Genomic DNA, 54787 nt, shown 5'->3' with positions numbered 1-54787 from the left:
CGGTTTCCGCCGCTTTACTGCCGGGGTCTCGTTCCGGGCGGTGCCACCGGCCTCACTCCTCGTCGTCGCCACCGCTGCCGTCGATCTCTACGTCGGGGAGCGTGAGGACGTTCTCCCGGCCGAGCCGGAACGAGTCGAGTTCGCCCTCGTCGCGGAGGTCGCCGACGACCTGGCTGGTCTTGGCGGCCGTCCAGTCCAGTTCCGCCGCGGCCTCCTGCTGTTTCATCCGACCACCCCTCTCCTCCAGCAGCCGGAGCACCCGCTCCTCGTTGCTGAGCAGCTCCTCCGGCGGGGCCGCGGGCGCGTCGTCGCCCGCGGCTCCGGCTCCGCCGTCGTCGCTCCCGCTGCCATCGCTCCCGCTGTCCCCGCCTACTGGCCCGACGTTCCCCCGGCGAGCCAGGAGGACGCCCCCGGCGGCCAGCGCGACGACCAGGGCGAGCGCGACCGGGAGCAGGCTGCCGAGCCCGCTGTTCGTCCCGTCGCCCGGCCCGCCGTCCCCTCCACCGCCGCCCGGCGACGCCGTCTCCGTCGGCGTGGACCCGGCGCCCCGCTCGACAGTGACCCGCGGCTCGCCGGCCTTGAAGTCCGCGGGGCCGCGCCAGACGACGGCTCCCTCCTCGCGCTCGGTGGCGTCGGGCGTGACGCCCGTGACCCCGTAGCCGTCGGGCCAGGAGACCCGCAGGGCGGTCCCGGAATCGAGGATCAGCCTGTCGAGCGCGTCCCCCGCAGCGATGCGGTCACTGTCGGCCGCGGCGAAGCCGTCCCACTCGAAGCGGTAGGTGACTACGCCGAAGGTGGTGTCGGGCTGTGCCCGGGTTTCGGCCTCGACGCTGAAGTTCCCGACCGACATCTCGCGGCCGGTCGCGTTCTCGGCGCTGGCGGCGGTGGCCCCGATGCGGTCGCGGAAGGTTGCGACGTACCGCGAGCGGTTGGCCTCGATGTCCTGCCGGAGGGATTCGAAGGCGTCCGTGGCGTTCTGGTCGTCGAGTTCGATCCGGTAGGTGACCCGCCAGTCGGCGTCGCCGTCCGGTCCGACGGCGGCCGAAAGCGTCGTCGAGTCGGCGTCGATGCCGGTCTGTCCGACGGGGCCATCCTGTACTGCGACACCGACAGAGGCCACAGTCAGCACCAGCGCGGCCACGGCGAACGCGACGACGACGACTCGTCCTGCAACTCGCATCGGTCCACGCGTTCGCCTCCACTGCTGAAATGGCTTGTTGCCGACGGCGGGCCAGAAAGACTATCCCTCGGGCGGGAAACCGCCGGGTATGGACATCGAGACCGACACGCTGCTGAAGGTCATCCTCGTCCTCGTGGTGGTCTGGCTCGCCCTGGAGGTCCTGGAGGCCTTCGTCGACGTCCTCCAGTTCATCCTCGTCCCCCTCCCCAAGCTGCTGGGGGTGGCCATCATCATCCTGATCGTCCTCTACCTGCTCGACCGGTTGTAGCCGTCACACCCACGCCGCTTGCCCTCCCCGCTCACCGCCTGCCGCTTCCGTTCGCCGCTCCCGACGCGCTTTTCGCCCCTCGTCACCGACGACCGGGTGTGAACAGCGTCAACGTCCCGGTGCCGGGCCGCGTCTCCGGGCTGGCCGCGGAGGTCGCCGCCGACCTGACCGCCAGGCAGGGCGGGACCGACCTCGGCTCCGCCGTCGGCTCCGCCGGCTCCCGGGAGGCCCGGACCGACGCCGGCGGGGTGCGCGTTCGCGACGACCGGACGCTCGTGGCGAAGCGGCTCCCCGAGGGCGACCCCCACCGGGTCGAGGCCCGCGCCCGCGAGGCGATCGCGGGGACCCCGCCCTTCGAGGTCCGGGTCGACCGGGTCGACCAGTTCGCCGAACCCACCGCCGGCCCCGGGCCCGTCGTCTATCTGGCCGTCGAGTCGCCGGGGCTGTGGGAGCTCCACGAGCGGCTCTGCCGGGTCTTCGAGCCCGTCGACCGCCTCGAGAGCGAGGAGTACACCCCCCACGTGACGGTCGCCCGCGGGGGGAGCCGCGACGCCGCCGAGCGGGTGCTCGGTCCCGTCGAGCCCGTCGAGTGGACGGTCACCGAACTCCAGTTCTGGGACGCCACCCGGAACCTCGTCGCCGGCCGGGTCTCGCTGCCCGCCTGACCCCCACCGTGACGACCAGTGTGTTTTTGGGGGCTCCAGCCGTCGGCCCGGACATGGATTACCAGGAAGTCGACGCCACCCGGGAGTTCGTCGCGCGGCTGGAGCACGGCGGGGACTGGCGGGCCCAGATCGAGGCCTTCGCCGCCGACGAGGGGATCGCCTCCGCCTTCTTCTTCGGGCTGGGCGCGGTCCAGGACGCCGAACTCGCCTTCTACGACCAGGACACCAAGGAGTACGACAGCATCGTCTTCGAGGAACCGCTGGAGGTGGTGCCCGCCGTGGGGAACGTCTCGACGCTGGATGGCGAGCCCTTCGCGCACACTCACGTCGCGCTCTCGCGACCCGACGGGACGACGGTCGCCGGCCACCTGGACTCGGCGACGGTCTTCGCCGGCGAGCTCTACCTCCGTGCGTTCGACACCGACCTGGTCCGCGAGCGCGACCCCGTGACCGACCTGGACCTCTGGAACCTCTGATGCGTCCCGCGGACGACCGCTACTTCGAGGAACTCGAGGACGGCCTCGACGACGCCTTCGACGTGGCCACCCGGGCCCGCGAGCGTGGCGGCGACCCCACGGAGAGCGTGGAGATCCCCGTCGCCAAGGACATGGCCGACCGCGTCGAGAACATCCTCGGCATCGACGGCGTCGCCGAGCGGGTCCGCGAACTCGACGGGAAGATGTCCCGCGAGGAAGCGGCGCTGGCGCTGGTCGAGGACTTCGTCGAGGGCACCGTCGGCGACTACGACACCCGCGCCGGCAAGGTGGAGGGCGCGGTCCGGACCGCCGTCGCCCTCCTCACGGAGGGTGTCGTCGCCGCCCCCATCGAGGGGATCGACCGCGTCGAACTGCTGGAAAACGACGACGGCACGGAGTTCGTCAACGTCTACTACGCCGGCCCGATCCGCTCGGCGGGCGGGACCGCGCAGGCGCTGTCCGTGCTCGTCGCCGACTACGCCCGGACGCTTTTAGGGATCGAGGAGTACCGGACCCGGAGCGACGAGGTCGGGCGCTACGCCGAGGAGGTGGCGCTGTACGACTCCGAGACGGGACTCCAGTACAGCCCCATCGAACCGGAGGCGGAGTTCATCGCCGAGCACATGCCGGTCATGCTCGACGGGGAGGCCACCGGCGACGAGGAGGTCGAGGGCTACCGCGACCTCGAGCGGGTCGACACCAACGCCTCCCGCGGGGGGATGTGTCTGGTCTTCGCCGAGGGGATCGCGCTGAAGGCCCCCAAGATCCAGCGGTACACCCGCGAACTCGACGAGGTCGACTGGCCCTGGCTCCAGGACCTCATCGACGGCGCGTACAAGGAGGACCACGAAGACGACGCGGCCGACGGCGATGACGCCGCTGACGAGGGCGAGGAGGACGACGGCCCCGCAGGCGAAGAGAACGAGGGGGAGGACGGCGACCGGGACGGGGCGGCCGGCCCGCCCCGTCCCGACCCCTCGAAGAAGTACCTCCGGGACCTGATCGCCGGCCGGCCGGTGTTCTCCCATCCCAGCGAGCCCGGCGGCTTCCGGCTGCGCTACGGCCGCGCCCGCAACCACGGCCACGCGACGGCGGGCGTCCACCCGGCGACGATGCACCTGGTCGACGACTTCCTCGCCACAGGGACACAGATCAAGACCGAACGGCCCGGCAAGGCCGCGGGGGTCGTCCCCGTCGACACCATCGAAGGGCCGACCGTCCGGCTGGCAAACGGCGAGGTCCGCCGGATCGACGACGCCGAGGAGGCCCTGGCCGTCAGAAACGGCGTCGAGTCGGTGCTCGACCTGGGGGAGTATCTGGTCAACTACGGCGAGTTCGTCGAGAACAACCACCCGCTCGCGCCGGCCTCCTACACCGCCGAGTGGTGGCGCCAGGAGTTCGCCGACGCCGGCGGCCCCGTCCAGGCGCTCGAAGACGACGTCGCCGTCGACCTCGCGGACCCGACCGCGGCGGAGGCACTCGCCTGGGCAGAGGAGTACGACGCCCCGCTGCACCCGGCCTACACCTACCTCTGGCACGACGTGAGCGTCGACGACCTCTGTGCGCTGGCCGACGCCGTCGAGGCCGCCGACGCCGTCGCGGCTGACGGGGCAGCGATGGACGAGGGCGGGGGTGACGGCCGCCGTGAGGGGGACCGCGGGGGCACGGAGACGCTGCTCGCGCTTCCCCGCACCGAGGGGGTCCGGGAGACCCTGGAGTCGCTGCTGGTCGAGCACACCCAGGAGTCCGAGCGGCTGCTCGTCCCCGACTGGCGGCCGCTCGCGCGTTCGCTGGGCTTTACCGAGGACCTGACCCGCTCGTGGGACCGCGGGGACCTCTCGGAGGCGGCCAGCAGCTACGACGGCGGCGACAACGCCATCGAGGCGGTGAACGAACTCGCCCCCTTCCGGGTCCGCGAGCGGGCGCCCACGCGGGTGGGCAACCGGATGGGCCGACCGGAGAAATCGGAACAGCGGGAGCTGTCCCCGGCGGTCCACTCGCTGTACCCCATCGGCGACGCCGGCGGGAACCAGCGCGACGTCGCCGCGGCCGCCGACCACGGCGACGCCGTCGACGGAACCAGAGGGGAGGTCGAGGTGGAGGTCGGCCGCCGGGAGTGTCGCGAGTGCGCGAGCCGGGGCCACGAGGCCCGGTGCCCCGACTGTGGGGGTGTCACCGACCCGGTCTACGTCTGCCGGGACTGCGACCGCGAGGTCAAGCCCGACGAGTCCGGCCGCGCGGAGTGCCCCGCCTGCGGGACGCTGGCCTCCCCCACGCAGACGACGACGCTGAACGTCCACGACCGGCTCCAGGCGGCGCTCGACAACGTCGGCGAGCGCCCTTCCGCCTTCGACACGCTGAAAGCGGTCAAGGGGCTGACCTCCGAGGAGAAAGCGCCCGAACCCTTGGAGAAGGGCATCCTGCGGGCCAAACACGGCGTCTCGGCGTTCAAGGACGGCACCGTGCGCTACGACATGACCGACCTGCCGGTCACGTCGGTCCGGCCGGCCGAGCTCGACGTCACGGCCGAGCAGTTCCGCGAGCTCGGCTACGGGACCGACATCCACGGCGACCCGCTGCGCCACGACGACCAGCTCGTCGAGCTCAAGGTTCAGGACGTCGTCCTCTCGGACGGGGCCGCCGAGCACATGCTCGCGACCGCCGACTTCGTCGACGACCTGCTGACCCAGTACTACGGGCTCGACGCCTTCTACGACCTCGAGGAGCGGGAAGACCTGGTCGGCGAACTCGTCTTCGGGATGGCGCCCCACACCTCCGCGGCCGTCGTCGGCCGCGTCGTCGGCTTTACGAGTGCCGCCGTCGGGTACGCCCACCCCTACTTCCACGCCTCGAAACGGCGGAACTGTTTCCACCCGGAGACGAAGGTGTGGTACAGAGACGAAACCGGCGACTGGTGCCACGAGCGGATCGATGAACTGACCGACCAGTATCTCGACGACGAGGCCGCCGACCGGGATGCCTTCGGAACACTCGTCGACTCGCTCGACCATCTCGACGGTGACCTCGCCGTTCCTGCATTCGCCGAGAACGGGACGCAGTCGGTTCAGCCCGTCCAGTCGCTCAGCAAGCACCCCGCACCCGACCACGTCGTCACCGTGCGGACTGTTTCCGGCAGGGAACTGTCCGTCACCCCCGACCACGACGTACACGTGTACGACCCCGACCTCGGCCGCCTCGTGTCAGTCGCGGCCGGGGCTCTCGACGAGGGCGACCGTCTGGCGACACCAGCACACCTCGACGACATCACCCACTCCGACGCGGTACCCGAATTGGACCTCCTTCGTGAATTCCTTGACGGCGACGTAGTCGCCCGGGACCGGTTGATAATCCAGGGTCTCGATAGGGATCTCCTCTACACGCTGTTCGAGGACCGTCTCGCTGACGAGTGGGAGGGCGAGTTCTACCCGCTACAGAGCACCGCGGAGTGGCTCGGGATGACGAAGAAGCGGCTGAGTAACTACCTGTACCGCGAGAGTATTCCGGCCTCACTACTCGGGGAGTTTTTCGAGACCGACTCTGACCTGTGCTCGTTCGTCCCGGCAGAGGTGACGCTGGGCGTCAAGCGGGACACTGCGACGGTGGACCGGATGACTGAGCTTGGGGACCGGGTTGCGACGCTACTCGGCTACTACGCCGCCGAGGGATTCACACGCAAGCAGAAAACAACCAAGGGCACCGTCCACCAGACGACGCTCTGCGGGACCGAGGAGGAGGCCCGACGGTTCTTCCTCGACACGTTGCGCGAGGAGTTCGGTGCCGACCCGTACGTCGAGAACCACGCGAAGGTGACGGCGTCCGGTCGTCTCCTCCGGGCGGTCTTCGATACGGTCCTCGATGCGGGTGTCTCTGCTCCGACCAAGCGCGTCCCCCAGTGCATTTTCGACGCACCCGACCGGACCGTTGCCGCGTACCTCCGCGGCTATTTCAGTGGCGACGGTTCGGCCGACGGGGATGCCCCACGTGTCAGCGCAACGACGGTAAGCGACGAACTCAGGACGGACCTGCTGGCGTTGCTTACACGACTCGGCATCACGGCCACGGTCAACACCGTCGGACCAGCGCTACTGCGCGAGAAATTCCCTGGGTTTTACGACCAAGACGACGACTCGCTTAGCCGCCCTCGACACGAGATATCCGTTTCACGGTCCGACGCCGTGACCTTCGCAGAAACCGTCGGGTTTCACCTCTCGCGAAAGGACCGACGACTGCAGGAGTGTGTCCAGACCGTCGATGTCGGCGACGCACCCGCCTACGCCTTCGACGGTGGGACTGACCAGTTCGTCCTTGACCCCGTTGAGGAGGTGTCCTACACGGAATCCGATGTCGACCACGTCTACTGTCTCACCGTCTCGGAAACTCATTCACTTATAGCAAATGATATGTCGGTCAAACAGTGCGACGGCGACGAGGACTGCGTGATGCTGTTGCTCGACGGCCTGCTGAACTTTAGCCGGAAATTCTTGCCGGATCAGCGAGGTGGCAGAATGGACGCGCCCCTGGTGATGTCCTCGCGGATCGACCCCTCGGAGATCGACGACGAGGCCCACAACGTCGACATCATGGCCGAATATCCCCGGGAGTTCTACGAGGCGACCCGGGAGATGGCAGACCCCGAGGCGGTCGCCGACGTCATGACCATCGCGGAGGACCGCCTGGGGACGGAGGGGGAGTACCACGGCTTCGCGCACACCCACGACACGGGGAACATCGCGGCCGGGCCGGCGCTGTCGGCATACAAGACCCTGGGGTCGATGGAGGAGAAGATGGACGCCCAGCTCGCCATCTCCCGCACGCTGCGGGCGGTCGACGAGGCCGACGTGGCCGAGCGGATCATCGAGTACCACTTCCTGCCGGACCTGCTCGGGAACCTGAAGGCCTTTACCAGCCAGGAGTACCTCTGCCGGGGGTGTGGCGAGAAGTACCGCCGGCCGCCGCTGACGGGGGAGTGCCGGGAGTGTGGCGGGGACGTCGCCCTCACGGTCCACGAGGGGTCGGTCAACAAGTACATGGACACCGCCCTCCGGGTCGCCGAGGAGTTCGGCGCCCGGGCGTACACCAAACAGCGCCTGCGGATCCTCGAGAAACGCATCGACCGGATCTTCGAGGACGACAACAACAAGCAGTCGGGCATCGCCGACTTCATGTAGCCGTAACTGCCCTGGCTGCCGACGGGCAGTCTGGCAGTTGGGCGTCGGCTGTCGGCCATCCCGCCGGTCGGGGCGGGCGCCAGCAGGTCTTTGGGTCCGCCAGCTCATCTCGGGGCATGCGCGCTGTTCGCTACCACGAGGCCGGCGGCCCGGAGGTCCTGGAACTCGAAGAGGTCGAGCGGCCCGAGCCCGGGCCAGGGGAGGTGCTGGTCGAGGTCGAGGCGGCGAGTGTCAACCCCGTTGACGCGAAGTTCCGGGCGTGGGGCGTCCCGTCGATGCCCAAAACCACCGGCTCGGACCTGGCGGGGACGGTCGCCGCCGTCGGCGCGGGCGCCGACTACGCCGCGGGCGACCGCGTCTTCGGGACGGGCCTGCACACCGACCGTTTTTCGGGTGGGTCCTTCGCCGACTACGCCGTCGTTCCGACGGACCTGCTCGCCCCCCTGCCCGAGGGCGTGACCTTCGCCGAGGGTGCGGCGGTCGCGCTCGTCGGCGTCACCGCCTGGCGCGCATTCGTCGACCACGCCGGCCTCGAGCCCGGTGCGACGGCGTTCGTCCACGGCGGCAACGGCGGCGTCGGCCACGTCGCGGTCGGCCTCGCGGACGCGCTGGGGGCGACACCGGTCGCGACTGCCCGCCCCGAACACCACGACGCGGTCCGGGGATTCGGCGCCAGCGCCGTCCTCGATTACGACCGTGAGGACCTGGCCGAGGCCGCTCGAGAGGCGATGGGTGGCGGGGCCGACGCGGTGCTGGATCACATGCCCGACCGCTATTTCGGGGCCGACGTCGAACTCGCAGGACAGGAGGGCGACGTGGCGGTCATCGCCGGCGACGGGGCGACGCTGCCGGACGTGACCGCCGCACGCTCGAAGGAGCTCGACATCCATCTCATGAGCATGTCGAACCTGGCGACCCACCCGGAGATGCCCGACATGGCGCCGATCCTCGCCCGGCTCGGACGGCTGCTCGCCGGGGACCGGCTCGAGGTGGCCATCGACCGGACCCACAGCCTGGCGGAGGCCGGCGAGGCCCACCGGGCGGTGATGGAGGAGAGCGTCGTCGGCAAGGTCGTCGTCGAGCCGTAGTCGCGCGCGGCGGGAATCGCGGCCGCGAGCGCGTTGCATCGCGCGAGCCGGGGAAGGGCAGGCCCGCCGGTGACAGCGACTGGCGAGCATCCACGGCGCTAAGCGCCGCGGTTCACCGTCAGCGCACGCTCTGACGAGCCCTCGTTCGCGGTGCTCACGAGGACCCCGGACGCTTCCCCGCTTCGCTCGGTCGCCTCCGGTCTTTTTCGCCCACGTTTTTGTCGTCAGGGGTGCCCGCAGCGCCGCAGGCAAAGGCACCCCGACGGGAAAAGGTGGTCTAGAAGAACTGGAAGAGGTCGTCACGGCCGGCCTCGTGAAGGTGTTCACGGACCGCTCCGGTGAGCGCGTCGACCGACCCGCGCTTGGCGCTGATGGGTGCGATAGTGTCCTGCCACTGTTGCCAGGGCGGAACGAGCCCGAACCGGTCGGCGACCTCGTTCAGGCGGGCGTCGCGGTCGTCGACCTTGTCCATCTTGTTGACCGCGACGACCGGCGGGATACCCACGTCCCGGAGAAAGCCGAACATCTCGATGTCGTAGGGGACCTCATCGGGGCCGGAGTGGCGGTCGATGATGTCGACGACGGCCTTCCCGTCGACGACGAGCACCCCGACCAGAATGTGGTCGGCGTGGGTCTCGATGTACCGGACGATGTCGGTTTTGATCCGCTCGCGGACCTCCTCGGGGACGCCGTTCATGAAGCCAAAGCCCGGCAGGTCGGTGATGAGAAAGTCCTCGCTGGCCCAGTCGTAGTGGTTGGGCTCGCGGGTGACGCCGGGGCGCTGGCCGGTCGCGAAGTCGTGGCCCGTGAGCTCGCGCATCAGGGTCGACTTGCCGACGTTCGACCGGCCCACGAGCACCACCTCGCTGTCCCGGTCGGGCCGCGTCTCGAACATACCGCCGCTACGCGCCTGGCGTGGATAAGCCCACCACTTCCGGAGCCGAACCCCCAAACGCTTTTTCCGGCCCTCCCATCGGGGGAGACGTGCGACTCGTCCAGGTCACCATCCCCTCGGGAAAGCGCGAGACGATCCTCGGCGCACTGGACGAGGAGGACGTCGACTACGTGGTCTCCGACGAGACCAGCAGCCGGGAGTACGCCGCCATCGCGTACGTCCCGCTGCCGACGAACGCCGTCGAACCGGTGCTTGAGGCGCTCCGGGACGCCGGCCTCGACGACGACGCCTACACCGTCGTGCTCGAGGCGAACACGGTCGTCTCCCGGCGCTTCGAAGAGCTCGAGGAGCGGTACGCCGGGGAGGAAGACGAGGACCGGATCGCCCGCGAGGAGCTGACCAGTACCGCATCGAGCATGGCGCCCTCTCCCCGGACCTACGTCGTGATGACTGTCGTGAGCGCACTGATCGCGACTGCGGGCCTGTTGCTCGACTCCCCGGCGGTCGTGGTCGGCTCGATGGTCATCGCCCCGCTCGTCGGGCCCGCGATGGCCGCCAGCGTCGGGACGGTCGTCAACGACCGCGAGCTGTTCGTCCGCGGGGTTCGCTACCAGCTCGGCGGGCTCGTGCTCGCGGTAGTGACCGCGGCGCTGTTCGCGCTGGTGGTTCGGTACGCCCACCTGATCCCGCCGCTCGATGACATTACCAGCGTGGGACAGATCCGCGAGCGGCTCGCCCCCGACTTTCTCTCGCTGGCCGTCGCCCTCGGCGCGGGCGTCGCCGGGGCACTCAGTCTCACCTCCGGCGTCTCCACGGCCCTGGTGGGCGTGATGATCGCCGTGGCGCTCATTCCGCCAGCCGCGACCGTCGGGATCGGGGCCGCCTGGGGCGCGCCACTTGTGACACTCGGGTCAGGTGTGCTGCTGGCGGTGAACGTCCTCTCGATCAACCTCGCGGCACTGTCGGTGCTGTGGTACGCCGGCTACCGGCCGGAGCGGTGGTTCCGACGGGGCGCTGCCCGGAGCGCGACGCTCAAGCGCATCGGGGTACTCGTCGTCGCTATCCTCGTCCTCTCGGCGTTTCTCGGCGGCGTCACTCTGGACTCGTTCAGCCGCGCGACGACCGAGGAACGCATCCGAACCACGGCGGCGTCGGTCGTCGAGGAGGCGGAGGGCAGCGTCGGGGTCGACCTGCGGGTGCTCGACGTACAGGTGGACTACACCAACACCGCGCTGTTCCGGAAGGCGAACCGGGTGGTAGTGACCGTCGGTGTTCCGCCAGGGGAGACCGTCTCCGGGATGGCCGACCGGCTCGACGCCCGCCTCGACGGGGCGGCCGGTCACGACATCGAGACGGAGGTCCGCTACGTCGGGACCGAGGGCGGATAGCGGGTCGTCACTCGATGGCGAACACCGACACGAACCGCGGCAGGGCGACTGTGCCGGGGTTTCGCTGACCCCCCTGCCTGACTCGTCAGCGCACGCGGTCGGTGGCCGCGCTTCTGTATAAAAAGCTCAGCTCTCGAAGGGCAGGTCGGGCTCGTAGCCGACGGCCTCGATAGCTGCGTCGAGCACCTCGCTCACGCCGTCGCCCTCCGTGACGCTCATGTGGTAGTCGACCCGCGCGTCGTCCAGGTCGGCGTCGAGCTTGTCGCGCATCGTTGCGACGGTCAGCACGGGAACGTCGAAGCGGGCGGCGATGTCCGCCCGGAGGTCCCACTGGACCGAAAGCGGGTAGCCACACTCCCCAGTCGGGTCGAGAAAGACCAGGACGGCGTCGGCAGCGTGGGTCAGCGCGCTGACGGCCTGTGACTCGATGGCGTTGCGCTCGCCGGCCGGGCGGTCGAGCAGGCCCGGGGTGTCGACGAGCTGGTAGCGGATGTGGTCGCGTTCGAGGTGGCCGACGTGGATCTGTGTGGTGGTGAAGGGGTAGGAGTCGGTCTCGTTCTCGGCGCGGGTGACCCGGTTCACGAAGGAGGACTTGCCGACGTTGGGGTAGCCGGCGACGACGATGGTCGGCTGGTCGGGGTCGATCTCGGGGAGGGCTCGAAGCTCCTGGCGGGCCTCGGCGAGGGCGGCGAGGTCGTCGTCGACCTCCTCGACGACGTCGGCCATCCGCGCGAACGCCTGCTTGCGGAGTTTGCGGGCGGTCTCGGGGTCCGCGAAGCGACCCTCGTATTCCCGGCGGATCTCGCCTGCCTTCCGGCCCGCCCAGCCGACCTCGTTGAGGTGCTGGCGGAGGTCGTCGACGCCGGCGACCGCGTCGGCGAGGTCGCGGTAGAAGGGGTCGAGCGCCTCGATGTCGGGCCAGGCGGTCACGACGTGCTCGAGGTTGTCCGAGAGGACGTTCGCGGCCGTCAGCAGCATCGACTGCTGGGCCTCGACCCCGGACTTCGCGCGTCCCGCCCTGGCTGCCCGCGAGAAGGCCTGGTCCAGCAGCTCGTCGGCGGTCGGCGTCGTCGGCAACCCCTCGAACGGCTGGCTCATCGGTCACCCGTAGACGGTCACAGCCTAAAGACCGTTCGTTGTCGTTCCTCTGCCAGTTGTCGGCCAGTGTCGGTGGAGTGATACCCGCCCGACTGCTAACCCCCAGTATGACTGACTGGCGCGCGGTCCTGTACGGCTTTATCACGGGTGTCGTCGTGGGGCTGGCCGCGTTCGCGCTGCCGGTGGTCGGCCACGTCGGCTCCGGGCTCGTCGCGGGGATCGTCGCCGGCTACCTCGCCGGCGGCGGGATCCTCAGCGGCGCCTGGCACGGCCTGCTCGCGGGAGCGCTCGGCGGGCTCGTCCTCGCCGTTCTGTTCACTATTGCCGGCACGGCGCTGGGCCTGGCGGTCGGCGGCCCGGTCGGGGGGTTCCTCGGTGGCGCCGGCGTGTTCGTCGTCGCCGTCGCGATCGCGGTCGTCGCGGCACTCGACAGCGCGCTCGGCGGCGCAGTCGGCGGATTCGTCGCCGGGTGAGTCCCCGCCGTCGCCGCCTGACCTATCGTCGCTCGGCGAGCTCCGCGCGTACGTCCGCGAGCGTCACGTCGTTCATCGCGAGGACGACCAGCAGGTGGTAGACGACGTCTGCGGCCTCGTGGGCGAGTTCGTCGCTGTCGTCGCCTTTCGCCGCGAGCAGAAACTCGGTGGATTCCTCGCCCAGCTTCTCCAGAGCGGCGTCTTCCCCTTTCTCGTGTGTGAACAGCGACGCCGTGTACGAACCCTCCGGCAGCCGCTCCTTGCGGTCCTCGATGACCGCGAACACCTCGTCGATGACGTCCCCGTGGTTGCCGGCCGCCGACCCGTCGCCGGTGTCACTCATACGCTGCGGGAGGGTACGCCTCCCCTTCAGGCCGTCGCCTGCGCGGCGCTCAGACGGTCGCCTGCTCGAAGAAGGCCAGGTCGTGGATCCGCGGGTCACCGGTCAGCTCCGGGTGGAAGGCCGTCCCCAGCACCGGTCCCTGCCGGACCGCGACCGGGCGGCCGTCCCACTCGGCCAGGACTTCCACGTCGGGGCCGACCTCGCTGACGGCCGGGGCGCGGATGAACACGGCCGGGAAGGGCTCGTCGAGCCCCCGAACGTCCAGCGGGGCCTCGAAGCTGTCGCGCTGGCGGCCGAAGGCGTTGCGCTCGACGGTCACGTCCACCAGCCCGAGCTGGTCGACGCGGTCGTCCTGGGGGTCGGTGCAGGCCACGATCAGCCCCGCACACGTCGCCAGCACCGGCTTGCCGGCTTCGACGTGGCGCTGTATCTCGGGGGCGATCCCCTCCCGCCGGAGCAACCGGGAGATGGTCGTCGACTCCCCGCCGGGCATCAGCAGGGCGTCACAGTCGGCGACCAGCCCGGCCTCGCGGATCTGGCGGACCTCGCTGTCCTGCCCGTGTGCGGCTGCCGCCCGCTCGATGGCCCGGGCGTGCTCGCTGACGTCGCCCTGCACGGCCACCACCCCCGCTGTCAGCGTCATACCCTCCGTAGGCCACTGCCGGCGAAAAACCCCTCGGAAGCTCCGGTCGCTCGCGACCTCCGAGACCTGCTCGCCCGTCACCCGGGACCGGCGGGGTCTCGCGGCCCCGGCATGCGAGGGTGGCAACTGTTAGGTGGCTCCCGTTCCACCGACCGCCCATGCGCCGCCGCGACCCGGTCCAGCGGCAGGCCGACGGGAGCCGGGACCTCCAGGAGGTCGCCGACTGGGAGCCCCGCTCGCTTGTCGACCGGCTGGTCTACCGGGTCTACGCGGCCGCGGCCCCCGTGGCCCGGGCCGCGCTGGTCGCGCTGGCCGCGCTCATCCTGCTCACGCAGGTCGCGCTCGGCGGCTTCGGCGCACTCGACGACCCCGTCGTGGGCGTGTTCGTCGTCCTCTCGGTCGTTCCGGCGCTCCTGCTGGCGGCGTACATCCACTACGCCGACATCACGACCGACGAGCCGCTCCGGCTGCTCGTCGGCACGTTCGTGCTCGGCCTCCTCTTTGCCGGCTTCGCGGGCGTCCTCAACGCCGTGCTCGGCGGGCTACTCGTCTCGCTTCTCGGGGAGTTCGTCTTCGGGCTGGTCGGCTCCGTCGAGACGACCCGGTCGGTCCTCTTCGCGGTCTTCTTCATCGTCGTCGTCGCTCCCGTCGAGGAGGGGGTGAAGCTGCTCGCCGTCCGCCTCTCTGCCTACCGCACGCCCCAGTTCGACGCGGTCGTCGACGGCGCCGTCTACGGAGCCGCCGCCGGCCTCGGCTTCGCCACCATCGAGAACGCCCTCTACATCACCGGCGTCATCGGCCCGGCCGGCGGGGACGCGCTGGTCGCCGGCGGCGCCATCACCACGGTCCGGGCGCTCGCCGGCCCCGGCCACGTCATCTACTCCGCGCTCGCCGGCTACTACCTGGGGCTCGCCCGGTTCAACCGCGAGTACGCGGGCCCGCTCGTCCTCAAGGGACTGCTCATCGCCATCGGCGCCCACGCGCTGTACAACATCCTCGCCTCGGAGCTGCCGGAGCTGCTGGCCGCGACCTTCGGCGTCTCCACCTTCGCCGCCTTCGTCGGCTTCGTGGTCGCCTACGACGGGCTCCTGGTCGCGGTGTTGCTCCGCAAGCTCTCGCGGTACCGGGCTGCCTACCGCGCCACCCGCCCCCGGGACACGTACCGGAGCGAACTGACCGAGTTCGAGCCCTAACGACTACTTTTTTCCGCTTCGGGTGCGCTCCCTACGGTCGCGCACCGCGTGGCGGCTTCGCCGCCACGGCATGCAGTTGCGGGCCGCCGGCCCGCAACTCGCTCGGCGCAAAAAACATAGTGAAAAAAGCCGGAGCCGAGCACCGCGAGGCTCCGGTGTCCTCGTGAGCACCGCGAACGAGGGCTCGTCAGAGCAAGCTCTGACGGTGAACCGCGGCGCTGCGCGCCGCGGATGCTCATGGTACGCCTGCCTTTCCCCGACTCGCGCGGTCGCGGCTGCCGCCGCGACACGCGCTCGCGGCCGCATGTCATGCTCGGGTAGCAGTGGCTGTGGGGTGAAGCGTGCCGGTCAGAACTGAGTGCTCGAGCGTGCGGTGGTGGGTCAGGCGACGTTGAACCCTTTCTCCCGGAGGAAATCCTCGACGCGACCGGTGTGGTTCCCCTGGAGCTCGATCTGTCCGTCGTCGACGGTGCCCCCACACGCGAACTTCGATTTCAGGTCCGAGGACAGGCTGTCCATGTCCACGTCACTCGGGTCGAACCCCTCGATGATCGTTACTTCCTTTCCGTAGCGGCGCTCGTCGATGCGGATCGTGATCTCTTGGGAGTCTTTGGCGACGTCCTCGCAGACACAGAGCTCCTCGGGTAGCCCGCACGTCGAGCAGACTTCCGACATTACGGCCGAGCCTACGAAACGGACCTATTAAACACTGTCGGGACTCTCAATTCCCGGACACGGGCGTCTCACCGCCCGTCGCGCCGTCCTCGCCGTCAGCGCCGTCCTCGCCGTCCGCCGGCGCGTGCCGGATGTCGGCGAGCAGTTGCGTGGCTTCGGCGGCCAGTTCCTCCGTCGACTCCTCCCGGTAGCGGGCCCGCTCGCGGATGGCCGCGAGCCGGCGGGCGCGCGGCCCGGCGTCGACGTCCTCGAGGTACGCCCGGACCGTCTCACCCGGCTCCCGGGCCCGGTGGGCCTCCTCGAGGTGCAGTTCGAGCCGGGTGAACGCCCGTTCGATGGCCGCCGCGGGGTCGTCGTCCCCGAACCGGTCGCGGGCCCACAGCGAGACCCGGCGGGACAGCCCGGTCTGTCTGATCCCGGCGGCGGCTCCGGCGACCACCACGACCCCGAGCAACAGCTCCTCCCTCGAGGGGGGGTCGGGCAGCTCGAACCCGCCGCTCCCGTTGCCCTCCGGGGTCGGCGTCTCCGGCTGGAGGTCGCCCACGTCGACGTCGACGGTGACTGTCGGCGTGGAGACGTTCCCGCCGCCGGTGGTGTCGTTCGGGCCGTCGGGACTCGCCGTGGTCGGGGTGGGGGTCCGGTCGGGCTCGACGTCCTCCTCCTCGTTGGCCCGTGCCCGGGAGAGACGCTGTCGTTCGGCCTCGCGGCGCGGGCCGGCCGGCGTCGGGTCGAAGCGGACCCAGCCCGCGTCGGGGAAGTACACCTCGACCCAGGCGTGGGAGTTAAATCCCCGCACCACCCGCCGGTCCCTACCCGACTCCTCGCCCGGCGTGTAGCCGACGGTGAAGCGGGCGGGGATCCCCTGTGTCCGCAGCATCGTCACCATCGTCGTCGCGTAGTAGGTGCAGTAGCCCTCCTCCATCTCGAAGAGGAAACTGTCCGCGATGTTCCCCTCGGGACGGTCGACATTCAGCGAGTACTCCTTTTCCTCCTCCAGCCAGGCCTCGACGGTCCGGGCGGTCTCGTAGGGGTTCTCGGCCTCGGCCGTCAGCCGGGCGGTCCGCTCGGCGACTCGGTCGGGCGTGTCCGCCGGCAGCTGGGTGTACCGCTGGCGGACCCGCTCGGGGTAGTCGGTCCCGGCTCCGGCCAGCCGCCCCGCGTCCGGCCGGGGGACCTCGCTCGTGACGGTGTAGGTGTCGCCGTCGTCGAACGCCGAGGCCGGCTGGAGCCCGCCCGCCTCGGTGACGCGGGTGACCGGAGCGGTCGAGTCGCCCACGCTGACCGGCCGCCAGGCCGCCGGCATCACCGCCATCTCCGACTCGACGGTGTACTCCTGGGTGACGGTCGTCGACGGACCGGGTGGCGCGGACAGCCGGCTCGAGTACGGCCGTGCGTCGCCGTCCCTGACCCACCCGTCACCGGTGTAGAAGTCGTAGCTGCCCACCCGCCAGTAGGTCGTGACCGGCGACTGGACGGTAAAGCGGACCTCCGGGGAGAGGCTGATCGAGCCGAGCACCTCGAGGCTGGAGTCGGCCGTCAAAAGCGACGCCTCGACCGTCCGCTCGCCGCCGCCGGTCAGCGACAGCGGCGTCGCCTCCCCCGTCGGGAAGAGGTTGACCGCCTGCGAGACGACTACCATCCCGGCAAGCTCCATCAGCAGCGTCCGCCGCCCCTGGTCGACCCCCTCCCCGCCACCTGCCCGGGCACTCCCCTGCCGTTCGCTCCCGCCCCCGGTCGCAGTTCCGTCCGTCGTGCGGGCGAAGTCCCCGAAGCCGATGGCGGCGGCGCCGGAGACGACCCCGAGCAGGGCGACCGTCGCTCCGGCGTCGCCCGTGAGCACCAGAAAGCCGAGCACGAGCCCGCCGGCGGCGACGGCGCTCGCGTACCACTCCCGCAGGGCGAGGTAGACGGTCAGGAAGACCGGCCCCGGCGTGACCGCAAGCACCCACAGCTCGGTCTGTCTGATCCGGTAGACCGACCGCCCGGTCAATAGTTCGAGGACGCTCGCGACCAGCGGCCCCGGCGTCGGCGTCCGGGGCAGCGAGAGGAGGTAGACGACCAGCCCGCCGACGAGCAGGAGGAGCGCGAGCCACGCGACCGTCCTGACGCGCAGCCACCGGGAGACGGGCACGGCCACCAGCGCCGTCCCCGCTACCAGCGCCAGGAAGGGCTCCTGCCCGCCGGTCACCGACACCACGCCGTAGAGAACGCTCAGAAACGAGAACAGCAGCCCGGCCACGCCAGCGAGCGCGAGTGTCCGCGACGACCACAGCCAGCCGGCGGCCCGGTCGACCCACGAGGCTCGCGGTTCCGCCGACGCCGGTCCCCGTCCGGGCCCGCTGCTCACGCCGGCGTCACCCCGTCGGCCACCCGGTCGGCGGTGATCGCCGCGAAGTCGTGGCGCCGGTCGCCGACCCGGACCGTGGTCCCGCGGTCGGTCGCCCGTATCGAGACGTCGGCCGCCTCGTGGCGGTACTCGGGGAGGGAGCCGCCGCCGGTCTCGGCGAGCAGCCGGAGGACGTTCTCGCGGTGGCTCTCGCCCTGTCCGGCCGGGATCTCCCCGTCCGGGAGCGTCACCGACACCGGGCGGTTCGCGTCGAGCGCGAGCCCGGCGAGGGTGGCGGCGGCGCTGGCCATCCCGTCGGCGTTGCCCGCCGTGGCGCTGGCGACTATCTCGACGGTCTCGTCGGTCTCCCCCGAGGAGAACTCCATGACGAGAAACTCCTCGCGTTTGGCGCTCGATTTCCAGTGGACGTTCCGGAGCGGGTCGCCGGGGACGTACTCCCGCAGCCGGTCGAACTCCTGGCGCTCGGCGACCGCGTCATCCGAGAGCAGCGAGGACAGCGTCGCGCCCGTGACGGCGTACCGGCGCGGGTAGACGACCACCTCGCCCGGGACCGGCGCCTCGACGCCGCGGGCCACAAGTCCCAGCGGCCCGCGCTGGACGACCCCGACCCGCGAGAAGTGGTGGACACCACGCGCCCGCAGCGTGACCGTCCGCTCGAGGGTGCAGGGCATGTCGACCGTCGCGTCGACGGCGTCGCCGGCCAGGCCGTCGGGCAGCGGGACCCGGACCCTCGCCAGCGCCCGTCCCTCGAGCCGGACCCGGAGCCGGCGGGTCTGGTCGGGGAAGCCGGGGCGTATCGCGTCGACGGAGACCGTCGGCAGGCCGGCCCGGGAGAGCTGGAGGGCGCCGACCCCGAGCGCGACCACCAGCGGCGCGGCGACGGCGTTGAGCGCACGGGCGCCCGAGAGCGCGGCGAAGAGGGCGGCGAGGCCGACGACACAGACCACGCCCCACCCGCGGAGTGTCAGCCGCATGCTACTCGACGGGGACCCGCTCCAGCGCGTCGGCGACGAGGTCCCGGCCGGTGTGGTCGGCGTCGGCCCGGATCCGGTGGGCCAGGACCACCTCGGCCTCCGCCTGGACGTCGTCGGGGACGACGTAGTCCCGTCCGTCGAGCACGGCCCGCCCCTGGGCGGCGCGCAACAGCGCGATGCTCCCCCGGGGACTGACTCCGATGGCGGCGTGCTCGCGGGTGTATCCCGCGAGCCGGGTGGCGTACTCCCGGACCTGCGAGGCGACGGTGACGCCCGCGGCCGTCGTCCGGGCCGCCGACAGGTCCGCCAGCGTGGTCACCGCCTCCAGGTCCTCGATGGGGTGGTGGCCGACCACCCGGTCCAGCAGTTCGACCTCCTCGTCCTCCCCGGGATAGCCGAGGTGGAGTTTCTTCATGAAGCGGTCGACCTCCGCCAGCGGGAGGTCGTAGGCGCGGTCGCCCTCGACGGTGTTCTGGGTCGCGATCACGGTGAAGGGGTCGGGGACCGTGTGGGTCTCGCCGTCGACGGTCACCTGTTGTTCCTCCATCGCCTCCAAAAGCGCCGACTGGGTCTTGGGCGGGGCGCGGTTGATCTCGTCGCCCAGGACCACGTTCCCGAAGATGGGGCCGGGGCGGAACTCGAAGTCGTTGGTCTTCTGGTTGTAGACGTTGACGCCGGTGACGTCGGAGGGGAGCAGGTCGGGGGTGAACTGGACGCGCTTGAAGGTGCCGTCGAAGGACTCGGCGACGGCACGGGCCAGCATCGTCTTGCCCACGCCGGGGACGTCCTCCAGCAAAATGTGCCCCCGGCCGAGCAGCCCGGTCATGATGTGCTCGACCTCGTCGTGGTGGCCGACGATGACGCGTTCGACGTTCTCGACGACGTCGGCGACGACCGCGCTCGCCTCCTCGACCCCCCGGCCGGCTGTCGGCCCTACCTCCTCGGCGTCGTGCTCCGTGTCCGTGTCGGTGTCTGTCATGGGTGTGCGACCGTGGCGAGTGTGCGGGCCGGTGGCGGCCGCCGCCCGCCGCTCGCACGGGAGAGTGCTACACCCGTTTGGGCGCCTGGGTTAGTAAGGATACTGGCTGTGTGCAGGCGTCACAGACACCGCCTGCCTCCGGACCGGCTCCCAGGCGTTACCACTCCTTGCACGCAGGACAGACCAGCCCCGCCTCGCCGCGCCAGCGCTCCCGGACGGCCCCGCCACAGGCCGCACACTCCCCCTCTCCGGCGGCGTAGGTCGTCGCCGCCGGCTCCACGCCCGCCGGCTCTACCCGCACGTCGCCGTCAGCGCTCGACTCCGCATCCGCCCCCGACTCCGCATCCACTTCCGCGTCCGCCCCCGACTCCGCATGTGCGTCCGCCTCCCCGTCCGTTTCCGGCTCCGCCTTCGCTTCCCCCGTCGCGTCCGGGCCGGCCTGCTCCGCCGGTTCCGACTCCGACCCCTCGCCGTCGAGGAAGTCGTCGAGCGAGCGGTTCTCCATACCCGACCCTGGGGGCCGCCCGGTCTTAGCGGTGGCGGCCCCGGTCGCGGCGGAGAGACAACTCCAAGTGACCCCGGCCGCAAGCGGGTGGCATGAGCCTGCTCACGGACTTCATCCAGAGCGTCCTCGACATGCCCGGCGAGTTCGCGACCGTCGCCACCCACGACCCGCTGTCGGCGCTGCTCGTCGCCGTCGGCGGGCTGTTCGTGCTTCTGTCGGTCGGTTACTTCGGCATCCTCACCCTCGGTGCGGTCGCCAACCTCGTCACCGGCGGGCCAGACGCAGAGCCTCGCGAGCCAACCCGATAGCCTCGCCCGGCTCCGGCCCGAGCGGCGACCCGACGACGAGGCTGTCGGCCGTCTCCAGCAGGGCCGCGACCCGCTCGGCGACCGTCTCGGGCGTGCCCGCCACCGAGAACGCGTCTATCATCTCCTCGCTCACCGCTTCGAAGGCCTCCGTGAACGCCCCGGCAGCGACGTGCTCGCCGACCCTCGCTGCGCGCTCGACGTCCAGCCCGTGGCGTTCGAGGACCGGCTCGGGCGCGCTGCCGGCGATAAAGGCCACCGGCGGCCGGGCGGCCTCGCGGGCCGTTGCCTCCTCGTCGGCGACGCTGACGCTCGCGTAGGCCGCGAAGTCGAAATCACCACGCCCGGTGGGCCGCTCGTCGAGCCCCTCCGCGACCCGCTCGGCCGCCCACGCGAGGTCACGTGGGTGTGATCCGTTGTAGAGGAGTCCGTCGGCGTACTTGGCGGCCATCCTGGTCATGTGTGGGCCCTGGGCGCCGACGTAGACGGGGATGGAGCCGGCCTCGTAGTTCAGCCCGGCGTCGACGGCCTCGAAGGTCCCGTCGTGGTCGACGCGCTCGCCGTTCCAGAGTTCCCGGGCGACCTGCATCGTCTCCAGCACCAGCCGAAGCGGGCGCTCGGGGTCCAGTCCCAGATTCGAGAGGGTCGCGGCGTCCCCCGGACCGACGCCGAAGACGCCGCGGCCGCCGGCGAGTTCGTCCAGGGTGGCCATCCGGGAGGCGAGCGTCACCGGGTGGGTCTCGGCGGGGTTGACGACCCCCGGCCCCAGCCGGATCCGGTCGGTGGCCCGGGCCATCTCCGCGAGCGCGACGAACTCGTCGCGGTTGTTGTAGTGGTGGCTGACGAAGGCGGTGTCAAAGCCCTCCCGCTCGGCAGTTTCCGCCCACTCGCCGAGCTGCGGGACCGGGTGCTCCGGCGTGAGTTCGATGGCGTCCATCGGTTACCGGAGCGTGGGTCGGCGCGGGTATGAGGGTTCTGTCCGCGCGCCGGCGCGCCCGACCGGAGCTGGCGCCGTCACTCCGCGTAGTACTCCCGGACCGCGGGGCGTATCAGGTCGTCGTCAGCGGTCCGGAAGAGGTCGTCGTCGCCGGCGTGGTCGCCGAAGTCGAAGTCCCGGACGACGGCGACGGGCGTCCCGCCGTCGCCCTCGCCGGTGACGAGGTTGGCCGCGCCGGCGAGTTCGTCCACGACGGCCTGGACGGTCGCCTCCATCTCCCGGCCCTCCCGGTCGCGCTCGCCCCGCCAGTCGCGGGCGGCGGGGAGGCCGGCCCACCCGAGCGCGACCCCGCGCTGGCCGTACCGGAACGGCCGGCCGGAGGTGTCGGTGACGACTACCCGTGCGCCCAGCCCCTCCTGCAGCCGGCGCGCGCTCGCTGCCGGGTCCTCGGGGAGCAGGAGGAGGTCCGAACCGGGGACGTTCGAGCGGTCGATCCCCGCGTTGACGGTGACGTGCCCGAAGCGCGTCACTGCGAGCATGATCGGCCGGTCCATCAGCAGCTCCTCGCTCGCCTCGATGACCGCCTGCGCGAACCGGGGGTCCCTGTCCTCGCCGGCCTCCTCGGCGGCCCGGGTCGCGATCCGCCGGGCGCGCTCGCCGGCCTCGTAGTCGGCGAGGTCGGCAGTCCGGCCCTCGGCCTTCGAGACGACCGTGCTCGCGACACAGACCACGTCGTCGGGCTGCAGGTCGACCCGCTCTCCGGTCATCGCGGCGAGGTCGTCACCCGCGCGGACCTCCGGCAACCCCTCGACGGCGAATACCTCCATACCGGGGTGTTCGCGCGGGGGGCCAAAAGCCCGCCGTCCGCGGCAGGGTCCCCGGCTCGCGTGACTCGCTGCTCCCGGTCGCTGCGGCTCGCCCGGCTCGCCGGCCGCCCGCGGACCGAAACCGATTCGGCGAGGCGTGCCGCGGGTGCCGGTATGGACGACAGCTCGACGGCCGACGACGACCGCGAGGCGTTCGCAGCGGTCGCCCGCGCGGCCGCGACCGACGCGGGCGCGTACCTCCGCGAGCGGTTCGCCGACGGCGCGCTCGACGCCGACTACGGGGCGGGCGACGTGAAGACGGCGGCCGACCGCGGCGCCGAACGGCGGGTGCTCGGGGTGTTGCGGGAGGCCTACCCCGGCCACGCGGTCAGGGCCGAGGAGTCGGGCCACCACGAGGGAAACGGCGAGTGCGAGGGCGGCTACTGCTGGGTGGTCGACGCGCTGGACGGGACGAACAACTTCGCCGCCGGCGTCCCGACCTTCGGCGTCGCGGTGACGCTTCTGGCGGCGGGGGAGCCGGTCGTCACGGCGGTGACGGTGCCCGCCCTGGGAGACACCTACCTCGCCCGCCGGGGCGGCGGCGTCACCTACAACGGCCGGCCGGTGACGGCCGCCGAGGGCGACGGCGTCCCGCCCTCTCACGCCACGGTCGCGTCGGTCATCGGCGGACCGGTGCTCGCCGACGACACGCTTTACGACCGCCACCGCGAGCAGGTCCGGGCGGTCCGGGGGGTCTGCAAGCGCGTCGTCGAGACGTGGGCACCGGTGGTCTACTGGGGGCTGCTGGCCCGGGGACGGGTCGACGGCTACGTCACCTTCCACCCGGACGACCGCGAGCAGGTCGCCGGCGAGTTGCTGGCCGGCGAGGCCGGCTGTCACCGCCGGGAGGACGGCCCGCTCTCGGTGTTCGCCCGCGACGAGGCGACGCTGGCGGCGCTGTGGGACGCGCTGTGCTGAGAAGCGGCCGGCCGGGCCCTCCCTACTCGATCGTCAGGTCGCCACCGCCGCTTCCGCCCTCGCTGTCCTCGTCCCACTCGACCTCGAACTCGACGCTGAGTTCGCCCGGCGTGCCGTCGCCGGCGTGTTCGCGCTCGGCTTTCACCTCGAACTCGGCGGTCGGGGGTGGCGCGAGGGTGACCGACTGGTCGCCGGCCCGCAGCGTGATGTCGTCGCCGGCCTCCAGGCTGTCGGCGACCCGCCGCAGGTAGTCGGCGATCTCCGCACGGGACTGCTTGCTCTCGGACTCGAAGAGGACGTCTTCCATACCAGATGAAGGCGGCCGGCAGGCATAAGACTGCCCCGCCCACGCCGCGCCCCGGGCCGGACACGGGCCTCACCAGGATTCGTAGCGCTCGACCTCGAGGCCGTCGCCGTCGGGCCGGACGGTCAGCATGGTCGCCAGGTCGGCCGGCCAGGCGCCGGTGGCGCTACCGGGGTTGAGCAGCCGCAGTCCGTCGCGGGTCGTATCCAGAAGCTCGTGGGTGTGGCCGCCGACCACGACGTCCGCCCCGGCCTCCCGGCCGGCCGCCGCCAGCCGTCCCTCGTACCCCCGCGGCGAGCCGGCGCCGTGGGTGACCGCGAGCGTGACGTCGCCGACCTCGAGGGTCGCAGTCCGCGGCAGCCCGAGGTCGGGGTCGGTGTTGCCGGCGACCGCCGTCAGGTCCGCGGCGAGACCCTCCACGTCCGCCAGCGCCGCGGAACTGTCGAAGTCGCCGGCGTGGACCACCCGGTCGGCCCGGCGAAGCCGGTCCCGGAAGCCTTCCGGGATAGCCGACGAGCGCGAGGGGATGTGGGTGTCGCTGATGATCGCCAGTTCCATGCCGGTGCGTGGCGGGCGGCCGACAAAAGCCCACCGCGGCGCCGACAAGGTTTGAGTGGGCCGGCGACGAACTCCCGGCATGGCGACGGCGGTCGTGACCTGCTTTCTGCGCAACGACGCGGAGGTACTCCTGTTTCGCCGGAGCGAGACGGTAGGCTCGTACCAGGGGCTGTGGGGTGGGGTCGCGGGCCACGCCGAGGGTGACCCCGACGTGGCGGCCCGTCGGGAGGTCCGCGAGGAGACGGGGATCGACCCAGAGACCCTCGCCTTCGTCCGGGCCGGCGACCCCTTCGAAGTCCGCGACGACGAGGGGGAGTGGCTAGTCCACCCCTACCTGTTCGACTGCCCGACCCGAGCGGTCGAGCCCAACTGGGAGACCGAGACCCACGAGTGGGTCCCGCCGACCGCGATCCTCCGGCGGGAGACAGTCACGGACCTCTGGGAGTCCTACGACCGGATACGCCCGCGCGTTGAGACGGTCGCCGGGGACACCGAGCACGGCGCGGCCTACCTCTCCGTGCGAGCCCTAGAGGTGCTCCGGGACGAGGCGGCCCTGCGAGTCGAGGGGGCGGCGGACGACAGCGACGGGAGCGGTGCCGGCTGGCAGCGGCTGGGCGCCCTCGCCCGCGAGCTCGCGACCGCCCGGCCGGCGATGCCCGTGGTCGCCAACCGGGTCGACCGCGCGGTCCACGCGGCCGACGAGCGGACGGCGGCAGCCCTGGAGGCGGCCGCGGAGGCCGGCATCGAGCGGGCGCTCCGGGCCGACGGGCGGGCGGCCGCGAGCGCGGCCGAACGCGCCGGCGGCCGGGTCGCGACGCTCTCGCGGTCGGGCACCGTCCGGGAAACCCTCGCCCGCGCCGAGCCCGACGCGGTGCTGGTCGCCGAGTCCCGGCCCGGACGCGAGGGGGTCGGGGTCGCCGAGGCGACTGCCGACTCGCTCGACGCGGCAGTCGCGCTCACCACGGACGCCGCCTTCCCCCACCAGCTGGTCGAGTGGGGGGCCGACACCCTGCTGGTCGGCGCCGACGCGGTCCTCCCGGACGGCCGCGTCGTCAACAAGGCCGGAACCCGCGGGGCCGCCCTCTCGGCGGCCCGGGAGGGGGTCGACGTCGTCGTGGCGGGGTCGGTCGACAAGGTCCGCCGGGACGGGGTCGTCGACCTCGAACCCCGCGACCCCGGGGAGGTCTACGGGAACAGCGAGAGCGGCGACGGGGTGCCGGACCTCGACGTCCTGAACCCGACCTTCGACGTGACGCCGGCCGACGCGGTGACGGTTGTCGGCGAGGGCGGGGAGTTCGACCCGGTCGAGGTCGCCGCCGCCCACCGCCGGCGCGCCGCGTGGCGGACCGGGGACGCCGGGGACGGCACTGACACCGGATAGCCCGTCAGCCCACCTCCTCGCTCAGGCTGCTCGCGCTGGGGCTGTCCCCGGCGTGCGGCGTCTCCCGCTCGCGAACGCTCACGGTGTGTGCGGTCTCGGTGGCCTCGTCGACGACCAGCGCCTCGCCGGTCCCGTCGGGGAGCCGGTCGTCGAGGTCGTCGAGATAGGTGGGTCGGGTCCGCCGGAGCGCCTCGATGTCGGCGCCCGAGGTGAGCCGGTGAGCGACCAGCAGGTCCGACTGGGAGACCGCGACCCCCGGGAGCGCGCTGGGGCGCTGTGTGGCGGCGACGAGGCTGACTCCCGGCGCCCGCCCGCGGGTGAGCAGCCGCTCGAGGCCGGGGCCCGCCACCCCCGAGAAGAGAGCGTGGGCCTCGTCGACCAGCAGCCAGGGCAGACGGGCGAGTTCCCCCTCGACGCGGGCCCGGTAGAGCGCGTCCGCGGCTGCGCGGGCGACCGCGTTCGTCGGTGCGGGCGCCAGCCCCGAGACGTCGAGCACCGTCCCGCCCGGCTCGGCCAGCCTCCCGGCTTCCAGCCCTTCGGGGTCGAAGACGCCCCACGACGCTGCGAGCCGGAGGTGGTTCGCGGCGGCGCGGCGGTCACGCGCTGGCGCCTCCGCCCCGTCGACGGCCTCGCGCATGCCGGCGAGCGTGTCCGCGGCCGTGGCGGCCTCCCAGACCAGCCCGCCGACGCTCCCCTCCGGGGACAGCGAGAGCAGGTCACACCACGCCCGCGGGGACAGCGCCCCGGCGGCGACGGCCGGCTCCCCGACGACGGTCGCGCCACAGTCGGCCAGCCCGCCGAAGACCCCCATCGGATCGACCACGACGGGCGCGACGCCCGCCGTGCCGGCCAGCGCCTCCGCCAGGACCCCGACGGTGTAGGACTTCCCGGTCCCGCGCTTGCCGACGACCAGTGACGCGTGTGGCCCGTCGAGGTCCACCCGGACCTCCGCCCCGTGGCTCCCGTCGCGGGCCAGGAAGTGACCCAGCACTCCAGCCGGCCCGCCCTCGTCCCCGCTCCGGCGCCCGAGTACGAACGGCACACGCCCGGTGGCCCCGTCTTCCGACTTGAAGGTTCGCCTCTACCCGGGCCCGTACCCCGCGGCTCACGCGGTGGTGACGCCCCGGCAGGGGCGACTGGAACTAAGTGGAACGGCCGAACAGGGGACGTATGGGACGCGAACGGGACGGCGAGCCCGACACCAGTACGGCGGAGGCCATCTCGGTCGTCGCCCAGGAGACACGGCTGGGGGTTCTCCGGGCGCTGTGGGACGCCGAGAACCACGCCCTCCGGTTCTCGGAGCTCCGGCGGGCGGTCGGCGTCCGCGATACGGGGAAGTTCAACTACCACCTCTCGAAGCTCGAGGGGCAGTTCCTCGCCCACGTCGACGACCGGTACGAACTGCTCTACCCCGGCCACCGCGTCATCGACGCGGTCCAGAGCGGCGTCTTCGAGGAGGAAGTCGCGGACCGCTCGGTTCCGCTGTCGGAGACCTGTCCCGACTGCGACGCGCAACTGGCGTTTACCTACGAGGAGTTTCTCGCCCGGATACGGTGTCGGGAGTGTTCACAGACGGTCCTGGGCTACCCGTTCGACCCCGGCGGATTCGCCGGTCGCGAGGGCGAGGCGGTGGCCCGGGCGTTCGACACGCGGACCCGGCGGTACTGGCTGTCGGCGACCGCGGGGGTCTGTCCGGTGTGTGCCGGGCCGACCGACGCCGGGCTGGTCGCCGATGCGACCACGCTCCAGGCGCTCGAGCGCTACGAGAAACACTACGCCAGCGACCAGCCGGCGCTCGTCTCGGTCGACTGTGACCACTGCAGTTTCTACAGCTACGTCCCGACCGGGGTCCTCGCGCTCGGGCACCCGGGAGTGGTCGGCCGGCTGCACGACCACGGGGTCGACAGCCGGGACCGGCCGCTCTGGTCGTTCGACTGTCTGGTCGACGCCGACTGCGTCGACCTCGCCGCCACGGACCCCCGGGAGGTGGCCGTCACGGTCACCGCTGGCGACGGCCCGGACGGGCGCGTCACCGTCGACGAGATGGCTACAGTCACCGGCGTGGAGTGGGGATAGACCGGGGCCGACCGGGACCCTGCGGCCCCGCGCCCGGCGCGGCGTCGCGCTCGTCAGTCCCCGACTGCGGGCGCGGGCGCCGAGGGGCAGTCCGGATACGCGGAGACGTTGGCGTAGGCGGCCAGTTCCCGCCCCAGCGTGGCCGTCCGCTCGGCGATGCCCTCGTCGGCCAGGCGGCCGTCCTCGACCGCGGCGTGGGAGTCCGGCACGGCGACCTGGGTCGGCAGCGTCCACGCCTCGAGTGCGCGACAGACCTCCCGGAGGTGTGCCAGAGCGGGCAGCGGGAAGCTCCCGCCGGCCACAGCCAGCAGCCCCACGGTCGTGTCCTCGAACTCGTCGAACCCGCAGTAGTCGAGCGCGGTCTTCAGCGGCGAGGCGTAGGAGCCGTGGTACATCGGCGTCCCCAGCAGGACCGCGTCGGCCTCCCGGACGCGTTGCCGGAACGCCGGCGCGTCGCCGGCGTCCCGGTCGTCGGCGTCGAAGGTCGGCAGGTCCCACTGCCTGAGGTCGAGCAGTTCCGTCGACGCGCCCGCCGCCGCGGCGGCCTCCAGTGCCTCCTCGACGGCGACCCGCGTGACGCTGTTCTCGGCCTGACTGCCACAGAGTGCGACAACATGTGTGTGTTCGCTCATTTCTCGAACGTGTGAGAACAGACGCACGAGAGCCCGATAAGTATTCGGTGAACTACACTTCATGAAGAGATCCGACACGTGCTGGCGTCGGTCGCCGTACCGTTCCCGTCGTCCCTCGACGCGGTTCGGTCACGACGGCCGCGCCCGGTGGTCGGCCGTCGACGTCGCCGCGCCGGCCCGAGACACCGACGGTGTTTTGCCGCCCGCTCGCCAACCGTCGGGCGTGACAGCGGTCGACGAGTGGGCGGCCGACCTGCGGGCCGCCGGCGAACTCACCCCCGGTGTAGTCGACCGTATCGTGGCTCTTCACGGCGACCGTGGCAGCCGCGCCATCGAGGCCGTCGGCGAGGGGCGGGTGAAGGAGTACCGCGATTTCACGGTGGTGGTGGGCCACGAGGACGAGTACGTCGTCGAGGACGACGGCTGCACCTGCAAGGACGCCGAGTACAACCTCGACGCGGCCGACCCCACGGAGCTGTGCTGGCACGCCATCGCCGCCCGGGTCGCCCACGCCATCGGCGAGGCCGAGGAACACGACATGTGGTACTCCGAGGTCCGCGATTTCCTCTGACTACTTTTTTGCGCCTCGGGTGGCTCGCTCTGCTCGCCACCGCTCGGCGCAAAAAACATAGTGAAAAAAGCCGGACGCTCGCTGCGCTCGCGTCCGGTGTCCTCGTGAGGGGACCGAACGAGGGCTCGTCAGAGCACTGCTCTGACGGTGAACCGGCGGCCGCAGGCCGCCGGATGCTCGTTGCGGGCCTGCCCTTCCCCGTTCTCGCGCGGTCGCGGCGACAGCTGCGACACGCGCTCGCGGCCGCCGCTCCCGGTTATCGCTCGACACTCTCGGCCAGGCGCTCGACCATCCCCGCGTCGAGGAGGCTCTCGACGTACTTCGCGACCACGTCGACCTCCAGGTGGACCGGGTCGCCGACCGACTTCTCCGAGAGGGTCGTCACCTCGTAGGTCTCGGGGATGATGGCGACCGTGAACGCGTCCTCCCGGCGGTCGGCGACGGTGAGGCTGACCCCGTCGACCGCGATGGAGCCCTTCTCGACGACGTATCTGGCCTGGTCGCCGGGCAGGGAGAACTCGAAGTACCAGTCGTCGCCGACGCGCTCGACCCCCAGCACCTCGCCGGTCCCGTCGACGTGGCCCTGCACGAAGTGGCCGTCCAGCCGGCCCTCTGCCGGGAGCGCGCGCTCGAGGTTGACGCGGTCGCCCTCGCCGACTGTGCCGAGGTAGGTCCGGTCGACGGTCTCGCTGGCAAGGAAGACCTCGAACCACCCTTCGCCGTGGTCCTCGGCGGTCAGGCAGGCGCCGCTGACGCTGATACTCTGGCCCCGGGTGAGCCCCTCAAAGCTGGTGCCGAGCCGGAGCCGTCGCCCCTCGGGCTCGTCCACCACGGCGAGCACCTCCCCGGTCTCCTCGACGATCCCCGTGAACATACCCACACTCGGGCCGGAACGCGAAAGTCGCTTTCCCTTCCCGGCTCCGCCGCGTGCCCGTGGCGGCCGCCCGCGACCGGCGACCTTTTTGACGGCGGCCGCCTTCACCCGACAGTGAGCCGGGGTATCATCGGGCTGGTCCAGCTCGCCGCCACGCTCGTCCTCGCGATTCCGGTGGCGCTGCTGGGGCTCCAGTTCCTGACCCGTGGGGAGCTTCTGGCCGGCGCTGCCTTCCTCGCCATCGCCGCCGGGATGGTGCTGGTCGAGGAGTATCTCGTCACGCCACGGGACGTGCCGGGGATGGTGGCCGAGCGGGTCGTCGGCCGGGTCGCGAAGCGGCCCGAGGAATCGGACCGCGAGACGTGAGTTACCGCCCGGCGACCGGGGCGTCGGCGTCGAGGACCTCCTCGATGCCGCGCTCGCTGGGCTCGTTGTACAGCAGGACGTCGACGGGAAGGGTGGGGGCGCCGTCGACCAGGTTCTCGAGCAGGACCAGCCGCTCGCGGGCCCGGGACATCCCGACGTAGAACACGCGACGTTCGTTGTCGGTCAGCGTCGGGACGGGGTCGGTGTGCTTGGTGAACTCCCCGTCGCCGGGAACGTCCCGACCCTCCTGCTCGACGGTGGCGGCCATCTGCTCGACGACCTTCTCGGTGAGGTCGGTGGCGACGAAGACGTGGTCGGCCTCCCGGCCCTTCGCCGAGTGGATCGTTCCCAGGCGCACGCGGTCCCGGTCCATCCCCTCGTAGGTACCGTTGAAGTAGGCGTCCACGGAGCGCTCCTGGAAGTTCGTGACCTTCCGGAGCATGTCGGCCGCGGCGGGCGGCTCGGGGGTGAAGGGGGCGTGTTCCCGGATCGTCTCGGGGTCGACCCGCAGGTCCGTGATGTCCTCGACGCCGCTTTCCTCCTCTAGCTGGTCCAGTTCGTCGAACAGTTCGTCGCGGTCGCCCGTCCCGAACGCGGAGTCGGCGAGCATGTCCGCCAGCCGGCGGGCCTGCAGCCCCGTCACCGGTTCCTCGTCGGCCAGCGCCTCGATGGCGTCGACGTACTGGCACAGGCGGTCGGTCCACATCCGCTGGTCGGTCAGGCAGGCGAAGGGGATCCCCTCGTCGATGAACTCGTCGATGAACTGGAACATCTGGTAGCGCGCCCGGAAGAGGATCATCAGCGTGCCGTCGTCGTCCTCGACGGTCGCGCGGACGTTCCGGACCAGGTCGAGCATCGACGGCCGCGAGACCGCCTCGACGGTCCCGCCCTCCTTGCGGGGCTCCAGGTCCTTCTCCTGGCGTTTCTCGATGTGGCTGACCTCCTGGTTCACGACGTCGAGGATGCGGGAGGGCAGGCGGTAGGAGTTGGGGAGGATGACGTCGTCGGTGACCGTCTCGTCGAGCAAGAGGTCCGGGTCCGCGCCCTGCCAGGCGTACACCACCTGGTCGTCGTCGCCGGCGATCAGCACCCGCTTCATGTGCGGGCGCCACTCCTCGTAGACCTCGTACTGGAGGGTGGTGATGTCCTGGAACTCGTCGATCACGAGGTAGTCGACACTCGGGAGGAGCGAGCGCTGCTTGACCCGCTCGAGCATGTCCGCAAAGCCCACGAGGTCGTGCTCGCCCTTGTAGGTGCGCCAGGCGCGGATCGCCTCGGGGATGTCCAGCCGGTCGTCGTCGGAGGGCCAGGTCGGGGTGTACTTGTTGCCGGTCTGGGCGTTGTCGTCGATCTCGGGGGGGAGGCGGACCTCCTTGTCGTCCCACTGGAAGGGGACGTCGTACCAGTCGGCGACGTCCCGGGAGGTGCGCTGGAGCCACTGGCTGGTGGCGATCACCTTGTTGCCGAGTGTCGTCGACCGGGCCGACCGGCGCCGGGACCCCTCGTACTCGTCCTCGTAGTCGATGCCGAACTCGTCACAGAACTCCTCCTTGTCGGACTCGCCGACGACGTCCCCCCGCGAGAGATTCAGCAGGTCGTAGGCCTTGGCGTGCATCGTCGAGACGTTGCCCCGGAGCGACCGGGGGGAGGTGTCGAGGCGCTCGGCCAGGCGCTCGCGGATCTCGGCAGCCGCCGCACGCGTGTACGAGACGACGAGGACGTCCCGCACCTCGACGTCGTCGTTGTCCTCGAGTAACTGTTCGACGCGGTCCAGCAACGCGGTCGTCTTCCCGCTGCCGGGACCGCCGAACAGGCGGATGACCTCTGGACTGGGCTCGGTCATTGCACACCTAGTGACCACCGGGACGTATAAACGACCCGGCTCCGGGTCCGGCCCGGTTTGGCTCTTCGGCCGGACCGCCCACCACTCACCGGTACAGGGAGAGATACAGCATGCTGAACCCGATGATGAGGGGGAGCGCCCCGGCCATCTGGAAGAAGACGCGGACGAGCTCGTCAGCCCCGGCGCCGAGCTGGGTGATGACGCTGCTCATCGCCACGCCCATGCTGAGGAAGGCGAACCCGAGAAAGGCGTACTGCAGGCGCTGTGAGGGGCGCTTGCGGTAGGCCTGGAAGCTGATGACCGTGAGGCCCAGCGAGAGCCCGAACACGACAAAGCGCATGAGCAGCAGGACCCCCCTCGCGACCGTGGCGGCGTCGACCATCGTCTTCAGGTGTCACACGAACAGTAATAAACGCCACTACTCACATCCCTCGTCCGCGACGCGCCTGCCGGCCGTCGGCTGCCGACCCTGTCGCTCCCGCTGACCGGTGTTCCGGCCCGTTCTGGCTCGCCACCGGCCCGTCCTGGCCCGTCAGTCGGGGCTGAGGTCGTCCCAGAGCTGGCTGAACCGGTCGGGGAGGTTCTCCTCCCGGTAGATCCGGACCCGGTACTCGTCGTCGTCCAGGGAGATGACGGTGCTCTCGAAGTTACACTCGTAGACCTTGTAGTGGTTGCCGTCGTCGGCGACCAGCGTCCGGTCTTTCACGAGGTCGTGCTCCTCGAGCATCTCGACGCGGCGGTAGATGGTCGGCAGCGACAGGTCACACTCCTCGGCGAGCTCCTTCGCCGGCTTGGGCTCCCGGCTGATGGCAGCCAGCACCCGCCGCGCGTGCTCGTCGCCGATGGTGTCCAGAATGTCCTCGATGGGTCTGTCGTCGTCCACTACCGGACGGTCACGAGCCGGGAGCATAAGCGTTTATGGCCGCGTCAACCGGCCGGGTTCTTTCACGGCCAGAAAACGCGCTCGGTGAGTTATGTGACTGGGGGAACAACTCCCGGATGCGGTCCACCTACCATGTCGGGCGAGGACAGTCACACGGCGGCGGTGTACGACGACGGGATCCCGGCAGCGACGCCCCGCCTCCTGCGGCGCGTCCGGGAGACCGGACGCGACGACACGCCGGAAGAGGTCCTGGCGGCAGTCACCGACGACGCCGTCGACGCGGACGTCGCGTTCGACGAGGAACTCGTCACGTGCAGTCTCGACGAACTCCTGCTCGCGCTCGTCGCGCTCCGCGACGACGGCACGCACGGGACCGGTCTGATCGACGACCTGGGAGACCTGTTCGACGTCGAACCGAGCCCGGGGACGGTCTACCCCCGGCTCCACGACCTCGACGCCGGCGGTACGCTCTCGCGACACGACCTCGTCCGGACGAAGCAGTACGCTGTCGACGACGCGGGGGCGGCCCGGGAGCGGCTCGAGTCCGCGATGCACCAGCATCTGGCCGTCGGACTGTTCCTCGCGGCCGCACTCGAAACGGTGTAACGGCACGGTACGGGACGGGACCGTTGCGGTTCCCCCCTTCCATTCCCCCTTCGAACTGTCTCCCGGAGCGCGGAGCCTGCGCCCCGGACAGGGTCGGACTGGCCTGCAATCTTCCGTACTGGGCGCTGTGCCGTGGGCTCACCGGCGACCGTTCAGGCGTCAGTAACGGGGTCGCCGTGAGCTATACCGGGGACCAGCCGCAGACCGAGCATCGTGTCGCGTCGCTTCCGTGGAGACCGCCACAGTCCGGACACTGCTTTTTGTTGTAACTCTCCTCCCAGCCGGCAGGCTCGGTCTCGTGACCGCGCCGCGAGAGGAACTCGTCGAACATGTCGTCGCTGCTCGGTGCGGACGCCATACATGGTATGATATACCACATCACTATATAGCTCTACCGGTCGCTGCGGATATTGCGCGCCGCGGCCGTCGGCCGAGCGCGAGGGAGGTTGACGGGGGTGGCGTGAGGGACGCAACTCGCGAACGGCTGCGGTCCGCGGGCGCCGTCCGGGCGGTCGATGACAAGGCTCTATACCCGGCCGCCGCAGGATCGGGTATGACCGTTGTCAGCGTCTCGATGCCGGACGAGTTGCTCGAGCGCATCGACGCCTTCGCCGAGGAGCACGGCTACACCGGCCGCAGCGAGGTCGTGCGGGAGGCCGCCCGCAACCTGCTCGGGGAATTCGACGACGAGGGACTCGAGGGCCGGGACCTGATGGGGCTCGTGACGGTCATCTTCGACTACGAGGCCACGGACATCGAGCAGCGGCTGATGCACCTCCGTCACGACCACGACGACCTCGTGGTCTCGCACGTCCACAACCACGTCGGCGACCACTACTGCATGGAGCTGTTCATCCTCGAGGGTGACCTGGAGGACATCTCGGCGTTCGTCGGCCAGGTCCGCGCCACCCAGGAGATCCTCTCGGTCGACTACAGCGTCACACCCGTCGACCAGGTCGGCCGGCTGGTCTGAGCCGTCGCGGGTGGGCCCGGCTCTCCGGGGCCGCTCTCCCGGCTCTCCGGGGCCGCTCTCCCGGCTCTACTCCCCCAGCCAGGCGTCCTCGACCCGGACCCGCCCGCGGGTCCCCTCCCACTCCGTCGTGTACTCGAGCTCGAGGGGTCGGTCCATGTGGGGGCCGTCGGTCACGAGCGTCTCGAACTCCCCGCCCTCCCCGAGGACGTGCACCCCGTAGTCCTCGTTCAGCTCCTCCAGCTCCGCCAGCGCCCCGGCGTCGAGTCGCCGGCCCAGCCAGGACTCGTCGAGGCCCGCAGCAGCCACCTGGATGATGGTGACCTCGAAGCCAGCGTCGAGCATCGCCTCCGCGAGTTCCCGGGGGTCACGCTGCCACAGCGGCGCGAACACGTCGGCGCCGAGCCGGTCGGCCATCGCCTCGACCCGGGAGGTCTGGTACTCGCTCTCGACGGCGCCGGCGGTCAGCCCGGCGATCCCCCCCGGCAGTTCGGCGTCGAGTTCCCGGAGCGCGGCCTCCAGCGGTTCGAGTTCGACGTCGCCCTGTCGGCCGCTGTCGGCGGCTGTCTCCGCGCCGAGGTCGCCGGGCTCGACCTCCAGCAGCGGGATCCCGATGCTCTCGGCGGCCAGGCCGGCCAGCCGCGTCTCCGGGACGTGGTACATGTAGGAGTCGCCGTCGGGGTGGACGGTGACCAGTCGCTCGACTGGCAGGCCACGCTCAAGCGCCCGGTACAGCGCCCACGAGGAGTCCTTGCCGCCCGAGAAGAGACTCGCCCAGGCGCCCGCGTCGGTCCCGGCGTCGTCGGTCGCGCTCCCCGCGTCGGTCATACCGGCCCTCGGAGGCGGCGGTGCAAACGCCTGTCGCCTCCGCTGCCGGTCGGACGTCCCGTCTACCGCCGGACGGTGACCGTCACGGCCCCGCAGGCACACTCGTAGGCGCGGCGCTCGCCCGCCTCGGTGCGGTAGACGAGCATGCACTCCTCGTCGGTGAGCGGGCGCTCACAGCCCTCGGCGTCGCAGGTGCAGGCGAGTTCGTCGAGCATACCCTCCCTTCGGCGCGGCCACGTATCAACCCGCGCCACCCCCGCACCGGAAGTGAAAGTGGACGCGGGGGCGGCGGGCGGTGGACGCGAAAAGGCTTTGCCCGCGGCGGTCACGCCGGGGAACATGGAGTGGCACGCCGCCCCGGTCGGTGACAGCGGCGCCGAGCAGCCGGTGGACGTGCCCGGCCGGCCCGCCGCGTTCGCCGGCGAGGAGGCAGTCCGGTACACCGCCGCCGCGGACGTCCCGGCCGACGCCGAGGCCGCCACGCTCGTCCTCGACGGCGTCTACGCCCGCGCCGAGGTGGAAGTGACCGGGGACCGCCTCGGCGGCGAGGGGCCCGTCGAGCACGACGCCTACTTCGAGCCCGTCCGCGTCCCCGTCCGACCCGGGGGAAGCCTGGAGGCCGCGGTCACTTGCCACGCCCCGCGGGACCGCTTCGGCGGCCTCCACGACACCGACCTGGTCCCCGACGAGCAGGCGGTCCCCGGGGTCTGGTGGGACGCCCGCCTCGAGACCCACCCCCTCCCGGCGGTCGCCGACCTGCAGGTCCGCCCCGAACGCACCGAGGCGGGCGCCCGCCTGCACGTCCGGACGACCGTCGTCACCGGCGGGCCGCTGGAGGAGCGGGTGACCTACTCGCTGCGCCCGGAGGGCGAGCTGTCGACCCGCGGGATGATGGAGCGCGGGGCCGTCGAGGTCGACGGTCCGGGGCTGACGACCGTCGAGCACACCATCGAGGTCCGGGACCCGGCGCTGTGGTGGCCCCACCCGCTCGGCGCGCAACACCGGTACACCCTGGCCGCCAAGCTCGGCGACAGCGAGCGCTCTGTCACCACGGGCATCTGTGAGGTCGCCCGGGAGGACGGCCGCCTGCTCGTCAACGGCGAGCCCCTGCCCGTGCGGGGCGTGAACCTTCTCACCGACGACCCCGCCGATGTCGAGCGCGCCCTCGAGGTCAACGCCACGCTCGTCCGCGGCCACGCGCAGGCGCTCCCGCCCGCCGTCTACGAGGCCTGCGACGAGGCCGGGCTGCTGGTCTGGCAGGACCTCCCGCTGACCGGCCCCGGCGAGTTCGACGTCGCCCGCGGCGAGGAGCTGGCTGCCCGGCTGGCCGCCCGCTACGGCACCTACCCCAGTCTGGCGGCCGTCGGGGTCCACGACGACCCCGTCGACGCCTTCACCGACGGGCTCGGGAGCGGCCTGCTGGACCGGCTGCGGCTGCGCTGGCGGGCCTGGCGGACGAGCTACGACCGGACGGCCGCCGAGGCCGTCGCCGACGCCGTCCCCGACGGGCTGGCGTCCATCCCCGTGGTCGGCGGCCCCGGTGTCGACCACGACGCCGCCGCCTACTACCCCGGCTGGGACTACGGCGAGGCCGCCGACCTCGACCGGCTGCTGGAGCGGTACCCCGCCGACCTGCTCGCGGAGTTCGGCGCGGGCGCGCTCGCCGACGAGGGCGACTCGCTGGGCCCGAAACACGACGCCCGGGTCGACGGCGGCGCGGAGGCCTCGCAGGCCCACCAGGCCGGCGTGCTCGCGGCGGTCGCGGGACGGGCACGCCGGCGCGGCGCGGGCGCGGTCGCCTTCGCCCTCCGGGACCCTGCCGGGTCCGGGGCCCGGGGAGAGCGGAAAGCGGGGATGGGCGTCTACGCCGCCGACGGCGAGCCCAAGGCCGGCCGCGACGCGCTCGCGACGGCCTTCGAACCGGTCCAGGCCTTCGTCGACCCCGCGAGCGGGGCGGCGGTCGTCGTCAACGACCGGCCCGAACCCCTCGCGGCGACGCTCTCCTGGGCGGCCGGCGACGAGACGGGGGAACGCGAGCTCGAGGCCGACCCGATGGGCCGGTGGGCCGGGGACCTGTCCGTTCCCACCGGCGCCGAGGACGTGGAGCTGGAACTGGCGGTCGACGGCTGGACCGTCGCGACCGGCTCGGAGCTGTAGGCGGCGGGCGCGCGAGACTCGGGCCGGCGGGTCACGGTTCGCCGGACCGCGCTCCGGGCATGTCCCGTGTGAGACCGCCACACCGCCCGTACCGACCGGAATGTTTAAGCGATGGACTACGGTATGACCACGTACCAGAACGTTCCGGCGTTCCGGTCGCACCGCGCTCAGACCAGCATGACAGGGAACACTTGTTCTCGGCGACGACCCTCTGCGAGTCGACCGACCGCCGAGCGCCGGAGCGGTTATGGAATCGAGGTACAATCATGGCAGATTCGATAGACGAGTCCAAAAACGTAGAACTCACAGACACAGATCTCGAAGAGAACTCGAAAGGCGAACTGATCAAGCTCGCCGGCAAGCTCCGGGACCGACGCAACGAACTCAACCAGATGGCGTCGGAGCGGGCCTCCAAGCGCGACGACCTCAACGCCAAGACCCGCGAGAAGGTTGACGAGGCTCAGGAACACCGCGAGAAACGCGACGAGCTCAACGAGAAAGTCCAGGAGCACAAGGAGAAACGCAACGAGCTCAACGCCGAGGCCAACGAGCTGTTCGACGAGCTCGACGAGAAGAAAGACGACCTCAAGCTCGACGAGGGCCCCTCGGTCGAGGAACTGGAGTCGGAGATCGAGGACCTCGAGTTCAAACAGCAGACCGAGGTGCTCGGCGCCGAGGAGGAACGCGAGCTCATCGAGAAGATCGAGAACAAACGCGAGAAACTCCAGGAGAAAAAGGAGAAACTCGACGACACCGACAATCTCGACTCCCTGAAGGAGGAGGCCGAGGAGGTGCGCGCCGAGGCCTCGAAACACCACCAGAAGGTGACCGAGCTCGCCGACGAGGCCCAGGAGCACCACAACCAGATGATCGAGGCCTACCGCGAGGCCGACGAGATCCGCGACGAGGCCGACGAGATGCACGAGAAGTTCGTCGATGCCCAGGAGGCCGCCGACCGCCACCACGAGGACTTCGTCCGCGTCCAGAAGCGCCTGCGCGAACTCGACAAGAAAGAGGAGGAGGAGGAGCGCGCCGAGCGCGAACAGAAGGAGGAGGCCGCCCGCGAGGAGGCCGAGGAGATCTACCAGAAGTTCAAGGAAGGCGAGACGCTCGACACCGAGGACCTGATGAAGCTGCAGAACACCGGCCTGCTCTAAACCGTCTGTTTCCGTTCCCGCGGCCGTCACAAACTGTCCGGGCAGAAGCCAGGGCCAGTCTCATGACTTCCCGGCATCCGGCACTGCAGCCATGGGCCGCCCATCCCCGCCAGGCTGTGTGAGACGGTCCCAGATACCATTTAAAACCGACGGAGCCGTACCCGCGGGCATGCTCGAACCGTTGCTCATCGCCGGCTTCGTCGTCTCGCTGTTCGTCGGCTACAACATCGGGGGTGCGACCACCGGCCCGGCCTTCGGGCCGGCGGTGGGCTCGGGCGTACTCTCGAAGGTGGCCGCGGCGGCGCTGATGTCGGTCTTTTTCTTCGCCGGGGCGTGGACCGTCGGCCGCCGGGTGGTGAGCACGCTCGGGGAGGACCTGGTCTCCGGCGCCAGCGTCTTCACCCTCGAGACCAGCGCCATCGCCCTCTTTTTCATCGGCGGGGCACTGTTCGTCGGCAACTACGCCGGCGTCCCGGCCTCGACGTCGATGACTGCCGTCGGCGCCATCGCCGGGCTGGGTGTCGCCTCGGGGACGCTGGACTGGGCGGTGATGGGCGAGATCGTCACCTGGTGGGTCGTCGCCCCGATCGTCGGCTTCTGGGTGTCCGGGGTAGTCGGCCGGTATCTCTACCCGGCGATCAACCGCCGCGTGGCGGTCGACAGCAGCGAGGGGCCGCTGCTCGAGCTCGACCGGTCGGGCGCGGTACCGGTGCCACGGGCCGGCCCCAACACCACCCGCCGTGAGGTCGCCGGCGCGGCCGTCGTCGTCGGGATCGGCTGCCTGATGGCCTTCTCCTCGGGCACCTCGAACATCGCGAACGCTATCGCCCCCCTCTTCGCGGTCGGGGTGGAGATGGATCTGCTGATCCTGCTGGGCGGGGCCGCGGTCGCGGTCGGCGCGTTCACGATCGCCCGCCGGACGCTGGACACGCTTGGCAACGACATCACCGACCTCCCGCTGACCGCCGCGATCGTCGTCGCCGTGGTCTCCTCGACCATCGTCGTCGCGCTGTCGGCGATCGGCATCCCCGCCTCCTTCGTCATCATCGCCACCATGTCGATCGTCGGCCTGGGGTGGGGCCGGGCGACCCGGTCGACGACGGTTTCTGAGGGAGTCCGCGGCGAGGAACAGCCTGCGGTCTCCGTGGGCGCGCTCACCGCCGAGGAGCCCGGCGAGGAGGTGCCAGACATCGGCGAGGAGGACCCGGAGGACGTGCCCGAGACCGCGGACCTCTTCGACCCCTCGACGACCGGCCGCGTGATTTTGATGCAGAACGTGGTCCCGCTGCTGTCGACGGTCGGCGCGCTGGTGGCGTTCTGGCTGCTGTTCGGCGTGCTGTGACCCGGGGAGACCGGACGCCGTGACGGCCGTCCATCCGTCGCTGTCGTCCCCCACCTGCCGGCCGGCGTTTTACGGGCCTGCCTCCCGACAGGGGGGTATGGGCATCGCCAAATCCGTCGGCCGAGTGGTACTGGTGTTCGCGGTCGCCGCCGTCGCGGCCGCCGCGGGCTGGGCGCTCTTTCTGGCGTACCCCGTCGACCTGACCGACCTGTTCGGGGTCGTCCTCGCGGTCGGGGTCGCCGCCGCCGGGCTCCGCGCCGGCGCGAACCTCGCCGGGTCGCTGTTTCCCGACTACAACGTCGCCGAAGTCGCGGTCGAGGGGCCGATCTCCCGCGACGGCGGCGGGAGCGCGGTCCCGCCCTCCCCGGGCGGGGCCGGCGCCGACGAGGTCGTCGAGCAGATCGAGCGGGCCGACGCGGACCGCAACGCCGAGGCGCTGCTCGTGAAGCTGAACACGCCCGGCGGGGAGATCGTCCCCAGCCAGGACATCCGGCTGGCCGCCGAGCGGTTCGACGGCCCCACGGTCGCCTACGCGACCGACACCTGCGCCAGCGGCGGCTACGAGATCGCCGCCGGCTGTGACGAGCTCTGGGCCCGCGAGGGGTCGATCGTCGGCTCGATCGGCGTCATCGGCTCGCGGGTCAACGCCGCCGACCTGGCCGACCGGCTGGGGGTGAGCTACGAGCAGTTCACCGCCGGCCGGTTCAAGGACGCCGGCGTCCCCCTGAAAGAGCTCGAGGAGGAGGAACGGGAGTACCTCCAGACGCTGGTCGACGACTACTACGACCAGTTCGTCGCCGACGTGGTCGAGGGCCGCGACCTGGCCGAGGAGACGGTCCGGGAGACCGAGGCGCGGGTCTACCTGGGCAGCGAGGCCGCCGACCTGGGGCTGGTGGACGAACTCGGCACGCGCGAGGACGTCGAGGCGTCCGTCGGCGAGCGGATCGGCGCCGACGCCGTCGTCGAGGAGTTCGAACCCCAGCGGGGGCTGGCCGACCGCCTCCGGACCGGCGCCCAGCGCGTGGCCTACGGTTTCGGTGCCGGCCTCGCCGGGAGACTGGCCGGCGACGGCCGCTTCCGCTTCGAGTGAGCGGCGGCCGGTCCCCGGCCCGCGGGAGCCGTGTCGGCCGGATGACGTAAGTACCGGGCCGGCGTGGGGCCGGGTATGGGAATCTTCGGCCGGTTTCTCACGGGACTGCGGCTGGCGAAGGGGAGTCTTGCGGTGCTGTTCGACCACCCGCGGCTGCTGCTCTTTCCGCTGGTCGGCGGCCTCGCCGGGCTCGTCTACGTCGGCGCGCTGCTGGGCGGAACGTTCGGGCTCCTCCAGCCCGAGCGCGAGGTCGTCGTCTACGGCGCGCTCTTTCTGGTGTACGCGGGGTCGACGTTCGTCGCCTCCTTCTTCACCGCGGGGCTGATGCACGCCACCCGCGACGCCTTCCGAGGGGAGGCGCCGAGCGTCCGGCGCAGCCTCGGCGCGGCGTGGGGCAACGTCGGCACGCTGCTGCTGTGGTCGCTTCTCGCTGCCGTCGTCGGCGTCGTCATCAGGGCCATCGAGGAGTCCAGCGACATCGGCGGGAAGATAGTGGCACTTCTGTTCTCGGTGGCCTGGGCCGTCGTGACCTACTTCGTGGTCCCGGCCATCGTCTTCGAGGACGTCTCCGTCCGGGGTGCCTTCTCCCGGAGCGGCAGCCTCGTGCGGTCCATCTGGGGGGAGTCGCTGGGCGCCGAGACCGGCGTCAGCATCGTCTCCTTTCTGCTGACCGCGCTCGGCGTGCTCGTGGCGGTCGCCCTCTTCGTCGCCCTGCCGACCGACACGACGGCCGGTCTCGCGGCCGTCGCGGTCGGCGGCGGAACGGCCATCCTGCTGGCTCTGCTGGTCGGCTACGCGCTGACCGGCGTCGCCAAGACCGCCCTCTACGTCTACGGCACCGAGGGCGAGACCCCCCGGTACTTCTCCGGCGTCGACTTCGGGAACGAGGGACGGTAGGCACACCGGGGCGCCCGCGTCCGGGTGGCCGCCGAGGGTCGGGCTGTCGCCGGTCAGGACAGCGGCCGGAACCAGACCCCCACCACGAGCACCGCGAGGAAGAGGTACGACCCCCGGATCAACAGCATGGTCGCGAGTTCGGGCTCGGCACGGCGGGCGATCAGGGCGACCGCGCCGAAGACTACTGCCGACAGCGCCGTCGAGGGCGGAACCCCCGGCAGCAGCGCCGCAAGCCCCACCACGCCGACCATCCCCGCGCTCATCAGCGCGTAGGCGGTCAGCCGCGCGCGCTCGGGGCCGACCGCCACCGCCACCGTCCGCTTGCCGATCGACCGGTCGTAGTCGTAGTCCTGAGCGTCGTCGATCACCTTGATCCCCGAGAGCACGACCAGGAAGACCGCCGCCAGGGCGAGCACGGTCGCCGACAGCCAGCGAGTCTGGACGTAGTACCCACCCAGTAGCGCCACCGAGATGCCCAGCGGGTACCCAACCGTCGCGCCCACGGGGTTGGTGTCCAGCTGGGGCGCGTGGTTGACGGCGATGAGCCAGCCCGGCAGCGTCAGCAGCGCCGCCGGGAGGTCCACGAGCCAGCCGATGGCCGCCACACACGCGAAAAAGCAGACCGACGCGCCGGTGAGCGCCAGCCGGCAGCCCCGCGCGGTCAGCGGGTGGTCGTCGTCCTCTCCCCGGACGTGGAAGTCGACGTAGCCGTCGGTGACGTGGGCGACGTACAGCGCGAAGAAAGCCGCCGTCACGTGCAGCGCCGCCAGCCCGACCGAAAAGGGGCCGGCGAGCGCCGCCCCGAGCAGCGAGCTGGCGACGACGGGGAGCATGAACACGGGGTGGACCTGCGAGGCGAGCGCCCGCAGGGCCGCGACCGGACCGGTCCCGTGGCGCGCGAACATGCCTCACTGTTGGTGGAGACGGGCAAAAAACAGGGGGTCCGGCCGCGGCGGTAGTCGCTCCTTTCGGCGGGGCAGATGGCCCGCCCCGCTGTCGTCGACCGCTCGCGGTCGCCGACTACTCGCCGTCCCCGTCGCCGAAGAGGGCGGCGGCGTCGTCGGGGGTGTCGAAGTCGTGGAAGTGTTCGCCCTTCTCCTCGGTGAGGATGTTCAGCGCCGCGGCCGCGCCGTCGCCGGCGGAGATGACCGCCTGCCACTCCTCCGCGCGGACCATCGCGCCCGTCGCGTAGGCACCGTCGACGCTGGTCTCCATCGTGACGTCCACGTCCACGACCTCCTCGTCGGTGAATTCGCAACCGAGCGCCTCCGCGAGGTCGCGGTTGGCGCCCGTCGCCAGCACCAGGTAGTCGGCCTCGTGTTCCTCCTCCTCGGTGGTGACGGTGAAGCCGTCGCCGCTCTCGACGTCGGTCACCTCGACGCCCTGGTGGCGGTCGACGCCGAAGCCGTCGACCTGCGTCCGCAGCGTCTCCAGGAACGCCGAGCCGTCCTGGGAGCCCACGCCCGGATAGTTGAACAGGTGGGCGCTGTGCATCCACGTGCCGTCGGTGTCGAAGACCGCGGTGTCGAGCCCGTTCTTCTCGGTGAACAGTGCCGCGCTCAGGCCGGCGGGGCCACCGCCGACGACTGCAACCTCTGGCATGTGCCGGTGTAGGCGGGTCGGTGACTAAGTCCTTCGGTAACCACTCGCGCAGTTAGGGACATCGGTGTTACCGCACGGCCTCGGTCGCCGCCCGCATGATTTCGATGGCTTCCTTGATCTCCTCGATGTCCGTCGCATACGAGATCCGGGCGTACCCCTCCCCCGCGGCGCCGAAGGCCTCGCCGGGCACGACGACGACACCCCGGTCGATGACCTCGTCGACCCACCCCTCGGGCACCTCGGGCATCGCGTAGAAGGCGCCCTTCGGTGTGGGGCAGTCCAGGCCCATGTCCGCCAGCCCGTCGAGCAGGACGTCCCGCCGGCGCTCGAAGGCGGCGAGCATCTCGTCGACGCCGTCCTGCGGGCCAGTCAGGGCGGCCTCGGCGGCGTACTGGGCGGGGGCGCTGGCACACGCCTGGGCGTACTGGTGGACCCGGAGCATCCGCTCGACCCGGTCGTTCGAGGCCACGATCCACCCCAGCCGCCAGCCGGTCATCGAGTAGGTCTTCGAGCAGGCGTGCACGACCGCGACGTTGTCACCCTCGGTGAACTCGGCGGGCGAGCGGTGTTCGCCCTCGAAGACCTGGTGCTCGTACACCTCGTCGGAGATGCAGAGCACGTCGTGCTCGTCGGCGATCCGCGCGAACTCCCGCATATCTTCGGGGGACTGCACCGCGCCCGTCGGGTTCGCGGGGCTGTTGACGACGAAGGCCGCGGTGTTCTCGGTGATGGCGTCCTCGACGTCCGCGGGAGAGAGCGTGAGGTCGTCCCGGAGCGGGACGGGGACCGGCTCGCCGCCCGCGAGGTGGGTCAGCGCCTCGTAGGAGACGAAACCCGGGTCCGGGATGACGACCTCATCGCCCCCGTCGACGTGGGCCTCGATGGCGATGTGCAGCGCCTCGCTGCCTCCGGCGGTCGCGATGACGTCCTCGGGGTCGACCGCCAGGCCGTTGTCCCGGCGGTGTTTCTCGGCGATGGCCTCCCGGAGCTCCAGGGTGCCCTTGTTGGAGGTGTAGGCGTCGGCCTTCCCGGCCTCGATGGCCTCGACCGCTGCCCGGCGGGCGTGGTCGGGCGCGGGGAAGTCGGGCTGGCCGAGCCCGAGGTTGATGGCGTCGGCGCCGGCGGCCTCGAACACCTCGCGGATGCCGCTGATCGAGACCCGCTCGACGCGCTCGGAGAAGCCTGCGGCGTCTGTCATACCCGAGGTGGGGGGCTGCGGGCCGATAACTGTTGGTGGTCCGGCGCGCTCCCTGGTAAAAAACCTGTCGGCGACTCGCCGGGCCGGCAAGTCGCGGCGTAGCTATAGGTGGCTGCCCGCCCGAGCACGTCGCATGACGCGGATAGACAGACGGACGCTGTTGACCGCTGCCGCGGCCGGGATGGCGGCGCTGACCGGCTGCCAGTCGGCCAGCGAGACACCGACAGACGGGACTCCGAGCCCGCCCGGGACCGACACCCCCGACCCTGGGACGGCGACCCCGACACCCGGGACGCCCGACGAGTGGTCGCCCGACGACGCCGAACTCGAACGCCGGAGCCGGGAGTTTCTGGGGCTGCTCCGGGACGGCGAGTTCGAGGCGGCTCACGAGCGTTTCGAATCCGCCGCGGCCTCGCAGATCTCCGTCGAGCAACTCGAGGGGACGTGGGAGGGGATTACCGACCAGTTCGGCGGCTACCTCGGCGTCTCGGGGTTCGACCACGGCGAGAGCGGCGGCTACCGCGTCGTCACCGGGACCGCCCGGTTCGAGCGCTCGGAGCTGCAGGTCGTCGTCTTCTTCAGCGAGGAGGGCATCGCCGGTTTCCAGGTCCGGCCCGGCGGCGGCCAGTGGTCCCCGCCCGGCTACGTCGACCAGTCCGCCTTCACCGAGCGGGAGCTGTCGCTGTCGACGCCGGTCGACTGCTCGCTCGGCGCGACGCTCACCCTGCCCGAGGGGGACGGCGACATCCCGGGCGTTGTCTTCGTCCACGGCTCCGGGCCCAACGACCGGGACGAGACCGCCGGCCCGACCAAGCTGTTCAAGGACCTCGCCTGGGGGCTCGCCTCCCGCGGGGTAGCGAGTCTGCGCTACGACAAGCGGACCGCGGCCTGTGACGTCGACCTGGCCGACGCCACCATCGACGACATCGTGACCGACGACGCGCTGACCGCGGTCGAGCGGCTCCGCGGCGTCGACCGCGTGCCCGACGGGGATGTCGTCCTCGTCGGCCACAGCATCGGCGCGACGCTGGCCCCGCGGATCGCGGCCCGCGACGGCAACCTCGCCGGGGTCGTGATGCTGGCTGCGCTCGCCCGCCCCGTGACCGACGCCCTGCTCCAGCAGAACCGGTATCTCGTCGAGCGCGACGGCACCGTCACGGAGGCCGAACAGCAGCAACTCGACGAGGTCGAGCGGCTGGTCGAGCGGATCCGGACCGGCGACATCCCCGACGACGAGGTGCTCTTTCTCGGCGGCGACGAGTACTGGCAGACCCTCCAGGAGTACGACCCCGTCGCCACCGCACAGGAACTGTCGCTGCCCCGGCTCGTGATGCAGGGCGAGCGGGACTACCAGGTGACCGTCGAGGGCGACTTCAGCCGGTGGCAGGAGGCGCTGGGCGACCAGCCCTCCGTGCGCTTCCAGCGCTACGAGCAACTGAACCACCTGTTCATGCCCGGCGAGGGCCAGCCCGGCCCGGAGGAGTACTTCCGGCCGAACAACGCCCCCGAGCGGGTCGTCGAGGACATCGCGACGTTCGTGGCCGAGCACACGTAGCCCCCCGGTCGCCGCGACGGCGGGCGGCACCGCGGGGCCGACGGCTCGCCGTCCCCCACACATTGATACGGCGACGGGCCGACCGTCGGGTATGGACGTGCTCGTCGTCGACGCCTTCGCGACGGAGCCGATGGCCGGCCGCCCCGTCGCGGTCCTCCCCGAGGCGGACCTGACCGACGACCAGTACCGCGCGGTCGCCGACGAACTCGGGGCCGCGGGGACGCTCGCGGCCGAGCCCGACGGGCTGTACGCGGTCGGCGCCCGGGCGGACGTGGCCGTCGCCGTCGCCGCCGGGGCGCTGGTCGAACGGGGCCGCGAGCCCGGCGCCGCCACGGTCCGGGGTCACCGCGACCTGTCCGTCGACATCGCGGCCGACGGGACCGTCACCGTCGGGCTGCCGGCCGGCGGGTCCCGCCCGGTCGAGGTGAGCGAGAGCGAGGTGGCGGACGCGCTGGGGGTCGACCGCGCCGCACTCGCGGACGTGGGCGCGGACCTGCCGATGGCCCGCGTCTCGGCGGGGGCGGGCTACCTGGCAGTCCCGGTCAACTTCATGGAACACCTCGGGAACGCCGACCCGGACCGGGAGTGGGTCGCGGGCCTCCTCGACGAGGTCGACGCCGAGGCGCTCTACGCGTTCACCTTCGACACGCTCGCCGCCGAGACCGACTGGCACGCCCGCGCCTTCACCCGCGAGGGCGAGGTGGCCGCGAGCGCCCGCGGGGCGGCCGCGACCGGGGCGTACGTGCGCCAGCAGGGCGCACTCGACGCCGACCGCGAGTCGCTCGTCGCCGCGTCGGGCCACTTCGTGGGCCGCCCCTCGCGTGTGGGAGTGGACCTGGCCGGGGCCGACCCCGAGGTCGCGGGGACGGCGCTGACGGTCTTCGACGGGGTCGTGACCCTCCCCGAGCCCGAGGAGGACGACATCGTGGAGGCGTAGGAGGCCCGCCGGACGGCGGAACCCCGCGACCGCCGGAGACCGGCATCCACGGGCAGATATATCCACCCCGGGGACGAAGTGACGGCCGATGGGACGGTTATCGACGCTGTTCGCACCCGACCGGGTGGCCGTGGTGGGCGCGAGCGACGAGCCGGGGTCGGTCGGCCGGGCGGTGACCGGACACCTCGTCGAGGACTTCCGCGGCGAGGTGCTCGCGGTCAACCCCAACCGCGAGACGGTTCTCGAACTCGTCTGTCACGACTCGCTGTCGGCGCTTCCCGCCCCCGGCGAGGTGGACGTCGCGGTGGTTCTGGTCCCGCCCGAGCTGGCCGTCGAGGCCGTCCGCGAGGCCGGCGAGGTCGGCATCGGGAACGTCGTGGTCGTCACCGCGGGATTCTCGGAGGCCGGCAGCGAGGGTGCCGCCCGCGAGCGCGAGCTGGCCGCGGCCGCCGAGGAGTTCGACCTCAACCTCGTCGGGCCGAACAGCCTGGGGGTGATGTCCACCCCCTCCGGGCTGAACGCCACCTTCGCCCCGACCAGCCCCGACCCCGGCTCGATATCGTTCATGAGCCAGTCGGGCGCGTTCGTCACCGCCGTCCTCGACTGGGCGGCCGAGCGCCACCTCGGGTTCAAGGACGTCGTCTCGCTGGGCAACAAGGCCGTGCTCGACGAGAGCGACTTCGTCCGCGAGTGGGGCGAGGACCCCGACACCGACGTCGTCCTCGGATATCTGGAGGACGTCGCGGACGGCCGGCGGTTCGTGGAGGTGGCGAGCGAGGTGACCCGGGAGACGCCCGTCGTGGTCGTCAAGTCCGGCCGGACGGAGGCGGGCGCGACCGCAGCGGCCTCCCACACGGGAGCCATGGCCGGCAGCGACCGGGCCTACGGGGCCGGCCTCGACGCCGCGGGCGTGGTTCGCGTCGACACCGTCGAGGAGCTGTTCGACGCCGCGGCCGTGTTGTCGGGCCAGCCGCTGCCCGACCGCTCGGCGGTGGCCATCGTCACCAACGCCGGCGGCCCGGGCGTGATGACCACCGACGCCGTCGGCGACACCGACCTCGGCCTGGCCTCCCTGACTGACGGGACCCGCGAGACGCTCCGGGAGGACCTGCCCGGCGGGGCGAACATCCACAACCCCGTCGACATCATCGGCGACGCCCCCGTCGAGCGGTTCGAACGGGCGCTGGATACGGTGCTCGCCGACCCCAACGTCGGGATGGCGGTGGTGCTGGCGTGTCCGACTGCGACGCTTTCCTTCGACGACCTGGCGGCGGCGGCCGTCGACCTGCAGGCCGAGCACGGCGTCCCGATGGCCGCGGTGCTGATGGGCGGGGCCTCGACCCGGTCGGCGGCGGCGACGCTGAGCGAGGCGGGGGTCCCCTCCTACTTCGACCCCGCGCGCGCGGTCGACAGCCTCGAGACGCTCGCCGAGTACGCCGACATCCGCGAGCGGGAGGTCGCCGAGCCGGCGACCTTCGACGTCGACCGCGAGCGTGCCCGCGCCGTCCTCGACCGTGCCCGGGACCGGGACACCACGCGGCTCGGGGTGGAGGCGATGGAGCTGCTGGACGCCTACGGGATCCCCACGCCGGCCGGCGCGGTGGTCGACGACCCCGCGGAGGCGGTCGCCGTCGCCGAGGAGACCGGTGGGGAGGTCGTGATGAAGGTCGTCAGCCCCGACATCCTCCACAAGTCCGACATCGGCGGCGTCGAGGTGGGCGTCCCGGTCGGGGAGGTGCGGGACGTCTACGAGACGCTCGTCGCGCGGGCCAGGCGCTACCAGCCCGACGCGACGGTGCTCGGCGTCCAGGTCCAGGAGCTGCTTGACGTCTCCGCCGGGACGGAGACGATCGTCGGCATCAACCGGGACCCGCAGTTCGGCCCGCTCGTCCTCTTCGGGCTGGGCGGGGTGTTCGTGGAGGTGTTCGAGGACACGGCCGTCCGGCTCGCACCGGTCGCCGAGCGCGAGGCCCGGGCGATGACCGAGGGGATCGAGGCGGCGCCGCTGTTGCGCGGGGCGCGGGGCCGGGACCCGGTCGACCTGGACGGGCTCGTGGAGGTCATCGGGCGGCTCTCCCAGCTGGCGACCGACTTCCCGGCCATCGAGGAACTGGACATCAACCCCGTCGTCGCGACGGCCGAGGGCGCGACGGCGGTCGACCTGCGGCTCACCCTCGACCTGGAGGCGCTATGAGCACGCTACTCGTTACGTCGACGGCGGAGAGTACAGGCAAGACGGCGATCGCGGTCGCGCTGGCGCGGCTGGCACAGAAGCGGGGTGCCGAGGTGGGCTACATGAAACCGAAGGGCACACGGCTGGAGAGCGTGGTCGGCAAGACCCGCGACGAGGACCCCGCCCTGGCCCGCGAGGTGCTGGGACTCGAGGCCGGCATGCACCAGCTGGAGCCCGTCGTCTACTCGCCGACGTTCGTCCAGGAGGCCGTCCGCGGCCGGGAGGACCCCGACGCGCTGCGCGAGCGGGTCGCCGAGAGCTTCGCGGAGCTGGCCGAGGGCGTCGACCTGATGATGCTGGAGGGCGGGGGGCGGCTGTGGACCGGCGGCGTGGTCGAGCTGACCGACCCCGACGTCGCCGCCCTGCTCGACGCCCGGGCGGTGCTGGTGAGCCGCTACGCCGATGCCGGTGACCTCGACGACGTGCTCGCCGGGGCCGAGGCCTTCGGCGACCGGCTGGCGGGCGTGCTGTTCAACGCCGTCGAGAGCGCGCACATCGAGGGGCTGTCGGAGGATTCGATCCCCTTCCTCGAGGGGCGGGGGGTCGACAGCCTCGGGGCGGTCCCCCGCGACGAGCAGCTGGCGGGCGTCAGCGTCGCCGACCTCCGGCGTGGGGTGGGCGGCGACCTGCTGACCCCGGACGCGCCGACCGACGGGCTGGTCGAGCGAGTGGCCGTCGGCGCGATGAGCGCGGACGCGGTGCTCGACCACCTCCGGCGGACGCGGCGGGCGGCGCTGGTGACCGGCGGCGACCGCGCGGACGTCCAGACCGCAGCGCTGGAGGCGGGGGGGCTGGCCTGTCTCGTCCTCACCGGCGGGTACCGCCCGCCCAACGCCGTCCTCGGGAAGGCCGCCGACCGCGGCGTGCCGGTCGTGCTGGTCGACGCCGACACCCGGACGGCCGTCGACCGCGTCGAGGAGACGCTGCGCTCGGGCCGGACCACCACCGAGGACGCGGTCGACCGGATGGCCGACCTCCTGAGCGAACGGGTCGACGTCGGGGCGCTGCTGGGGCTGGAGGAGTGAGCGTCCGTGCGCGGGTGTGGAGGATCAGACCGCGGGATCGGGACCGGTCACGCGACCGACCCGTCGGTCAGTCGGCCGTGCTGACATCCGTCGTCTCGTCGGTGGCCGGTTCGACCGGCGTCGCCAGTTTGTAGACGGCGTAGACCAGCAGGACCACGAGGCCGGCGATGACGAGGCCGGTCCGCAGCGTCGGCCCGAACGTGCCGTAGGCCACGACTTCTCCGCCCTCCGTCGCGATGGGGAAGTGTGGCTGTCCGGTGAGCGTTTCCACGAAGCCGAGGACGACGATGCCCAGGAACATCAGCCCGGTGCTGAGGAACATCGCCGCCTTGTCGATGGTGTTGAGGTCGTCCATTTGCTGTCACCTCCTAGCCGAGCAGGTACCTGAGCCGCGGGTGGCGTTCGACGAAGGCGGTGCGCTCGAGGTAGGCGTCCAGGCCGTAGTACCGGCCGGCGGCGAGCACGCCGACCGTCAGGAACAACAGCAACCCGAAGAGGTCGCCGTTGACCAGGCCGTGGCCGAACTCGGCGTTGCCGACCCAGAACAGGGTCATGAAGAAGGCCCCGCCGAAGGCCGCCAGCCGGGTGAGGACGCCGAACATGATGCCGAGCCCGATCAGCATCTCGAACAGCGGCACCCCCGGCTCGATCAGCCACGCTAGGTTCTCGCCCATCCAGACCGGGATGGGGCCGAGTGCGGTCCCGGTCATCTCCCGCAGGTACATCGGGCCGTAGGTGTAGTTGAACCCGTCCGTGAGGACCTTCGTGAACCCGGACAGGAAAAACCACCAGCCGACGATGACTCGCAGGAACGCCAGCCAGTACTGCTGCCAGCCGCCGGACAGGCGGAGGTCGAAGCCCGTCGCGGCGCGTGTGGTCTCGCGGTATGCCATTTTGTTGCCCTCCAGTCGGGGGTTCGCTCTCACGGTGCAAAAGCGCCGCTCGGATTCCCGAGCCCCGAGAACCGGGTGCCGGCGGAGCCGTAGCATGCGGGGATATTTTAAGACGGCACGGCGGCCCGGGAGGGACGTGGCCGGGAGTGGAGGCGGAGTTCAGAAGGTTCATTATTATACTTGTTCACAGTCTCATCCACGCACATGGCTGTACTCTGGCTGGACGACATCCGGGGCGACGACCTGGGGGCCGTCGGCGGGAAGGCGGCGTCGCTCGGGGAACTGACGGCCGCGGACCTGCCGGTGCCGCCGGCCTTTGTCGTGACCGCCGACACGTACCGCTCGTTCATCGAGGAGACGGGGATCGACGGTGAGCTGTTCGAGGCCGTCGACGTCGACACCGACGACTCGAAGGCGCTGGCGGAGGCCGCCGAACACGCGAGCGAACTCATCCGCGAGACCCCGATCCCCGAGTCGATCCGCGAGGAGGTCATGGCGGCCTACGAGGAGATCGGCGACGACGCCCCGGTCGCCGTCCGCTCCTCCGCGACCGCGGAGGACCTCCCCGACGCCTCCTTCGCCGGCCAGCAGGAGACCTTCTTGAATGTCACCGGCGAGGCCCTCCTCGAGCGGGTCCGGGAGTGCTGGGCCTCCCTCTTTACCCAGCGGGCCATCTACTACCGCCAGGAACAGGGCTTTGCCCACGACGTCGTCGACATCGCCGTGGTCGTCCAGCGGATGGTCGACGCCGACAAGTCCGGCGTGATGTTCACCAGCCACCCCTCCACCGGCGCGGGCGTGATCACCATCGAGGCCGCGTGGGGACTCGGCGAGGCGGTCGTCTCCGGTGCCGTGACGCCGGACAACTACGTCATCGACCGGGAGACCGGTGCCCTCCGCGAGACCACCGTCGCCCAGAAGAAGGTGATGCACGTCCGGGACCCCGAGACCGGCGAGACCGTCGAGCGCGAGGTGTCCGAGGACAGGCGCGGGAGCCGGGTCCTCGGCGAGGAGGAACTCGAGGAGCTGCGGGCGCTGGGCGAGGAGATCGAGGCACACTACGGCGAGCCCCAGGACGTCGAGTGGGCCATCGAGGACGGCGAGGTCTACCTGCTCCAGTCCCGGCCGATCACGACCATCGCCGAGGGCGCCGAGGAGGGCAGCGTCGCCGACGGCGGCGTCGCCGAGGAGGCGGAACTGGTCGTCTCCGGGCTCGGCGCGAGCCCGGGACAGGCCTCCGGCGAAGCCCGGCTCGTCCGGAAGCTCGACGAGCTGGACAAGGTCGGGGACGGCGACGTCATCGTCGCCGAGATGACCACCCCCGACATGGTGCCCGCGATGAAGCGGGCGGCGGGCATCGTCACCGACGAGGGCGGGATGACCTCCCACGCCGCCATCGTCTCCCGGGAGCTCGGCGTGCCCGCGGTCGTCGGCGCGGAACACGCCACCGACCGTCTCGAGGACGGCCAGGTCATCACTATCGACGGCGAGAAAGGCAGCGTCGAGACCGGTGCAGAGGCCGAGGACGAGCGCGACGCCATCGAGGAGGTCCGCCCGCAGGCCCCGGTCAAGCCGATGACCGCGACCGAGGTCAAGGTCAACGTCTCGATCCCGGACGCCGCCGAGCGCGCCGCCGCGACCGGCGCCGACGGGGTCGGGCTCCTGCGGCTGGAGCACCTGGTCCTCTCGCTGGGCAAGACCCCCGAGCGGTACATCGAGGACCACGGCGCCGACGAGTACGTCGAGCAGATCGTCGACGGCGTGCGCGGGGTGGCCGACGAGTTCTACCCCCGACCCGTCCGCGTGCGCACGCTCGACGCTCCCACGGACGAGTTCCGCCAGCTCGAGGGCGGCGAGGACGAACCCACTGAGCACAACCCGATGATGGGCTACCGGGGGATCCGCCGCAGCCTCGACCGCCCGGACGTCTTCGAGCACGAACTCGAGGCATTCCGGCGGCTGTTCGAGATGGGCTATGACAACGTCGAGGTGATGTTCCCGCTGGTGAACGACGTCGACGACGTGCAGGCGGCCCGCCGGCTGATGGAGGGCGTGGGGATCGACACCGAGAAACGCTCGTGGGGCGTGATGATCGAGACGCCCGCATCAGCGCTCTGTATCGAGGAGATGGCAAACGTCGGCATCGACTTCGCCTCCTTCGGGACCAACGACCTGACCCAGTACACGCTGGCGGTCGACCGCAACAACGGCCAGGTCGCCGACCGGTACGACGCCAACCACAAGGCGATCCGTCAGCTCATGGCCCAGACCATCGAGGTATGCCGCGAGCACGGCGTGGCGACGAGCATCTGCGGGCAGGCGGGCTCGGACACCGACATGGTCCGCTTTCTGGTCCGGGAGGGGATCACCTCCATCTCCGCGAACATCGACGCCGTCCGGGACGTCCAGCACGAGGTCAAACGCGTCGAGCAGAAGCTCCTGCTCGACTCGGTGCGCTGACGCCCGCCGCCCCTTCGATACTCCGTCGCCCGCCCGGTCCGCCCGCTCACAAGACCTTTCTGTCGGCCGCCGGTACCCGGGCACATGGTCCGCGAAGCCCTCCTCGACAACATCGCGTTCGTGGTCGTCGCCGCGCCCGCGCTGTTTCTCGTCTCGCTCGGTGCCGGAAGGCTCCTGCTCGGGCTCTCGGCTGTGGCCGCTGTCGCCCTCGCCGCGGCGGTCACGGCCGCCGCCGGCGTCCTGGCCGTCCGGGGCGGCTCGGACGGCCCGACACGCTCCGAAGACGGGCGCTCCCGCCGCGAGAAGGAGCTGGACGCAAAGAAGGGCAGCTACGGCGGCGACCACTGAGGCCCGGTACCGCGGTGGGTCGCCGCCGTCCCGTAACCGCTAAGCGCCTCCCCCGGGGAGAGCGGGTATGCAGCAGGCCCCGGAGGGTCCCGAGCCCCAGCGCTTCGAGCGCGTCCTCTCCTCGATGTGCACCGAGCCCCACCCGGCCGCCCGCGAGGCCGCCGAGCGCTTCCTGGCGACCAACCCCGGCGACCCGGGGACATACGGGACGGTCGCCGACGTGGAGGCGCGTGCGGTCGACCGGCTCGGGGCCGTCGCCGGCATCGACGACCCTGCGGGCTACATCACCAGCGGCGGGACCGAGGCCAACGTCCAGGCGGTCCGGGTCGCGCGCAATCGCGCCCGCACGGACGACCCGAACGTGGTCGCTCCCGAGAGCGCTCACTTCAGTTTCCACAAGGCCGCCGAGCTTCTCGACGTCTCCCTCCGGACGGCGCCGACCGACGGCGCGGGCCGGGCCCGGCCGGACGCGGTCACAGAGCTGGTCGACGACGACACCGTCTGTGTGGTCGGCGTCGCCGGGTCCACGGAGTACGGCGCGGTCGACCCCGTGCCCGCCCTGGCCGACGTCGCGGCCGACGCCGGCGCCCTCTTTCACGTCGACGCCGCCTGGGGCG

Annotated in this window: 56 protein-coding genes (1 of these 56 only partly in view); 28 read left to right on the top strand and 28 right to left on the bottom strand. The window is 71.5% G+C overall.

The features are described 5' to 3' along the window. Nucleotides 1–52: 52 nt before the first annotated feature. Nucleotides 53–1180 (bottom strand): helix-turn-helix transcriptional regulator, encoded by a 1128-nt coding sequence (locus tag GN153_RS10460; protein WP_159902489.1) that lies wholly within the window; start codon nt 1178–1180, stop codon nt 53–55. 88 nt (nt 1181–1268) lie between these two features. Here GN153_RS10460 and GN153_RS10455 point away from each other — a divergent pair, with 88 nt between their 5' ends. The 5 genes from GN153_RS10455 to GN153_RS10435 all read left to right on the top strand — a co-directional run bounded on the left by GN153_RS10455 (nt 1269) and on the right by GN153_RS10435 (nt 8845). Next, complete coding sequence (locus tag GN153_RS10455) at nt 1269–1448, top strand: DUF7554 family protein (RefSeq protein WP_159902487.1); 180 nt, start codon at nt 1269–1271, stop codon at nt 1446–1448. Nucleotides 1449–1546: 98 nt separating this feature from the next. Continuing rightward, nucleotides 1547–2113: a 2'-5' RNA ligase family protein gene (locus GN153_RS10450; RefSeq protein WP_159902485.1), complete on the top strand. Its 567-nt coding sequence runs from the start codon at nt 1547–1549 to the stop codon at nt 2111–2113. A gap of 53 nt (nt 2114–2166) precedes the next feature. After that, nucleotides 2167–2589: a PPC domain-containing DNA-binding protein gene (locus GN153_RS10445; protein WP_159902483.1), complete on the top strand. Its 423-nt coding sequence runs from the start codon at nt 2167–2169 to the stop codon at nt 2587–2589. Further along, entirely contained in the window at nt 2589–7757 is a 5169-nt protein-coding gene (polC, locus tag GN153_RS10440) for a DNA polymerase II large subunit (RefSeq protein WP_159902481.1), read from the top strand. The genes GN153_RS10445 and polC overlap by 1 nt, the downstream gene beginning before the upstream one ends. A 116-nt stretch (nt 7758–7873) precedes the next feature. After that, complete coding sequence (locus tag GN153_RS10435; RefSeq protein ID WP_159902479.1) at nt 7874–8845, top strand: quinone oxidoreductase family protein; 972 nt, start codon at nt 7874–7876, stop codon at nt 8843–8845. A 277-nt stretch (nt 8846–9122) separates the two neighbouring features. Here GN153_RS10435 and engB read toward each other — a convergent pair whose 3' ends face one another. Then, entirely contained in the window at nt 9123–9740 is a 618-nt protein-coding gene (gene engB, locus GN153_RS10430; protein WP_159902477.1) for a GTP-binding protein EngB, read from the bottom strand. 89 nt (nt 9741–9829) lie between these two features. On the opposite strand from engB, the gene GN153_RS10425 reads away from it, so the two are divergent. Then, nucleotides 9830–11128, top strand: a complete 1299-nt coding sequence (locus tag GN153_RS10425) for a TIGR00341 family protein (protein WP_159902475.1) — start codon at nt 9830–9832, stop codon at nt 11126–11128. A 126-nt stretch (nt 11129–11254) separates the two neighbouring features. Here the strand turns inward: GN153_RS10425 and GN153_RS10420 are convergent, their stop codons facing one another. Beyond that, nucleotides 11255–12226, bottom strand: coding sequence for an NOG1 family protein (locus GN153_RS10420; protein ID WP_159902473.1), 972 nt, complete (start codon nt 12224–12226; stop codon nt 11255–11257). Nucleotides 12227–12333: 107 nt separating this feature from the next. Here GN153_RS10420 and GN153_RS10415 point away from each other — a divergent pair, with 107 nt between their 5' ends. Further along, a complete protein-coding gene (locus GN153_RS10415) occupies nt 12334–12699 on the top strand; it encodes a DUF5518 domain-containing protein (RefSeq protein ID WP_159902471.1) in 366 nt (121 codons plus the stop codon). A gap of 22 nt (nt 12700–12721) precedes the next feature. Here the strand turns inward: GN153_RS10415 and hisE are convergent, their stop codons facing one another. Together hisE and pdxT are read right to left on the bottom strand one after the other, a co-directional pair. Continuing rightward, a complete protein-coding gene (gene hisE, locus GN153_RS10410; protein ID WP_159902469.1) occupies nt 12722–13042 on the bottom strand; it encodes a phosphoribosyl-ATP diphosphatase in 321 nt (106 codons plus the stop codon). 49 nt (nt 13043–13091) lie between these two features. Beyond that, nucleotides 13092–13685, bottom strand: a complete 594-nt coding sequence (gene pdxT / locus GN153_RS10405) for a pyridoxal 5'-phosphate synthase glutaminase subunit PdxT (RefSeq protein ID WP_159902467.1) — start codon at nt 13683–13685, stop codon at nt 13092–13094. Nucleotides 13686–13843: 158 nt separating this feature from the next. On the opposite strand from pdxT, the gene GN153_RS10400 reads away from it, so the two are divergent. Further along, nucleotides 13844–14878 (top strand): PrsW family intramembrane metalloprotease, encoded by a 1035-nt coding sequence (locus GN153_RS10400; protein WP_159902465.1) that lies wholly within the window; start codon nt 13844–13846, stop codon nt 14876–14878. A 381-nt stretch (nt 14879–15259) separates the two neighbouring features. Here the strand turns inward: GN153_RS10400 and yciH are convergent, their stop codons facing one another. The 5 genes from yciH to GN153_RS10375 all read right to left on the bottom strand — a co-directional run bounded on the left by yciH (nt 15260) and on the right by GN153_RS10375 (nt 20358). Then, entirely contained in the window at nt 15260–15553 is a 294-nt protein-coding gene (yciH, locus tag GN153_RS10395; protein ID WP_159902463.1) for a stress response translation initiation inhibitor YciH, read from the bottom strand. A 46-nt stretch (nt 15554–15599) separates the two neighbouring features. Continuing rightward, a complete protein-coding gene (locus GN153_RS10390; protein WP_159902461.1) occupies nt 15600–17900 on the bottom strand; it encodes a transglutaminase TgpA family protein in 2301 nt (766 codons plus the stop codon). Continuing rightward, nucleotides 17897–18874 carry a DUF58 domain-containing protein gene (locus tag GN153_RS10385; protein ID WP_159902458.1) on the bottom strand — a complete coding sequence of 326 codons (978 nt, stop codon included), beginning with the start codon at nt 18872–18874 and terminating at the stop codon, nt 17897–17899. The genes GN153_RS10390 and GN153_RS10385 overlap by 4 nt, the downstream gene beginning before the upstream one ends. 1 nt (nt 18875) lies before the next feature. Then, complete coding sequence (locus tag GN153_RS10380) at nt 18876–19853, bottom strand: AAA family ATPase (RefSeq protein ID WP_159902456.1); 978 nt, start codon at nt 19851–19853, stop codon at nt 18876–18878. A 157-nt stretch (nt 19854–20010) separates the two neighbouring features. Further along, entirely contained in the window at nt 20011–20358 is a 348-nt protein-coding gene (locus tag GN153_RS10375; RefSeq protein WP_159902454.1) for a DUF7573 domain-containing protein, read from the bottom strand. A 92-nt stretch (nt 20359–20450) separates the two neighbouring features. Here GN153_RS10375 and GN153_RS10370 point away from each other — a divergent pair, with 92 nt between their 5' ends. After that, entirely contained in the window at nt 20451–20666 is a 216-nt protein-coding gene (locus GN153_RS10370; RefSeq protein WP_159902452.1) for a hypothetical protein, read from the top strand. Here the strand turns inward: GN153_RS10370 and GN153_RS10365 are convergent. Together GN153_RS10365 and GN153_RS10360 are read right to left on the bottom strand one after the other, a co-directional pair. Beyond that, complete coding sequence (locus GN153_RS10365; protein WP_159902450.1) at nt 20623–21600, bottom strand: 5,10-methylenetetrahydromethanopterin reductase; 978 nt, start codon at nt 21598–21600, stop codon at nt 20623–20625. The genes GN153_RS10370 and GN153_RS10365 overlap by 44 nt on opposite strands. 77 nt (nt 21601–21677) lie before the next feature. Beyond that, nucleotides 21678–22427 carry a coenzyme F420-0:L-glutamate ligase gene (locus GN153_RS10360; RefSeq protein WP_159902448.1) on the bottom strand — a complete coding sequence of 250 codons (750 nt, stop codon included), beginning with the start codon at nt 22425–22427 and terminating at the stop codon, nt 21678–21680. 153 nt (nt 22428–22580) lie between these two features. Here GN153_RS10360 and GN153_RS10355 point away from each other — a divergent pair, with 153 nt between their 5' ends. Then, a complete protein-coding gene (locus GN153_RS10355; protein WP_159902446.1) occupies nt 22581–23384 on the top strand; it encodes an inositol monophosphatase family protein in 804 nt (267 codons plus the stop codon). Nucleotides 23385–23406: 22 nt separating this feature from the next. Here the strand turns inward: GN153_RS10355 and GN153_RS10350 are convergent, their stop codons facing one another. Continuing rightward, nucleotides 23407–23691: an amphi-Trp domain-containing protein gene (locus GN153_RS10350; RefSeq protein WP_159902444.1), complete on the bottom strand. Its 285-nt coding sequence runs from the start codon at nt 23689–23691 to the stop codon at nt 23407–23409. A 69-nt stretch (nt 23692–23760) separates the two neighbouring features. Further along, nucleotides 23761–24246, bottom strand: a complete 486-nt coding sequence (locus GN153_RS10345; RefSeq protein WP_159902442.1) for a metallophosphoesterase family protein — start codon at nt 24244–24246, stop codon at nt 23761–23763. Nucleotides 24247–24325: 79 nt separating this feature from the next. Here GN153_RS10345 and GN153_RS10340 point away from each other — a divergent pair, with 79 nt between their 5' ends. Then, the gene (locus GN153_RS10340) at nt 24326–25627 is read left to right on the top strand and encodes an NUDIX domain-containing protein (protein ID WP_159902440.1); all 1302 of its coding nucleotides are present in this window, start codon (nt 24326–24328) and stop codon (nt 25625–25627) included. A gap of 4 nt (nt 25628–25631) precedes the next feature. Here GN153_RS10340 and GN153_RS10335 read toward each other — a convergent pair whose 3' ends face one another. Then, nucleotides 25632–26669 (bottom strand): ATP-binding protein, encoded by a 1038-nt coding sequence (locus GN153_RS10335; RefSeq protein WP_159902438.1) that lies wholly within the window; start codon nt 26667–26669, stop codon nt 25632–25634. A 128-nt stretch (nt 26670–26797) separates the two neighbouring features. Here GN153_RS10335 and GN153_RS10330 point away from each other — a divergent pair, with 128 nt between their 5' ends. Continuing rightward, complete coding sequence (locus GN153_RS10330) at nt 26798–27703, top strand: DUF7351 domain-containing protein (RefSeq protein WP_159902436.1); 906 nt, start codon at nt 26798–26800, stop codon at nt 27701–27703. Between the two features lie 53 nt (nt 27704–27756). Here the strand turns inward: GN153_RS10330 and GN153_RS10325 are convergent, their stop codons facing one another. Next, entirely contained in the window at nt 27757–28335 is a 579-nt protein-coding gene (locus tag GN153_RS10325) for an NADPH-dependent FMN reductase (protein WP_159902434.1), read from the bottom strand. Nucleotides 28336–28558: 223 nt separating this feature from the next. Between GN153_RS10325 and GN153_RS10320 the strand changes: the two genes are divergently transcribed. Next, entirely contained in the window at nt 28559–28906 is a 348-nt protein-coding gene (locus GN153_RS10320) for a hypothetical protein (protein WP_159902432.1), read from the top strand. A 256-nt stretch (nt 28907–29162) separates the two neighbouring features. On the opposite strand, the gene GN153_RS10315 is transcribed toward GN153_RS10320, so the two are convergent. Next, entirely contained in the window at nt 29163–29780 is a 618-nt protein-coding gene (locus tag GN153_RS10315) for a riboflavin synthase (RefSeq protein ID WP_159902430.1), read from the bottom strand. Nucleotides 29781–29894: 114 nt separating this feature from the next. Between GN153_RS10315 and GN153_RS10310 the strand changes: the two genes are divergently transcribed. Then, nucleotides 29895–30146, top strand: a complete 252-nt coding sequence (locus tag GN153_RS10310) for a DUF7533 family protein (protein WP_159902428.1) — start codon at nt 29895–29897, stop codon at nt 30144–30146. Nucleotide 30147: 1 nt separating this feature from the next. On the opposite strand, the gene GN153_RS10305 is transcribed toward GN153_RS10310, so the two are convergent. The 3 genes from GN153_RS10305 to GN153_RS10295 all read right to left on the bottom strand — a co-directional run bounded on the left by GN153_RS10305 (nt 30148) and on the right by GN153_RS10295 (nt 32872). Beyond that, nucleotides 30148–31989 carry a UvrD-helicase domain-containing protein gene (locus tag GN153_RS10305; RefSeq protein WP_159902426.1) on the bottom strand — a complete coding sequence of 614 codons (1842 nt, stop codon included), beginning with the start codon at nt 31987–31989 and terminating at the stop codon, nt 30148–30150. 85 nt (nt 31990–32074) lie between these two features. Continuing rightward, nucleotides 32075–32371 carry a DUF7521 family protein gene (locus tag GN153_RS10300; protein ID WP_159902424.1) on the bottom strand — a complete coding sequence of 99 codons (297 nt, stop codon included), beginning with the start codon at nt 32369–32371 and terminating at the stop codon, nt 32075–32077. A gap of 150 nt (nt 32372–32521) precedes the next feature. Beyond that, entirely contained in the window at nt 32522–32872 is a 351-nt protein-coding gene (locus GN153_RS10295) for an ArsR/SmtB family transcription factor (protein WP_159902422.1), read from the bottom strand. A 132-nt stretch (nt 32873–33004) separates the two neighbouring features. On the opposite strand from GN153_RS10295, the gene GN153_RS10290 reads away from it, so the two are divergent. After that, nucleotides 33005–33478 (top strand): PadR family transcriptional regulator, encoded by a 474-nt coding sequence (locus GN153_RS10290; protein WP_159902420.1) that lies wholly within the window; start codon nt 33005–33007, stop codon nt 33476–33478. 181 nt (nt 33479–33659) lie between these two features. On the opposite strand, the gene GN153_RS17515 is transcribed toward GN153_RS10290, so the two are convergent. Beyond that, nucleotides 33660–33836, bottom strand: coding sequence for an HVO_0416 family zinc finger protein (locus tag GN153_RS17515; protein WP_201287870.1), 177 nt, complete (start codon nt 33834–33836; stop codon nt 33660–33662). 195 nt (nt 33837–34031) lie between these two features. Here GN153_RS17515 and nikR point away from each other — a divergent pair, with 195 nt between their 5' ends. Beyond that, entirely contained in the window at nt 34032–34451 is a 420-nt protein-coding gene (nikR, locus tag GN153_RS10285) for a nickel-responsive transcriptional regulator NikR (protein WP_159902418.1), read from the top strand. A 66-nt stretch (nt 34452–34517) separates the two neighbouring features. On the opposite strand, the gene GN153_RS10280 is transcribed toward nikR, so the two are convergent. Continuing rightward, nucleotides 34518–35276 carry a diphthine--ammonia ligase gene (locus GN153_RS10280; RefSeq protein ID WP_159902416.1) on the bottom strand — a complete coding sequence of 253 codons (759 nt, stop codon included), beginning with the start codon at nt 35274–35276 and terminating at the stop codon, nt 34518–34520. Nucleotides 35277–35338: 62 nt separating this feature from the next. After that, a complete protein-coding gene (locus GN153_RS17510; RefSeq protein WP_201287869.1) occupies nt 35339–35491 on the bottom strand; it encodes a hypothetical protein in 153 nt (50 codons plus the stop codon). 124 nt (nt 35492–35615) lie between these two features. Between GN153_RS17510 and GN153_RS10275 the strand changes: the two genes are divergently transcribed. The 5 genes from GN153_RS10275 (at nt 35616) to GN153_RS10255 (ending at nt 41919) form a co-directional block, all read left to right on the top strand. Next, nucleotides 35616–37433, top strand: a complete 1818-nt coding sequence (locus tag GN153_RS10275) for a hydrolase (protein ID WP_159902414.1) — start codon at nt 35616–35618, stop codon at nt 37431–37433. Nucleotides 37434–37699: 266 nt separating this feature from the next. After that, nucleotides 37700–38590: a coiled-coil protein gene (locus tag GN153_RS10270; RefSeq protein ID WP_159902412.1), complete on the top strand. Its 891-nt coding sequence runs from the start codon at nt 37700–37702 to the stop codon at nt 38588–38590. Between the two features lie 169 nt (nt 38591–38759). After that, on the top strand, nt 38760–39932 hold the full coding sequence (locus GN153_RS10265) for an inorganic phosphate transporter (RefSeq protein WP_159902410.1): 1173 nt from the start codon (nt 38760–38762) through the stop codon (nt 39930–39932). 97 nt (nt 39933–40029) lie between these two features. Then, nucleotides 40030–41022, top strand: coding sequence for a signal peptide peptidase SppA (sppA, locus tag GN153_RS10260; protein WP_159902408.1), 993 nt, complete (start codon nt 40030–40032; stop codon nt 41020–41022). 75 nt (nt 41023–41097) lie between these two features. Further along, nucleotides 41098–41919, top strand: a complete 822-nt coding sequence (locus GN153_RS10255) for a DUF6159 family protein (protein WP_159902406.1) — start codon at nt 41098–41100, stop codon at nt 41917–41919. Nucleotides 41920–41972: 53 nt separating this feature from the next. Here the strand turns inward: GN153_RS10255 and GN153_RS10250 are convergent, their stop codons facing one another. From GN153_RS10250 to GN153_RS10240, 3 genes are all read right to left on the bottom strand, one after another. Further along, on the bottom strand, nt 41973–42824 hold the full coding sequence (locus GN153_RS10250) for a UbiA family prenyltransferase (protein ID WP_159902404.1): 852 nt from the start codon (nt 42822–42824) through the stop codon (nt 41973–41975). A gap of 115 nt (nt 42825–42939) precedes the next feature. Further along, entirely contained in the window at nt 42940–43521 is a 582-nt protein-coding gene (locus GN153_RS10245; protein ID WP_159902402.1) for an FAD-dependent oxidoreductase, read from the bottom strand. 67 nt (nt 43522–43588) lie between these two features. Continuing rightward, nucleotides 43589–44719 carry a pyridoxal phosphate-dependent aminotransferase gene (locus GN153_RS10240; protein WP_159902400.1) on the bottom strand — a complete coding sequence of 377 codons (1131 nt, stop codon included), beginning with the start codon at nt 44717–44719 and terminating at the stop codon, nt 43589–43591. Nucleotides 44720–44852: 133 nt separating this feature from the next. Between GN153_RS10240 and GN153_RS10235 the strand changes: the two genes are divergently transcribed. The 4 genes from GN153_RS10235 (at nt 44853) to GN153_RS10220 (ending at nt 50469) form a co-directional block, all read left to right on the top strand. Next, nucleotides 44853–46274, top strand: a complete 1422-nt coding sequence (locus GN153_RS10235) for an alpha/beta hydrolase (protein WP_159902398.1) — start codon at nt 44853–44855, stop codon at nt 46272–46274. 91 nt (nt 46275–46365) lie between these two features. Then, the gene (locus tag GN153_RS10230) at nt 46366–47211 is read left to right on the top strand and encodes a PhzF family phenazine biosynthesis protein (protein ID WP_159902396.1); all 846 of its coding nucleotides are present in this window, start codon (nt 46366–46368) and stop codon (nt 47209–47211) included. Between the two features lie 88 nt (nt 47212–47299). Beyond that, nucleotides 47300–49405 (top strand): acetate--CoA ligase family protein, encoded by a 2106-nt coding sequence (locus GN153_RS10225; RefSeq protein ID WP_159902394.1) that lies wholly within the window; start codon nt 47300–47302, stop codon nt 49403–49405. Then, nucleotides 49402–50469 (top strand): phosphotransacetylase family protein, encoded by a 1068-nt coding sequence (locus GN153_RS10220; RefSeq protein ID WP_159902392.1) that lies wholly within the window; start codon nt 49402–49404, stop codon nt 50467–50469. The genes GN153_RS10225 and GN153_RS10220 overlap by 4 nt, the downstream gene beginning before the upstream one ends. Before the next feature lie 67 nt (nt 50470–50536). Here the strand turns inward: GN153_RS10220 and GN153_RS10215 are convergent, their stop codons facing one another. Together GN153_RS10215 and GN153_RS10210 are read right to left on the bottom strand one after the other, a co-directional pair. After that, entirely contained in the window at nt 50537–50824 is a 288-nt protein-coding gene (locus GN153_RS10215) for a hypothetical protein (protein ID WP_159902390.1), read from the bottom strand. A gap of 13 nt (nt 50825–50837) precedes the next feature. After that, complete coding sequence (locus GN153_RS10210) at nt 50838–51362, bottom strand: DoxX family protein (protein WP_159902388.1); 525 nt, start codon at nt 51360–51362, stop codon at nt 50838–50840. Between the two features lie 204 nt (nt 51363–51566). Between GN153_RS10210 and ppsA the strand changes: the two genes are divergently transcribed. The 3 genes from ppsA to mfnA all read left to right on the top strand — a co-directional run. Next, entirely contained in the window at nt 51567–53822 is a 2256-nt protein-coding gene (gene ppsA / locus GN153_RS10205; protein ID WP_159902386.1) for a pyruvate, water dikinase, read from the top strand. An 84-nt stretch (nt 53823–53906) separates the two neighbouring features. Continuing rightward, a complete protein-coding gene (locus GN153_RS10200; RefSeq protein WP_159902384.1) occupies nt 53907–54170 on the top strand; it encodes a hypothetical protein in 264 nt (87 codons plus the stop codon). 67 nt (nt 54171–54237) lie between these two features. Continuing rightward, nucleotides 54238–54787 carry the 5' portion of a tyrosine decarboxylase MfnA gene (gene mfnA / locus GN153_RS10195; protein ID WP_159902382.1) on the top strand. Its footprint extends 515 nt past the window's final position, so only the first 550 of its 1065 coding nucleotides appear in the window; it begins with the start codon at nt 54238–54240; the stop codon falls past the right edge of the window.

Origin of the sequence: Salinirussus salinus, from assembly GCF_009831455.1 — an archaeon.
Taxonomy (GTDB): Archaea; Halobacteriota; Halobacteria; order Halobacteriales; family Haloarculaceae; genus Salinirussus; species Salinirussus salinus.
Note: the sequence above shows the minus strand (reverse complement) of the source record. Positions and strands in the feature narration are given on the sequence as shown.

What these genes read in the sequence shown, in the direction of transcription:
- GN153_RS10460 (WP_159902489.1), bottom strand. Translation starts at nt 1,180, where the DNA reads ATGCGAGTTGCAGGACGAGTCGTCGTCGTCGCGTTCGCCGTGGCCGCG.
- GN153_RS10455 (WP_159902487.1), top strand. Translation starts at nt 1,269, where the DNA reads ATGGACATCGAGACCGACACGCTGCTGAAGGTCATCCTCGTCCTCGTG.
- GN153_RS10445 (WP_159902483.1), top strand. Translation starts at nt 2,167, where the DNA reads ATGGATTACCAGGAAGTCGACGCCACCCGGGAGTTCGTCGCGCGGCTG.
- polC (WP_159902481.1), top strand. Translation starts at nt 2,589, where the DNA reads ATGCGTCCCGCGGACGACCGCTACTTCGAGGAACTCGAGGACGGCCTC.
- GN153_RS10435 (WP_159902479.1), top strand. Translation starts at nt 7,874, where the DNA reads ATGCGCGCTGTTCGCTACCACGAGGCCGGCGGCCCGGAGGTCCTGGAA.
- engB (WP_159902477.1), bottom strand. Translation starts at nt 9,740, where the DNA reads ATGTTCGAGACGCGGCCCGACCGGGACAGCGAGGTGGTGCTCGTGGGC.
- GN153_RS10420 (WP_159902473.1), bottom strand. Translation starts at nt 12,226, where the DNA reads ATGAGCCAGCCGTTCGAGGGGTTGCCGACGACGCCGACCGCCGACGAG.
- GN153_RS10415 (WP_159902471.1), top strand. Translation starts at nt 12,334, where the DNA reads ATGACTGACTGGCGCGCGGTCCTGTACGGCTTTATCACGGGTGTCGTC.
- hisE (WP_159902469.1), bottom strand. Translation starts at nt 13,042, where the DNA reads ATGAGTGACACCGGCGACGGGTCGGCGGCCGGCAACCACGGGGACGTC.
- pdxT (WP_159902467.1), bottom strand. Translation starts at nt 13,685, where the DNA reads ATGACGCTGACAGCGGGGGTGGTGGCCGTGCAGGGCGACGTCAGCGAG.
- GN153_RS10400 (WP_159902465.1), top strand. Translation starts at nt 13,844, where the DNA reads ATGCGCCGCCGCGACCCGGTCCAGCGGCAGGCCGACGGGAGCCGGGAC.
- yciH (WP_159902463.1), bottom strand. Translation starts at nt 15,553, where the DNA reads ATGTCGGAAGTCTGCTCGACGTGCGGGCTACCCGAGGAGCTCTGTGTC.
- GN153_RS10385 (WP_159902458.1), bottom strand. Translation starts at nt 18,874, where the DNA reads ATGCGGCTGACACTCCGCGGGTGGGGCGTGGTCTGTGTCGTCGGCCTC.
- GN153_RS10380 (WP_159902456.1), bottom strand. Translation starts at nt 19,853, where the DNA reads ATGACAGACACCGACACGGACACGGAGCACGACGCCGAGGAGGTAGGG.
- GN153_RS10375 (WP_159902454.1), bottom strand. Translation starts at nt 20,358, where the DNA reads ATGGAGAACCGCTCGCTCGACGACTTCCTCGACGGCGAGGGGTCGGAG.
- GN153_RS10370 (WP_159902452.1), top strand. Translation starts at nt 20,451, where the DNA reads ATGAGCCTGCTCACGGACTTCATCCAGAGCGTCCTCGACATGCCCGGC.
- GN153_RS10365 (WP_159902450.1), bottom strand. Translation starts at nt 21,600, where the DNA reads ATGGACGCCATCGAACTCACGCCGGAGCACCCGGTCCCGCAGCTCGGC.
- GN153_RS10360 (WP_159902448.1), bottom strand. Translation starts at nt 22,427, where the DNA reads ATGGAGGTATTCGCCGTCGAGGGGTTGCCGGAGGTCCGCGCGGGTGAC.
- GN153_RS10355 (WP_159902446.1), top strand. Translation starts at nt 22,581, where the DNA reads ATGGACGACAGCTCGACGGCCGACGACGACCGCGAGGCGTTCGCAGCG.
- GN153_RS10350 (WP_159902444.1), bottom strand. Translation starts at nt 23,691, where the DNA reads ATGGAAGACGTCCTCTTCGAGTCCGAGAGCAAGCAGTCCCGTGCGGAG.
- GN153_RS10345 (WP_159902442.1), bottom strand. Translation starts at nt 24,246, where the DNA reads ATGGAACTGGCGATCATCAGCGACACCCACATCCCCTCGCGCTCGTCG.
- GN153_RS10340 (WP_159902440.1), top strand. Translation starts at nt 24,326, where the DNA reads ATGGCGACGGCGGTCGTGACCTGCTTTCTGCGCAACGACGCGGAGGTA.
- GN153_RS10330 (WP_159902436.1), top strand. Translation starts at nt 26,798, where the DNA reads ATGGGACGCGAACGGGACGGCGAGCCCGACACCAGTACGGCGGAGGCC.
- GN153_RS10325 (WP_159902434.1), bottom strand. Translation starts at nt 28,335, where the DNA reads ATGAGCGAACACACACATGTTGTCGCACTCTGTGGCAGTCAGGCCGAG.
- GN153_RS10315 (WP_159902430.1), bottom strand. Translation starts at nt 29,780, where the DNA reads ATGTTCACGGGGATCGTCGAGGAGACCGGGGAGGTGCTCGCCGTGGTG.
- GN153_RS10305 (WP_159902426.1), bottom strand. Translation starts at nt 31,989, where the DNA reads ATGACCGAGCCCAGTCCAGAGGTCATCCGCCTGTTCGGCGGTCCCGGC.
- GN153_RS10300 (WP_159902424.1), bottom strand. Translation starts at nt 32,371, where the DNA reads ATGGTCGACGCCGCCACGGTCGCGAGGGGGGTCCTGCTGCTCATGCGC.
- GN153_RS10290 (WP_159902420.1), top strand. Translation starts at nt 33,005, where the DNA reads ATGTCGGGCGAGGACAGTCACACGGCGGCGGTGTACGACGACGGGATC.
- GN153_RS17515 (WP_201287870.1), bottom strand. Translation starts at nt 33,836, where the DNA reads ATGGCGTCCGCACCGAGCAGCGACGACATGTTCGACGAGTTCCTCTCG.
- nikR (WP_159902418.1), top strand. Translation starts at nt 34,032, where the DNA reads ATGACCGTTGTCAGCGTCTCGATGCCGGACGAGTTGCTCGAGCGCATC.
- GN153_RS10280 (WP_159902416.1), bottom strand. Translation starts at nt 35,276, where the DNA reads ATGACCGACGCGGGGAGCGCGACCGACGACGCCGGGACCGACGCGGGC.
- GN153_RS17510 (WP_201287869.1), bottom strand. Translation starts at nt 35,491, where the DNA reads ATGCTCGACGAACTCGCCTGCACCTGCGACGCCGAGGGCTGTGAGCGC.
- GN153_RS10275 (WP_159902414.1), top strand. Translation starts at nt 35,616, where the DNA reads ATGGAGTGGCACGCCGCCCCGGTCGGTGACAGCGGCGCCGAGCAGCCG.
- GN153_RS10270 (WP_159902412.1), top strand. Translation starts at nt 37,700, where the DNA reads ATGGCAGATTCGATAGACGAGTCCAAAAACGTAGAACTCACAGACACA.
- GN153_RS10265 (WP_159902410.1), top strand. Translation starts at nt 38,760, where the DNA reads ATGCTCGAACCGTTGCTCATCGCCGGCTTCGTCGTCTCGCTGTTCGTC.
- sppA (WP_159902408.1), top strand. Translation starts at nt 40,030, where the DNA reads ATGGGCATCGCCAAATCCGTCGGCCGAGTGGTACTGGTGTTCGCGGTC.
- GN153_RS10255 (WP_159902406.1), top strand. Translation starts at nt 41,098, where the DNA reads ATGGGAATCTTCGGCCGGTTTCTCACGGGACTGCGGCTGGCGAAGGGG.
- GN153_RS10250 (WP_159902404.1), bottom strand. Translation starts at nt 42,824, where the DNA reads ATGTTCGCGCGCCACGGGACCGGTCCGGTCGCGGCCCTGCGGGCGCTC.
- GN153_RS10245 (WP_159902402.1), bottom strand. Translation starts at nt 43,521, where the DNA reads ATGCCAGAGGTTGCAGTCGTCGGCGGTGGCCCCGCCGGCCTGAGCGCG.
- GN153_RS10240 (WP_159902400.1), bottom strand. Translation starts at nt 44,719, where the DNA reads ATGACAGACGCCGCAGGCTTCTCCGAGCGCGTCGAGCGGGTCTCGATC.
- GN153_RS10235 (WP_159902398.1), top strand. Translation starts at nt 44,853, where the DNA reads ATGACGCGGATAGACAGACGGACGCTGTTGACCGCTGCCGCGGCCGGG.
- GN153_RS10230 (WP_159902396.1), top strand. Translation starts at nt 46,366, where the DNA reads ATGGACGTGCTCGTCGTCGACGCCTTCGCGACGGAGCCGATGGCCGGC.
- GN153_RS10225 (WP_159902394.1), top strand. Translation starts at nt 47,300, where the DNA reads ATGGGACGGTTATCGACGCTGTTCGCACCCGACCGGGTGGCCGTGGTG.
- GN153_RS10220 (WP_159902392.1), top strand. Translation starts at nt 49,402, where the DNA reads ATGAGCACGCTACTCGTTACGTCGACGGCGGAGAGTACAGGCAAGACG.
- GN153_RS10215 (WP_159902390.1), bottom strand. Translation starts at nt 50,824, where the DNA reads ATGGACGACCTCAACACCATCGACAAGGCGGCGATGTTCCTCAGCACC.
- GN153_RS10210 (WP_159902388.1), bottom strand. Translation starts at nt 51,362, where the DNA reads ATGGCATACCGCGAGACCACACGCGCCGCGACGGGCTTCGACCTCCGC.
- ppsA (WP_159902386.1), top strand. Translation starts at nt 51,567, where the DNA reads ATGGCTGTACTCTGGCTGGACGACATCCGGGGCGACGACCTGGGGGCC.
- GN153_RS10200 (WP_159902384.1), top strand. Translation starts at nt 53,907, where the DNA reads ATGGTCCGCGAAGCCCTCCTCGACAACATCGCGTTCGTGGTCGTCGCC.